We start from the raw sequence: 54681 nt of genomic DNA, 5'->3' as shown, positions 1-54681 counted from the left end.
CTCTTTGTAGAGTCGAGCCATGCTCGACTGCGGTGGAAAGACAGTCGAGCATGGCTCGACTCTACAAGGCGGGCACCGGACGCCCCCGTGCGACAATGGGCGCCCCCACGCTTTCCCGGGCCGCTCCGAGCGGCCCGCCGTCGTCCTGATGTCCAATCCCGCTTCCCGTATCGCCACCGCCTCCCCACGCATTGCGCTGGGGGGTATCGGCCTGGCCGCGATCGGCGCCATCGCTGCTTCCGGCAAGGCGATCATTGTCAAGCTCGGCCTGCGTCACGGCGTGGATGCCACCACGCTGCTTGCCCTGCGCATGCTGATGGCGCTGCCGCTGTTCGTACTGATGGCGCTGTGGGCCGCGCGTCGGGCCGAACCACTGTCCTGGGCCGACCGCGCCCGCGTGCTGTGGCTGGGTTTCACCGGCTACTACCTGTCCAGCCTGCTCGACTTCCAGGGCCTGCAGTACATCAGCGTGACGCTGGAACGGCTGATCCTGTACTTGAACCCGACCCTGGTGCTGCTGATCAACGTGCTGCTGGCGCGCCAGCGGCCGGGCCGATGGCAGATCGGTGCGCTGGTGCTGAGTTATCTGGGCGTGCTGCTGGCGTTCGGCCATGACCTGCAGCGCGAGGGTGGGCAGATCATCGTTGGCAGCCTGCTGGTGCTGGGCAGTGCGCTCAGCTATGCGCTGTACCTGTTCGGCAGCGGGCAGGTGGTCGCGCGTATCGGAGCGGTGCGGCTGACCGCTTACGCCAGCTGCGTGGCCAGCGTGCTGGTGCTGCTGCATTTCGCGGTGACCCATCCGCTGCCGTTGTTGTGGCAGGCGCCTGCGCCGGTGCAGTGGCTGTCGCTGGTCAATGCCACCGTGTGCACGGTGCTGCCAGTGCTGGCGATCATGCTGGCGGTGCAGCGCGTGGGTTCGTCGCTGGCCGCGCAGGTCGGTATGCTGGGCCCTGTTTCCACCATCGTGATGAGCCTATGGCTGCTCGACGAACCGATGGGGCCGGCGCAGATCGCCGGCACCGTGCTGGTGCTGATCGGCGTTCTGCTGGTAACCCGCCTGCGGCGCTGACGCCGGAGCAGGCGCGTGCGCGCATCCTGGCGGTGATCCGCGCGATCCCGGCGGGGCAGGTGATGGGCTATGGGCAGGTGGCGATGCGCGCGGGCCTGCCCGGGCGTGCACGCCTGACCGCGCGCATCCTGGGCCAGAACGACGACCCGGACCTGCCCTGGCATCGCGTGCTGCGCTCGGATGGGCGCATTGCCATGGAGGAAGGGTCGGCCGGCTGGCGCGAGCAGTCACAGCGGTTGCGCGCCGAGGGCGTGCGGGTGGAGAACGGCCGGGTGCGGATGCCGGCGGCTGATCCGGCGGCAGCACTGGATGCCGCTGTGTGGGGTCCGGGCTGAGCAACGCTGGCGACTGAACAGGCCGCGCCTGCCGGTCGCCAACAAGACACGGTGCTGCGGCTATGATGGAGGCCGTTCCATGCCGGTGCTCCCATGTTCCCGCGACTGCCTACCGTCACCAAGGCCCTGCTGATCGCCAATGCGATCCTGTTCCTGCTGCAGCAGCCGTTCCTGCTCGGCATGCAGACCTTCGAGCCGTTCATGCTGCAACCGTTGCAGCAGGGCTTCGACGCATTCTCGCCGGGCGGCAACTTCCAGCCTTGGCAGCTGCTGACCTACGGCTTCCTGCACGGCAGCTTCGGCCATCTGTTCTTCAACATGCTGGCGGTCTTCATGTTCGGCGCGCCGCTGGAGCAGACCTGGGGCGAGAAGCGCTTCCTGCTGTATTACCTGGTGTGCGTGGCCGGTGCCGGTGTCTGCCAGCTGCTGGTGGGTACGCTGCTGGAAAACCCGGCCACGGTGCTGGGTGCTTCCGGTGGCGTGTTCGGCCTGCTGCTGGCCTACGGCATGCTGTTCCCCAACCAGCGGGTGATGCTGCTGTTCCCGCCGATCCCGATGAAGGCACGGACCTTTGTGATCCTGTTCGGTGTGGGCGAGCTGGTGCTGGGCATGACCGGCTGGCAGCCCGGCGTGGCCCATTTCGCGCACCTGGGCGGCATGCTGTTCGGCTGGTTGCTGATCCGCTACTGGCGCGGGCAATCGCCGTTCAACAAGCGCCGCCCGCCCGGCCCACCGAAGCGCCCCAACCATCTGCGCAGCGTGAAGTGAGGCGCGATGCGCCTCGCTTCACGCGGGTAGGTGCCAACCTTGGTTGGCACGCCTTGAATGGGATCATTTGACGCTGTAGGTGCCGACCGTTGGTCGGCACGCCTTGTCCCACGCGGGTAGGTGCCAACCTTGGTTGGCGCGCTTTGAACGGGATCATTTGATGCTGTAGGTGCCGACCGTTGGTCGGCACGCTTTGCTGCCTCGTGCCAACCAAGGTTGGCACCTACCAACAGCAGATGATGCAGGCGACGGGGTACACGCGCCTCCACGATGGCGAGGCTCTACAGATCCTGCAACACCACCTGCGCGGCATTGTGCCCGGGCGCACCGGTCACACCGCCACCGGGATGGGTACCCGACCCACACAGATACAACCCCGGAAGGGCGCCGCGGTAGCCGGCCTGGCCGACCATCGGTCGAGCCGAGAACAACTGGTTGGCACTGAGCGCACCGTGGAAAATGTCGCCGCCGACCAGGCCGAAGGTGCGTTCCAGATCCAGCGGCGACAGCACCTGCCGACCGAGCACGCTGCCGGCAAAGCCGGGCGCATACCGTTCGACGGTGGCAATCATCAGGTCCGCCACAGTCTCACGGTGATCATCCCAGTGGCGCCCGTCGGGCAGTACCGGCGCCACGTGCTGGCAGAACAGGCTGGCCACATGCTGCCCGCGCGGCGCCAGTGAATCATCCAGCGTGCTCGGAATCAGCATCTCTACGATCGGTTCGCGCGACCAGCCTTCGCGGCGCGCATCCAGCCAGGCGCGGTCCATGTAGTCCAGGCTGGGGGCCATGATGATGCCGGCGCTGAGGTGATCGCCGGGGCCGGGCAGGGCACGGAAGTCCGGCAACCGCGACAGCGCCACGTTCATCCGGAAGGTGCCGGAACCGCAGCGCCAGTTCGTCATGCGTTCGCGTGTGGCAGCGGGTACTTGCGTCGGCTCCAGCAGCTGTTCGTACAGCAGCTTCGGATTGACGTTGGCCACCACCGCGCGTGCACGCAGGGTTTCGCCGTTGACCAGTTCCACCCCCACGACGCGGCCTTGTTCGGTCAGTACCTGTTGCACACCGGCATCCACGCGAAGTTCGGCCCCGGCCTCGCGCGCCGCGCTGGCGATGGCCTGGCTGATCGCGCCCATGCCGCCGATCGCGTGGCCCCACGCACCCTTTACGCCATTGCACTGGCCGAATACGTGGTGCAGCAGTACGTAGGCACTGCCCGCTGTATACGGGCTTGCGTAGTTGCCGACGATGCCATCAAAGCCGAACAGCGCCTTGATCGGCTCGCTCTCGAACCAACGGTCCAGGTACTCCGCCGCCGACAGCGTGAACAGGTCCAGCAGTTCCTGCCGCAGTGGCGCATCCAGCGCCGCCAGTTCGCGGCCGAGTTTCCCCATCTGCCATAGTGCGGGCAGCGCACGCCAACCGCCTGCTACACCCAGGTCGGGCGGCGCGCGCAGGGCCCATGCGCGCAGTACGTCGGCGAAGATTTCCAGGCGTGCCTCGTACGCGGGCAAGCGCTGCGCATCCCGCTCGGAGAACTTCGCCACTTCGGCCTGAGTGCGGCCAGGTGCCGACAACAGATAGCGGTCGTCGGGCAATGGCAGGAAGTTGTTGGCCGGGCGCGCGACGATGCGCAGCCCATGCGCATGCAGCTGCAGGTCGTCGATCACCTTCGGCTGCAGCAGCGAGACCGTGTACGAGGCGACTGAATTGCGGAAGTCGGGATGGAATTCCTCGGTGACTGCAGCGCCGCCAAGAACGCAGCGACGTTCCAGCACCAGCACCTTCTTTCCGGCACGTGCCAGATAGGCCGCGCAGACCAGGCCGTTGTGGCCACCGCCAACGATGATCGCATCCCAGGTCATCTGCACCTCGGAAAAAGGGGACGGAGGGGATTAAGTCGCAATTCGCATGGGGTCACCGGCAATGGGGAAAAAACGACTTAATCCCCTCCGTCCCCTTTTTTGATCGCTGCTTCGATGGTGGCGATGTCGATCTTCTTCATCGGCATCATCGCGTTGAATGCGCGCTTGGCCAGTGCCTTGTCCTGGCTGGTCACCGCTTCGATGAGCATGCGCGGGCTGATCTGCCAGGAGATGCCCCAGCGGTCCTTGCACCAGCCGCATTGGCTCTCCTGGCCACCGTTGCCGACGATCGCATTCCACAGGCGGTCGGTCTCGGCCTGGTCCTCGGTCTGGATCTGGAAGGAAAACGCTTCGCTGTGCTTGAACGCGGTGCCGCCGTTGAGGCCGACGCAGGGGATGCCGCAGACCGTGAATTCAACGGTCAGTACGTTGCCTTCCTTGCCGTCCGGATAGTCACCGGGGGCGTGATGCACGGCGGTCACCGCGCTGTCGGGCAGGATACTGGCGTAGAAGGTGGCGGCCTCGAGCGCGCCGTTGTCATACCAGACACAGATCGTGTTCTTGTGTGCCATGTCGGGGCTCCACGTTGGGCGAAGCCGCAGCGATAGCATGCGCGGTGTTAATCCGGGATCGTGCTGCACCTGCAAAAAAGGAGGGCGCCCGAAGGCGCCCTCAGCGTTACCCGTGTGGCAGCTGGATCAGCGCCAGACCTTGATCTGCTCGGCTTCACTGCGCTGCATCGGCTGGCCGGCCTTGCAGCTGAAGGTGGCGCCGAAGGCCGGCAGGTTGGCCAGCGTGCCGTTGCTGCGCCACAGGCCCGGTGCACGGATGTCGGCGGTCAGGCGACGTACGGCCTCGTTCGGCGCCAGCTGCTGCGCCCACAGCGCAGACCAGGCGCGGAAGAAGCCCTGCTGCTGGGCCTGCTTGGCCTTCGGCTCCTGCGCGACATACGCCGCCCAGGCCAGTTCCAGACCGGCGATGTCGGCCAGGTTCTCTTCCTGGGTGAGCGTGCCGTTGACCTTGGCACCCTTCACGCCCGGGAAGTCGTAGGCGCTGTACTGCGCGGCCACGCGGTTACCGAGCAGGGTCCAGGCGGTCTTGTCGGCCGGGGTCCACCAGCTGCGCAGCTCGCCCTTGGCGTCGACCAGCGCGCCCTTGGCATCGATCGCGCGGGTCAGCTCATGGCCGACCAGGCCACCGAAGCTGCCGAACTTGTCGGCGGCGTCGGCCTTGGCGTTGAACACCGGGCCCTGCAGGATCGCGGCGGTGACGATCAGGCGGTTCTGGGCCAGATCGTAGGCCAGCGAAGGCTGCTGCGGCAGCACGTCCCAGCGACGGTCGGCATTGCCCTTGCCGATGCGCTTCATTTCCTCGCGATGGCGCCAGGTCGAAGCAATCAGCATGTTGCCACCGAACGAACCGCGGCCCATCGGCTGCACGCTGTAGTCGAGGTCGCGCAGCGGGGTGCCGATCTCGATCTTCAGCGCAGCCAGCTTGGCCTGCGCTTCGGCCTTGGCTTCGGTGCTCATCCAGCTGCTGTTCTTGACCGCTTCGATCTGCACTTCGCGCACCTTGTCGACGATCCACGCCGCCTGGCGACGATCTTCGGCGGACAGGTAACGGGCAGCGTATTCGCGACCGACCATCGGGCCAGCGGCTACGTTGATCGCCTCCAGCACGTCTTCCCAGCGCTGCGGCGGCAGGGTTTCGCCACGCAGCACGCGGCCGCGGAATTCGAACTCGGCATCGCGGTAGGCCTTGGACAGGTACGGTGCCATCGAGTCGCCCACGCGCCAGCGCAGGTAGGCCTTCCACTGGTCCGGCTTGAGCTTGGTGACCATGCCGTCGAGCTGCTTGAACAGGCCCGGGTCGGCCAGCGAGACCAGGTCGTCATCCACGCCCTGTGCCTTCAGGAAGGCATCCAGCTGCAGGTTGCGGTAGCGGCTGTTGAGCTCCTTGGTGGAGATCGGCGCGTAGTTGTTGAACGGGTTGTTGATGCCGGCCAGCGACTGTGCATTGCGTGCCAGCTCGGTTTCCAGCGCGATCACCGCCTGCGACTCGGCATCCAGCTTGGCCGCCGGGGTGCCGGTCAGCGCCAGGATCTGCTTGACGTAGTTGCGGTAGCGGCCCATCAGCGCCACGGTGTCGGCGTCGGTGCGGGTATAGAACGCCGGATCCGGCAGGCCCATGCCGCCCTGCATGAAGTAGCCGATGTGACGGTCCAGCGCTTTCAGATCGACGTCGGGGCCGAAATTGAATGCCACCGGGATGCCGACCTGGTGCAGTGCGGCGATCGAGGCCGGCACATCCTTGGCCTTCTTGATGGCGTTGATGCGGGTCAGCAGCGGGGCGATCGGGTTGGAGCCGTCTGCTTCCACGGCCGCTTCGTCCAGGCCACTGGCCCAGAAGTCACCCAGCAGCTTCTGCACGTTGCCCTGCGGCGCCTTCATCGCTGCGTCGAGCAGTTCACGCTGCTGCTGGCGGCTGCGGTCGACCAGCTGGCCCAGCGCGGTGGTGGCGCCGGTCTGCGGCACCGGGTTGGCCTTCAGCCAGCCTGCATTGGTGGCGTCGTAGAAGTCGCTGCACTGGGCACTGACAGCCGGGGCACGCGCGGCCTTTTTCTTGGCGGCGAAGGCATCGTGGGTCGGGACCAGAGTCGCCAGGCTGATGCCCAGGGCGATGGCAAGCGGACGGAAATTGGGCATGTGGAACGAATCCGTGATGGATTGAGGGCGCGCGCACTATAGCAAGCCGCGCATGGGCGCGGCATGCACGCATCACGGCGCATCCGCCGGGTATGGCCCGGCGCTACCGGGTGTGTGGCATCGACACCGCATGCATGCATCACGGTGGCTCCGCCGTGCCGTGCGCCGACCAAGGTCGGCATCTGCCAATGGCGTGGGCCTGCACAGGCGCAGCAGATCCACGCCATGCGTGGATGACGGGCGCCGCAAAAAACAAAGGCCCGGGAGTTCCCGGGCCTCTGCAGGTCTACCTTGGCATCAGCCAGGGCTTACCAGATCACCACCTGCTGCTCGCCGGCGCGGTCCATCGGCGAACCGGCCTTGCACTGGAAGGCCGCGGCAAAGGTCGGCAGGTTCGACGGCGCACCCATGGCGCGGAACTGCGCCGGCGCGTGCGGGTCGGTGGCCAGGCGGACCTTGGCGTTTTCCGGGGTGTACTTGGTGCGCCACACGGTGGCCCAGTTGAAGAAGAAGCGCTGGTCGCGGGTGAATCCATCGACCTTTGCATCTTCCTTGCCGGCGGACGCCTTCTGCAGGGCGTCGTAGGCGGTAGCCAGGCCGCCCAGGTCGGCGATGTTCTCGCCCAGGGTCAGGTGACCGTTCACGGCCTGGCCGTCGACCTTGTACTGGTCGAACTGCTTGACCAGCTTGCCGGTCAAGCCTTCGAAGTTCTTCTTGTCAGCGGCGGTCCACCAGTCTTCCATGTTGCCGGTCGGCCCGAAGCGTGCACCCTGGTCGTCGTAACCGTGGGTCATTTCGTGGCCGATCACCGCACCGATGCCGCCATAGTTCAGTGCGTCGTCGGCCTTCGGATCGAAGAACGGCGGCTGCAGGATGGCGGCCGGGAACACGATCTCGTTCTGCAGCGGGTTGTAGTAAGCGTTGACCGTCTGCGGGGTCATGCCCCACTCGGTCTTGTCCACCGGCTTGCCGATCTTGGACAGGTTGAACTTGTAGTTGAACTCACTGGCTGCGCGCACATTGCCCAGGTAGCTGTCGCGCTGGGTCTGCAGGCCCGCCCAGTCACGCCACTTGTCCGGGTAACCGATCTTCGGAGTGAAGGTTTCCCACTTGGCGATGGCCTTGGCCTTGGTTTCATCGCTCATCCAGCTCAGGCCCTGGATGCGTTCCTTCAGCGAAGCGGCCAGGTTCTTCACCAGCTCTTCCATCTTCGCCTTGGCTTCCGGCGAGAAGGCAACCTTCACGTACAGCTGGCCGAAGGCTTCACCGGCGTCGTTCTCGATGGTGCCCAGCACGCGCTTCCAGCGCGGCTTCTGTTCCTTCTGGCCGTTGAGGGTCTTGCCGTAGAACTCGTAGTTCTCCTGCACGAAGGCATCGGCCAGGTACGGCGAGGCGCTGTCCACGGTGTGGAAGCGCAGGTAGGCGCGCCACACCGACGGATCGGTATCGCCCAGCGCCTTGCTCACTTCCTCATGGAAGGCCGGCATGGCCAGCGAGAACTTCTCCGGCGCGGCTACGCCCTGCGACTTGAAGAACTCGGTCCAGCTGAAGTTCGGGGTCAGCTTGTCAGCGTCGGCCAGGGTGACCGGGTTGTAGTACAGCTCGACGTTGCGCGACAGCTCCACGCGCGACTTGGAGGCCTTGGCCAGGCGGGTCTCGAACTTGACCACGTCCTCGGCCTGCTTGGCAGCGTCGGCAGCGGCGACGCCGGACAGCTCCAGCACCTTGGCGACGTGCGCCTGGTAGGCCTTCAGCTTGTCGGCGTTCTTGGCATCGGTGTAGTAGGTGCTGTCCGGCAGGCCCAGGCCGCCCTGGCTGGCGTAGGCCAGGTTGACGGCCGAGTTCTTGAAGTCGGCTTCGGCGCCGAAGCCGAACAGGACGTTGTCACCCTTGGCCGCGCTGCTGCGCAGGTAGTCGGCGATGGCCGCCTTGTCCTGCAGGCCGTCGATCGCGGTGAGGTCGGCCTTCAGCGGCTCGATGCCCTGGGCATTGATCTTGGCTTCGTCCATGCCGGTGGCCCACAGGTCGCCGACGATCTTCTCGATATGGTTCGGGTTCTTGACCTGCGCGACCTGTTCAGCCAACTGGTGCTGCACGGCTACCGAACGCTCGTCGAGGATGGTGAACGCGCCCCAGCTGGTGCGGTCGCCCGGAATTTCATTGGCGGCCAGCCACTTGCTGTTCACGTAGTCGCCGAAGGCGCCACAGGCGTCCTTGCTGGCATCCAGATCGCTGGGCTGGAAGGCGTTGTAGGCCGGCAGCTTGCTCTCGTCCAGCGTGTAGTTGGTGGCTTCGGCCGCGGCCGGCGTGGAGGCGGTGGCATCCTTGGCCGGGGTTTCGTTCTTGCCGCAGCCGACCAGCGCGGCCGAAACGGCCAGGGTCAGCAGCACGATCTTGGGAGTACGGGTCACTTTGATGGCCTCCAGGCCGAGTGAGTCAGGGAAGGGCCGCGGGGACGGCCGTGGGCCGAACAATACGCCGCCGGCCTGCCCTGCAAGGGTGTCGAAGGTCATGGCCGGGCGCAAGGGGGCCGCTTCGTGGGCCGGAAAAGACAGACCCGGCAAAAGCCGGGTCTGTCGGGGTACTGCGATAAGGCGTGGATCAGAACTTGTACTTCAGACGCACGAACGGGGTGCGGCCGTAGTAGTCGTACTGGGTGGCGAAGGCCGGTACGTTGCCGTAGCGGGAATCGGCGACACCGATGGAAACCAACGGCGGGGTCTTGTTGAAGATGTTGCTGACGCCCACCAGGATTTCCCAATCGGCCTGCGCGTAGCTGACCGAAGCGGTGTGGTAGATGCGCGAGTCGGCCACGATGTCACGATAGGAGTTCGGACGACCCTGGTAGGTGAACACCGGGCTCAGATCGATGTCTTCGGTCTTGTGGATGTAGGTGGTCAGCCAGTTGTACGACCAGTCACCACGGGTCAGGCTCAGCGCCAGGTTGCCCACCACCTTCGGACGGCCGATGTCACCCAGCAGCTCCGAGGATTCCAGGCCGCTCGCAGCTGCGCTGGAGAACACTTCCTGGGTGTCTTCGATCGTGTAGGTGACCTGGGTCTCGGCCGAGAACTTGCCGAACGAGAAATCGTGGTCGAAGTTTGCGGTCAGGTCGTAGCCACGGGTGCGCTGCTTGTTGATGTTGATGAACTTGTTCTGGATCTGGGTCACCGCATACGGCTGGGTAGCACTGGCCGGATTGCGGGTCAGCAGATCGCAGTAGCTGTTCGGGTACACCGTGCCGCCGTAGCAGCCACGCATGACGTTGGTGCTGCCCAACTGCGCGATTTCATTGCTCACTTCGTAGTCGAAGTAATCGATGGCCACGCTCAGGTTGGCGAAGGTCGGGGTGAACACGATACCGGCGGTCTTCGCACGCGAAGTTTCCGGAATCAGCGAATTACCACCGCCCTGGCGGTACACCGTGCCGCTGCTGCCGCCGCCGGCATAGTCGGCCGGGATACCTGCGGCCGCACAGTTGGCCTGGTAATTGGTATTGGAGCTTTCACCCCAGCGTACGCACGGATCGTTCGCCTGCTGGAAGAAACCAGTCTCGTTGCCAAGGTACAGCTCGTACAGGCCCGGCGCGCGGTAGGAGGTGCCGATCGAACCGCGCAGACGCAGCGACGGAATGACCTGCCAGTTCAGGCCGACCTTCCAGACATTGTCCGAATCGGCAACGTTGTCGTACTTGAACACGCGACCCGAGGCGTTCAGGCTCAGCGATTCCACCGCCGGCAGGCCCTTCAGCAGTGGCACGTCGAACTCGACGAAGGCTTCCTTGACCTTGTCGTTGCCCTTGGTCACATCAGCCGAGGACGAGCCCCAGATGTCGCCAGTGCGGGACAGTTCGCTCGGCTGGTCGTTGAGCGAGTAATAGCGGTATTCCAGGCCGCCCGCAAAACCGACCGCACCGGCCGGCATCTCGAACAGGTCGCCGCTGACGATGGCGTTGATGGTAGCCTGCTTGTAAGTGGTCTTGCCCCAGTCCCACGCACCGAGCTTGTCGACCAGCTCGTCGACCTTGCGGCCGCTCAGGTAGTCCGGGTCGAAGTAGTTCACCGCCGGCGGCGCGTCGGTGTAGTCCAGGTCGCCGCTCTTGGAGGCCTGGATGGCCAGATTGCCGTACTTGCCACTGGAGTGGCTGAAGTTCGCGTTGACTTCCCACGCCCAGGTGTCGGTGCCCTTGAACAGGCCGTCAAGCTTGGTGGCGGCGTAGAAGTAATCGACGGTGACATCCTGCTGGGACTTGAACAGCATCACCGGGTTGGCGACGATCTCGGTACCCGGGATGTAGGCATACGGGAAGAACTGGCGCCAGGAGAACGTCTCGGTTTCGCGACGGTTGAACAGGAACTGGGTCTTCCAGTTGACCGAATCGAAGCCGAAGTCGGTGGCCACGTAGGCGGTCTTCCGCTCCTGCTTGTTGATGATGTGGCCCTGGCCCCAGCGCGCGAAGTTCACCGGCTCATCGAAGAAGGCCTGGCCGCGCGCGTAGCTCTGGGTCTTGCGCGGGCGGTAGCCCGGCAGCGGGCCGACAGTGGTGCCATCACCCGACGGCACATAGCGGGTGCTGCCGATGTCGACCACGTTGTGCAGCATGTTGACGCAGTTGGCCAGCGGCGTACCGGCATTGAGCGAACGATCTTCGCGGTCGATGCGGTTGCCGTCGGCGTCCTTGACCAGGTCGTTGCTGCAGTTGAGGAAGTCGCGGTCGCCACGGGTCAGCTCGTTGTGCTGATACCACTCGACGGCAGCGATGATGCTGCCCTTCTCGAAGTTCCAGCCATTGGCCAGCGACGCCGAGAACACTTCACCGCCGCCTTCGGTCGGGACGCGGCCGGTAACGGTCAGCTCCGGGCGCTCGATGTTCTTCTTGGTGATCAGGTTGACCACACCGGCCACGGCGTCGGAACCATAGATCGAGGACGAACCGTCCTTCACGATCTCGGCACGCTGCAGGATGGCGGTGGGAATGACGTTCAGGTCGAAGGCGCCGACGGCGCCACGGGTACCGGCCGGGCCGGGGCGCTGGCCATCGAGCAGCACCAGGGTGCGGTTGGCGCCCAGGCCGCGAAGCGACACGGTCTGTACGCCGGTGCCGCCGTCCACGACGAAGCCGCCGAACTGGTGGGTGATCTGGGTTTCGGCCGAACCGATGGCCGACTTCTGCAGGAACTCGGCCACGTTGACCTGGCCCTGCTTCGCGTTGGTTTCGGCGTTGATGGTGAACACCGGCGAAGTGGTCTCGTAGTCCGCACGGCGGATCAGGGAGCCGGTGACTGTGACCTTGTCAAGATCGGTTGCGCGGGTGGAAGTGCTTGAGCTGCTTGACGCCTTTGCTTCCTGCTGGGTGGATTCCTGGGCCAGAGCCGGTGCGACCTGCAGGCAGGCCAGCACAGCAAGAGTCAACGGGACGCGGCTTGGCTTAGATTGGCGGTTGGCGTTGCGCATTTCGGTTTGATCCCCACTTGTTATGCTTCGGTTAATGGAGTGTATGAGTCGCGTAAAGTAAATGCAACATGAATATTAAAATCTCTTAACTTGCTGTTGTTATAGGGAAATTCAGTATTTGGGGCATGAAAAAGCCCCTGCCTGGCCGGCAGGGGCTTGGTGAAAGCGAGGGTGCCCGGGGAGGGATCAGAGGCCGCCGGGGCCGCAATCCTTGCTCAGGTAGTCGGCCATGAGCGTCAATGTCGTCCGGAAGTGCACGGGGTACCACGGCATGCTGTGCGGCATGTCGGGGATCAGCTCGAACCGGGCCGGCACCTTGCCCTGTACGCCGTTGTAGAAGTTCCTCGCATGGAAGGACGGCGTGCGTACGTCACGGTCACCGACGAAGGTCAGCAGAGGAATCGTGGCCTTCGCAGTGTTCTGCATCGGGTCCATGCCCTTCACCGTGCGCCCCTGCAGAATGCGTTGCAGGCGGTTCTGGCTCCAGGAGGTGCCCAGCCGGCCAAGATCAGTGACCGGGGCACCCGCGATGGCGCACTGGTAGGGCGATGGGCTTCGGACCGTTGCAGCGGCAGCCGCGAAACCACCGTAGGAATAGCCGAAGATCGCGATACGGTCCTTGGCGGCGATGCCCTGTGAGACGAGCCAGGCGGCGCCGTCATCCTTGTCGTCCTGCATCTTCTGGCCCCACTCGGCGTCACCTGCCAGCCAGAGCTTGCGGCCAAGGCCGGCGCTGCCGCGGTACTGAGGACGCAACACGGCGTAGCCGCGCGAAGTGAAGAACGGCACCCAGCCGGATGCATCCCAGCCAGTGTAGTCGCGCGCCCACGGCCCGCCGTGCGGATGAACGAGTGCCGGCAGCGGGCCGTCGCCCTGCTTCCAGCCCGGCGGGAGATCCAGAATCGCTGGAATCTGCAGCCCATCGCGTGCGGTGTAGGTCACCCAGCGTTGTTCGCCAATCTGTTTGCTGTCCACCCAGGGGCGCTCATTGCCGAGTGGCACGACATCCTTGCGATCGGCCAGGATGAAGTAGCTCTTCGGGTTGCGGTTGCTTTCCGTGGTGAACAGGACGCGCGAAAGGTCGTCGTTGTAGCCGGTGATGTAGATGCTCAGGCCGGGATAGGCTTTCTGCAGGCCCTCCTGCAGGGCCTTCATCTGCGGATCCACGTACACGGCCTGTCGCTGCGGACCGTCGATATAGAAGCCGAGGACCTGGTTGAAGTTGCTCTTGCGCGTGCCCAGGATCAGTGAACTGATCGAGAAGGATGGATGGGCGGCCAGAGGCTCCTTGTCGAACTCCTTCTTGGCAGGATCGTACAGTCGCGCCTGCACCAGATCGGAGAACTGGTCGGTCAGCACGTACAGCTTGCCGCTGTCATCGTCTATGCCGACGACTTCCACCGTATAGCGTTCGCTCAGTCGGGTGGTCAGGGGGGCGTGCACTTCGAACTGGCCGGCGCTGTTCTTGATCAGAATGCGTTGTTCGAAATCGTCGGAGCCGGCGGATTCGACCTGGGTCTGGGTAAGGACTTCACCTGTGCGGGGATGGAACAGGCCGGGTGACGTGCGGGAGCTGCCCTTGAACAGCAGTTCGGTCTGGCCCGTGCGCAGGTTGAAGCGGTAGTAGTTGGCCTGCAGCGTGGCCTCATTGAGCTGGCTGATGATGACCCTGTCTGCATCCAGCGGCAGCCCATGGACGAGCGAGGCGGTACCCGCAAGTTCGAGGCAGCGAAGGGTCTCGGGGCTGACCCCGAGCGTGCGGGTGTTGTTGGCGAACGCCTCGTCGAACTTGGTCTGGGTGGCGTCGGTGAGGTAGGCCTTGGTCAGGAAGGTCTTGGTGGCTCCCGTACTGTTGCCTTCACCGCAGCCGCCGAGTTTGCCTGTCCATTCCTGGCGCCCGATGACGAGGTTGCGTCCCGCCTTCAGTGCGCTTGCCGCGATGAACTTCATCCGGTCACCGGATGGCGTGATGGCGACCGGACCGGCGCCGAGGTTATCCAGGTTCCAGTTGGCCAGGGCGGTATCGCTGTTGTCGCTGCCGGGCGCGGCGACGATCGCGACCAGCTGCTTGCCGTCGGCGCTCATGGTGACCGACTGGATGGTGGGGATCTTGGCGAAATCCTCGGCTGGCAGAGGGCTTGCGAGGGCAGGGGCAATGCACAGCGCCGCCAGTGCGGCGGCGCCAAGGCGGGCGGGGGACAAGCGCAGTTCCATGGTCGGCAGGGTCCTTGTGGCGGGCACATCAATATGACCTGAAGATGAACGAAGACGTGAATCCAGTCAACTTGGCGTGAATGCCCGGGCGCGCGTCACGCCCTGGAGGGGCGACCAGCAAAAAAAGACCCCGCCGGGGGCGGGGTCTTTGGTGCGGCAAGGGCCTGGATCAGTGATCGCCGAACTCGTACTTGGCCTGCACATAGATGGCACGCCCGTAGGCGTTGTACAGGTAATTGTTGTACGGCTGGCCGCTGGTGCCGGCGAAGCTGAAGCGCTGGTTGTCCGGCATCTTGTTGAACACGTTGTTGACCATCAGCGACAGGGTCAGGTTGTCCAACGCACGGTAGTTCACGCTCAGGTTGTAAGTGGTGTAGGAGCCCCACTTGCCTGCCTTGTAGCCGGAGCTGTGGACGTAGTCGTAGCCATTGCCCACGTACGCCATGTAGTTCGGCGTCTTGCCAATGTAGTTGGCGTACAGGGTGGTGGTCCACTTGTCCTTGGCCCAGCCGACCGAACCATCGGCGCGCACCTTGGCGTACGAGTCGTACACCCACATCGCGTACGGGTCACGCAGCAGGTCCAGGAACTCATCGCCCGGCTGCGGCTGCAGTTCGCGCTTGAGCATGTCGGTGTAGTTGCCCGAGAACTGAAGCGAACCGAAGCGGCCCATGTCGTGCACGTACTTGAAGCTGGCGGTCAGCGCTTCCAGGTTCTGGCGGGCGACGTTCATCTTCGGGGTATAGATCTCGTCCAGCACGCCGGACGCATCGCGGGTGATCCAGTCGTTGACGTTCTGGCAGCTGGCCGAGGTGTTGTTGGCCTGGCCGCCACGGCAGTAGTACTCAGCCAGCAGTAGCTGGTCGGAGCTGAGCGTATCGACCTCGTTCTTGATCTTCCAGTTGTAGTAGTCCACCGACAGCGACAGGTTGTTGATCGGTGCCCACACAACACCTGCATTCCAGACGTCGGCGGTGATCGGTTCCAGGTCCGGATTGCCGGCGCGGGTGCCGAACACCGAGACGCTGTCATACGGGCAACCGGTGGTGTTGGCCGGGTCGTAGCCCAACTGGCCGCAGCGGTAGTAGTCGGTGGAGCCGTTGGCGTAGTAGCCGCTACGGCCCTGGAACGCGTCGGACAGCGTCGGAGCGCGGAACGCCGTACCGTACTTGCCGCGGAACAGCAGGCTTTCGATCGGACGGAACTCGACGCCGATGCTGTAGGTGGACTTGTCGACGGTGTTGCTGCCGATCTTGAAGGCGTCGTAGCGACCGGAACCGGTCACCGTCAGCATGTCATGCAGGGGCAGGCGCAGTTCGCCGGTCACCGCATAGTTGCTGCGGTGGCCGGCACCGGAGACCGCCGTGGTGCCCCAGACGCTGCCATCCATCAGGCCCGGATCGGGGCTGTAGTCCCAGCCTTCGCTTCCACCTTCAACGACCACGGCCAGGCCGGCGTCGCCGCCGGGCAGCTTGAACAGTGATCCATTGGTGACCTGTGCACGGGCCAGGTTCTGCCAGGTGCGGCTCTGGCTGTAGCTGTAGCCGGTGAAGGTCTGGAAGTCACCGGCCGGCAGCGGCGCGTAGAAGGCTTCCCAGTTCGGGCTGTAGATGTCGTAGCCGGTGCTGGTGGTTCCCAGCACCGGGCCGAGCACGCGCTGTTCGAAGTAATCGTTGATCGGGTCATTCCAGCGCACGAAGTTGCGCTCGGTCAGCTTGTACTCGCCGCGGGTGAAGCTGAGGCTGTAGTCCCAGTTGCCGGCCGTGCCGCGGCCGCCCAGCGTCACCTGATAGGCCTTGTTGCGGTCGGTGTTCATGATGTCGCGGTAGCCGGCGCCGCCGATGTCTTCCGGGGCGAACACGCGCTGCAGGTTCATGTACTGGCCGCTGGCCTGGTCGTAGAAGCGGCCCCAACCGGAAGAGGTGCCCCACCAGGTGTAGCCGGAACCCGTCGCGTACTTGACCTCTTCCAGGCTGTACAGCGCATCGCCGAACAGCTGGAAATTGTCATTCACGTCGAAGGTGGCAGAGCTGTAGATCTGCGCGCTTTCCTTGCCGTTCTTGATGGTCTTGTAGCCGGTGCCATAGGTCGAGCCGCATGCCTGGCCGGTGGGCCGGGTGCCGAGCACGGTGGTGCCATCGAACTGCCCGGCGACGTTGGCGCACAGGTTCGGGTCCATCATCGCGTAACGGTTGTTGTTGGCCGGCAGCAGCACCAGGAAATCGTTGGAGACGTACTGCGGGCTGTAGCCGTCGGGATTGTTGACCTTGGTCAGATCGCGTTGGTAGCCCCAGATCGGGCTGGTCTTTTCGTACTGCACATTGACCAGCGCGTGGAAGCGGTCATCGACACCATTGAAGCCGCGGGCGCCGCTGAAGCGGAAGCTGTTGCCGCCGCCTTCGCTGTAGGCACCGCCACGGACGTTGAGGACGCCACCATCCATGCGTTCCTTGAGGATGATGTTGACCACGCCAGCGATCGCATCGGAGCCATACAGTGAGGACTGGCCGCCCGGCAGGATCTCGATGCGCTCGACGATGTCGATCGGAATGCCGCTGATGTTGTTGAACGTATCGCCGCCATTGTACAGCGCCGGATACGAAAGCATCGGGCGGCCGTTGATGAGGTACTTGGTGTAACCCGGGCTGAGGCCGAACATGCCGGCGGCTTCGGCGCCCTGGGTGAACGAGGCCGAGGTCTGGCCACCCTGCAGGCCGCCAGTGGACAGCGAGGACTGCTGCAGGACATCGGCAACGCTGGTGAAGCCGCGGGTCTGGATGTCCTCTGCGGTCACGGTCAGGACCGGCGTGTGGTTCTCGATCTCGGTCTGCGGAATCAGCGAACCGGTGACCGTCAGGCGGTCAAGCTGGGTCGGTGCATTGCCGCTTTGCGCCAGGGCCGTGCCGGAGGCGAGCAGTGTGCCGAGCAGGGCGAGCGTCAGTGGGTGGCGCGAGAGTGTGGAACGATGGCGAGACATGGAAAATCCCCGTAGTGAGCGATGTCTTGGCTACCGGCTTCCGTGTCGGCTTAACGATCTGTTCAGTTGCATTCCATTCAGCCGGACCGTAACACGCACTTAACGCAGGGAACACACGATCGTCATTTCGTCAATCGGGCTTTTGCCTGAAAACTGGCGATATATCAATGACTAACGCCAATTGTTTTGGAGTGTTTCAAAAGATGGCGATATGAATGGCATTCTTTCGTAGTGCATTTGCTGCTTCTGCATCAATGCTTTACCGAAGGCTTCCTGGAACCAAAAAAAAGGCCCCGCCGAAGCGGGGCCTGGTCCAGACACGAAGTCCGGAAAACGACGGGATCAGAAGTTGTACTTGACCTGGGCCGAGATCTGGCGGCCGTAGACGCTGTAGAAGCCGTCATTGAACGGGGTCGATTCGTTGCCCGGGTAGTTGTAGCGCTGGCCTTCCGGCAGCTTGTTGAACACGTTGTTGACCATCAGCGACAGGACCAGATCTTCCTGTGCCTGGTAGTTCATGCTCAGGTTGTACGTGGTGTACGAACCCCACTTGCCGGCCTTGGCGCCGGAGGAGTGGACGTAGCCGTAGCTGCGGCCGGTGTAGGCCAGGTAGTTCGGGGTGCTGCCGACGTAGTTGGCGTACACGGTGGTGGTGAACTTGGCGATGTTCCAGGCCACCGACAGATCGCCGCGGACCTTGGCGAAGTTGTCGTAGTACCACATGTTGTACGGATCGCTCAGCAGATCCAGCTTGGCGGCACCCGGCATCGGCTGCACTTCACGCTTCAGCATGTTGGTGTAGTTGCCGGAGAACATCAGCGAGCCGAAGCGGCCGATATCCTGCTGGTACTTGGCCGCCACGGTCACCGCTTCCAGGTTCTGGCTGGCAACGTTGAGCTTCGGCGTGTACACGCGGGTCAGGTTGCCACCGGCATCGCGGGACACCCAGTTGGTCACGTCACCGCAGCTGGCCGAGGTGTTGTTCGGCAGGCCGTTGTGGCACTGGTACTCGGCCAGCAGCAGCTGGTCGCTGCTGAGGGTCTTGACCTCGTTCTTGATCTTCCAGTTGTAGTAGTCGGCCGACAGCGAGAAGTTGCTGACCGGGGCCCACACCACGCCTGCGCTCCAGACGTCGGCGGTGATCGGCTTCAGGTCCGGGTTGCCGGACTTTTCGCTGTACACCGAGGTGTTCTTGTAGAACGAGCAGGCCTCGTCACGCAGGCCGTAGCCCAGCTGGCTGCAGCGGTAGTAGTCGTTCTGGCCGGACGAGTACGAACCGCTCATGCCCTGGAAGGCATCGGACAGGGTCGGCGCGCGGAAGGCGGTACCGTACTTGCCACGCAGCAGCAGGCTCTCGATCGGACGGAATTCCAGACCGATGCTGTAGGTGGCCTTGTCGACGGTCTTATCGGCGATCTTGAAGGCGTCATAGCGGCCCGACGCGCTGACGGTCAGCTTGTCGTGCAGCGGCATGCGCAGCTCGCTGGTGACCGCATAGTTGCTGCGGTGGCCGGCACCGGCGACGGCGGTGGTGCCCCACACATTGCCATCAACGAACGCCTGGTCCGGCGAGTAGTCCCAACCTTCGCTGCCACCTTCCAGCACGACGGCCAGGCCAGCGTCACCGCCCGGCAGGCTGAACAGCGAGCCGTTGGTCACCTGCACGCGGCCCAGGTTCTGCCAGGTCTTGCTGCGATGGGTACCGTAGCCGGTGAAGCTGGCGAACTGGTCCGGGGTGATCGGCGAGTAGAAGGCCGCGTAGTCCGGGTTGTAGATGCCGAAGCCGCCAGCCGAGGTGCCCAGGCGCGGGCCCAGCACGGTCTGGCCGAAGAAATCTTCGATCTTGTCCTTCCAGCGCACGAAGCGGTTCTGGTCCAGGCGGTACTCACCACGGGTGAAGCTGGCGCTGTAGTCCCAGTCGCCGACCATGCCCTTGCCGCCCAGGGTGACCTGGTAGGCACGGCTTTCGTCGGAGTTCATGATGTTGTTGTAGTGGCCCGGGCCGATTTCTTCCGGCGCGAAGGCGCGCTGCAGGTTCACGACCTTGCCCAGGCCCTGGTCGTAGAAGCCGCCCATGACCGACTTGGTGCCCCACCACAGGGCGCTGGAGCCGGAGGTGAACTCGGTCTTTTCCTTGCTGTACAGCACATCGGCGAACAGCTGGAAGTTGTCGTTCACGTCGAAGGTCATCGACGAGTAGAACTGGCCGCTGTTCTTGCCGTTCTTCAGGGTCTTGTAGCCGGCGCTGTACACCGAACCGCAGGACTCGCCCGACGGGCGCTGGCCGACCACAGTGGTGCCGTCATACAGCCCAGCGACGTTCGCGCAACGGCTCGGGTCCATCATCAGCAGCTTGTTGTCAGCGTTGGTGATGACGGCGAAGTCGTTCGACGGAACCTGGGCGGTGTAGCCGACCGGGTTGTTCTGGCGGGTGATGTCGCGCTGGTAGCCCCAGATCGGGCTGCCGTTCTCGATCTGCACGTTGAACAGTGCATGGAAGCGGTCGTCGAAGGCGTTGATGCCCTTGGCGGCGCTGAAGCGGATGTTGCTGCCACCGCCTTCGGTGTAGGTGCCGCCACGGAGGGTCATGGTGCCGCCGTCCATGCGCTCCTTCAGGATGATGTTGACCACACCGGCGATTGCGTCCGAGCCGTACAGCGAGGACTGGCCGCCCGGCAGCACTTCGATGCGCTCGACGATGTCGATCGGAATGCCGCTGATGTTGTTGAAGGTTTCGCTGCCGTTGTACAGCGCCGGATACGAGAGCATCGGGCGGCCGTTGATCAGGTACTTGGTGTAGCCCGGGTTCAGGCCGAACATGCCGGCAGCTTCGGCGCCCTGGGTGAACGAACCCGAGGTCTGGCCACCCTGCAGGCCGCCGGTGGTCAGCGACGACTGCTGCAGCACTTCAGCAACACTGCTGAAGCCGCGGGTCTGGATGTCTTGGGCGGTGATGGACATCACCGGGGTCTGGGTTTCAACCTGGGTCTGCGGGATCAGCGAACCGGTGACGGTGATCTTGTCCAGGTTGGTCGCCTTGTCCTGGGCCATTGCCGGGGCGGCGGCCACCAGAGCGGAAATCAGGGCGACGGCGAGCGTGTTGCGACGTGCGGTGTTGCTTACGTAGTTCATGTAGTTCCATTGGAGAGCAAAAACAAAAACGGCACTGCGCATGCGCCATCGCGCGGGCTGGAAATGCCAGCTCCGCAGCCCAAAACAGTGCGGGTCGAACGTAACATGAACTTAACAATCTGTGCACGAATCTGTAGCAATCCTGAATTTCAGTCAGGTTACGTCCAGCTTGTATGATGCTCGGTTATTCCCCCTGACCCCGCCGGTGCTCGTTGTGAACAGTTCTCCCCGCCGTCCCCATGCAAGCCAGGTCCAGAAGGGACTTACGCCGCATGCCCGCATCCGCAACGTGATCGCGGTTGGTTCGGGCAAGGGCGGCGTCGGCAAGTCGACCACTGCGGTCAATCTGGCCGTGGCCCTGCAGCAGCTCGGCGCACGCGTGGGCGTGCTTGATGCGGACATCTACGGGCCGAGCGTGCCGGCCATGCTGGGCCTGTCCGGTCGCCCGGAAAGCCCCGACAACAAGAGCATCGAGCCGCTGCGTGCGTTCGGCGTGGACACCATGTCGATCGGCTACCTGATCGAAGAAGACACGCCGATGATCTGGCGTGGACCGATGGCCACCTCGGCGATGACCCAGCTGTTCAATGACACCCTGTGGGATGACCTGGACTACCTGCTGATCGACCTGCCACCGGGCACCGGTGACATCCAGCTGACCCTGACCCAGAAGATCCCGCTGGCCGGCGCGGTGATCGTCACCACCCCGCAGGACATCGCCACGCTGGATGCGAAGAAGGCGCTGAAGATGTTCGAGAAGGTCGAGGTGCCGGTGCTCGGCATCGTCGAGAACATGGCGGTGCATACCTGCAGCAGCTGCGGGCATGTCGAGCACCTGTTCGGCGAGGGCGGCGGCGAGCGCATGGCCGCGCAGTACGGCGTGCCGTTGCTGGGTTCGTTGCCGCTGCAGATCGGCATCCGCGAGCAGGGCGATTCCGGTACCCCGATCACCGTGGCCCAGCCGGATTCGGTCCCGGCCCAGGCCTACCGCCATGCCGCCCAGCGCCTGATCGAGGAGGTTGGCAAGCGTCCGCGTGCCTCGATCCCGATCCTGTCGTCGCTGCTGTAAGTGCCAGGGCAGGGGCCGCCGGCGACGCCCGGCCCCCTGCTAGAATCCTCGCGCCCCCTCGTACCCCAGGACAAAGCATGAGCATCAAGAGTGACCGTTGGATCCGCCGCATGTCCGAGCAGCACGGCATGATCGAGCCGTTCGAGGCCGGGCAGGTCAAGCAGGCCAACGGCGAGCGCATCGTCAGCTATGGCACCTCCAGCTACGGCTACGACGTGCGCTGCTCGCGCGAGTTCAAGGTGTTCACCAACATCAACTCGACCATCGTCGATCCCAAGCACTTCGATCCGGGCAGCTTCGTGGATATCGTCGGCGATGAATGCATCATCCCGCCCAACAGCTTCGCGTTGGCGCGCACCGTGGAGTACTTCCGCATCCCGCGCGACACCCTGGTGGTGTGCCTGGGCAAGAGCACCTACGCGCGCTGCGGCATCATCGTCAACGTGACCCCGCTGGAGCCGGAGTGGGAAGGCCACGTCACCCTGGAATTCAGCAACACCACGCCGCTGCCGGCACGCATCTACGCCAATGAAGGCGTGGCGCAGATGCTGTTCTTCCAGGCGGCCGCCGATGACATCTGCGAGACGTCGTACCGCGATCGTGGTGGCAAGTACCAGGGCCAGACCGGCGTGACCCTGCCGCGGACCTGAGCGGCGCGCCATCGCATGACGAAAACGCCGGGCATGCCCGGCGTTTTCATGGGTGCGGCCACACGCTGCGCTCGCCGGGCATGGCCCGGCGCCAGCTTATTTCCCGCGACCGAACAGCATCGCGATGCCCACGCCCACCAGTGCCACCGGCCACCAGGTCAACAGCAGCTTGGACAGGTTCAGGTGCGTCCAGCCGAGGTTGCTGGCGAGCATGAACAGGCCGATCAGGATCAGCAGGACGGCGGCAACGAGGTTGAATCGCATCGGGTCGGCAAACGCTCAGGACTGGGCTGGATATCCTAGCCGTTCCTTCCAGTAGGCGACATGCTGGTCCAGCGCACCCGGCTCGTAGCGGTGCGCGGGGCCACTGCCCCAGACCGGGCCTGGCCACGCGGGGTCGCCGTCATGGCGGCCGATTACATGGAAATGCAGCTGGCGCACGATGTTGCCCAGCGCCCCGATGTTGATCTTCTCCACCCCGTCGGCGCCCTTCAGGGCCTTGCAGGCGCGGTTGAGCTCGGTGCGCAGCTTGTCCTGCTGCTCGCCGTCCAGCTCGATCCACTCGGTCACCCCGGCCAGGCGCGGTACCAGCACCAGCCAGGGGAATCGTTCGTCGTTCATCAGCCGCACTTGCGACAACGGTCCTTCCGCCACCAGCACGCTATCGGTGGCCAGGCGTGAATCGAGTTCGAATTCGCTCATCCAAGATGCTCCGAGAAGAAGTCCAGGGTGCGTTGCAGCGCCAGGGTGGCGCTGTCTGGATCATACGCATGTCCGACCTCCCGGTTGAAGGCGTGGTCGGCCGGATAGACGAAGGTGGCCATCTGCGGCAGCTTCTCGCGATGGGCCTGCACGGCCTCCGGCGGGATGCTCTTGTCCTGGGCACCGAAGTGGAAGATCACCGGGGCCTTGGGTGTCTCATCCAGGAACTGGACGTTGCGCGCACCGTAGTAACTGACCGAGGGCAGGCCCAGGCGCAGGGCCGACAGCATCGCCACCGTGCCGCCCCAGCAGTAGCCCACCGTGCCGACCTTGCCGTAGGGGGCCAGCCGGGTCGCTGCGGCACGGACCACCTCCAGCGCCTTCTCCATGCCCAGTGCGGTCACCCGTTCCAGGCCCTGCTTCACGCCGTCGGCGTCATAGGGCAGGGCGTCCGGATCGGCTTCTGTGCCGTCAATCAGGTCGAAAAAGGACGGCGCCAGCACCGCATAGCCTTCGGCCGCGAAGCGCTCGGCCACGCCGCGGATGTGCGGGTTGGCGCCGAAGATTTCCTGCACCACCACCAGCCCGCCACGCGGGGTGCCCTCCGGCAGGGCGTGCCAGGCCCGTACCGGGCCGTGATGCGTATCCAGGGTGATCCACTCGGCCATCGTTTCCATCTCGTTGCGGGGAACAGAACCGCATTGTCGGCGCTGCGTGGGTTAGCGCGGTGTCAGCGGCTGTGCGTGATCGGGCGGCTGGCCATTCAGAGCGCGGCCGCCAACCCCGGTATACTGGCGCCCTTTCAGGCCCCGGCCCCCAGGAACCCCTGCCACGACGGCAGGGGCCCAGGCCCCCAGAGTCCCGCGATTCCATGTCCCAGCTGAACCCCAAAGTCGGCTTCGTCAGCCTTGGCTGCCCGAAGGCCCTTGTCGATTCCGAACGCATCCTTACCCAGCTCCGCTCGGAAGGCTACGACATCGTGCCGTCCTACGATTCGGCCGACGTGGTGGTGGTCAATACCTGCGGCTTCATCGATTCGGCGGTGACCGAGTCGCTGGACGCGATCGGCGAGGCGATGAACCAGAACGGCAAGGTCATCGTCACCGGCTGCCTGGGCAAGCGCCCGGAGCAGATCCGCGAGGCGTACCCCAACGTGCTGGCGGTGTCCGGCCCGCAGGACTACCAGAGCGTGATGGAAGCGGTGCACGAAGCGCTGCCGCCCAAGCACGATCCGTTCGTGGACCTGGTGCCCGACTACGGCATCAAGCTGACCCCGCGTCACTATGCCTACCTGAAGATTTCCGAGGGCTGCAACCACAAGTGCAGCTTCTGCATCATTCCGTCGATGCGCGGCAAGCTGGTCTCGCGCCCGGTGGATGAAGTGCTGCGTGAAGCCGAGCGCCTGGTGCGTGGTGGCGTGCGCGAGCTGCTGGTGGTTTCGCAGGACACCTCGGCCTACGGCGTGGACGTGAAGTACGCCGAGAAGATGTGGCGCGACAAGGCCTACCAGACCCGTCTGAAGGCGCTGTGCGAAGGCCTGTCCGAGCTGGATGCGTGGGTGCGCATGCACTACGTCTACCCGTACCCGCACGTGGACGAGGTGGTGCCGCTGATGGCCGAAAACCGCATCCTGCCGTACCTGGACATCCCGTTCCAGCATGCCAGCCCGCGCATCCTGCGCCTGATGAAGCGCCCCGGCGCGGTCGAGAAGACCCTGGAGCGCGTGCAGAACTGGCGCCGTATCGCGCCGGACATCACCGTGCGTTCCACCTTCATCGTCGGCTTCCCCGGCGAGACCGAGGCCGAGTTCGAAGAGCTGCTGTCGTTCCTCGACCAAGCGCAGCTGGACCGCGTCGGCGCGTTCGCCTATTCGCCGGTCGAGGGTGCCACCGCCAACGACCTGCCCGATGCGGTGCCGGAGGAAGTGAAGCAGGAGCGCCTGGCCCGCTTCATGGAAAAGCAGGCGCAGATTTCCGCTGCGCGCCTGGAGGCCAAGATCGGCACCGTGCAGCAGTGCCTGGTCGACGCCATCGAAGGCGATATCGCGGTGGCCCGTTCCAAGGCCGATGCCCCGGAGATCGATGGCCTGGTGCACATCCAGAATGCCGACCAGGTGCCGTTGCGCGTGGGTGAGTTCGTCGACGTGGACATCACCGAGAGCGACGAGCACGACCTGTACGGTGACGCGCTGCCGGCCGCCACCCGCCCGGCATTCGATCTCAAGATGCTGTGACCGCGGCGACGGCCGCCGCCGGTGACGGCAGCGGCGCCCGCCGCTTCGTGCCGCCGCCGCGTGCGGCGGTCGATCCACAGGTGTTCGGGCACCCGGTGTTTGCCGGATTGCGCGACGTTCGTGATCTGTTGGAAGGCCCGGAGTGGCCGTCCATTGCAGCGCTCGAGGCACGTCTCGCGCTACCGGGCAAGCAGCTGGTCGAGCAGGATGCCACGCTGCTGGCCGACGGCCTGCACTACGAAGCCCGCATCGCACAGGGCCGCATCGCCACCCGCGCCGACAACTGGCATGACCTGTTCAACGCACTGGTGTGGGCCCGATACCCGCGGCTCAAGCAGGCGCTCAATGCGCAGCAATGCCGGCATGTCGAGGCGATGCCGCCGGGCCAGCGCAACCGCGCGCAGGCGGCACTGACCCAGTTCGACGAAACCGGCGTGATCGTGCGTGTGCGCGATCACAGGCTGCTGGCTGCCTGGGATGTGCACGACTGGTGTGCGCTGTTCGAATCGAGACACTGGCTGAGCGGCGACATCGCCATCGCTGCGGTATTCGGGCACGCGCTGATGGAGCAGGCGCTGCTGCCGGGCCGCCGGCTGGTGGGCAAGTGCGTGGTGGTGCTCGGCAAAGCCGATGACACCTGCGTTGACGCGGTGACCGCGGCCATCGCCGAAGGCAGGGCAGTGACCGATCCCCTGCAGTTGCGTCCGCTGCCGTTGGCTGGAGTTCCGGGCTGGCACGAGAGACAGGACGCCGACTTCTATGCAGATGCCGCGTACTTCCGCCCGTTGCGTGCTGGCCGCCAGTATCCGCCGCCGTTGCACGGGGCTATGTAGAGTCGACTGTCAGTCGACTGCTCTTCGTTCCGAGGCCGTGAACGCCTGACAGATGGCTTCGGCGAGTCATCAACCGCGATTGAGGATCGCGGTGCGTTTGCCCTCCGGCTGCGGAGGTTTGTGCCGCGCTTCGCGCGGTAGTCGACTGACAGTCGACTCTACAACGGCTCGTATTCCACCCCGATTACCGCAAAGGTGAACTGGCCGCCGGGCAGCTCCACCGAGAATTCATCATCCAGCCGCTTCTTCAGCAGTGCACGTGCCAGCGGCGAATCGATGCTGATCCAACCCAGGCCTGCGTCGGTCTCATCCGGGCCGACAATGCGATAGCGGCTGGTGTCGCCACTGTCCACGTTCTCCAGTTCCACCCACGCACCGAAGAACACCGCCTGCGGATCGGTCGGCGTGGTGTCGACCACGCGCAGCGATTCCAGCCGCTTGGTCAGGTAGCGCACGCGGCGGTCGATTTCACCCAGCTGCTTCTTGCGATAGGTGTACTCGGCGTTCTCGGAGCGGTCGCCTTCCGCGGCAGCAGCGGCCAGCGCCTTCACCACCTCCGGGCGGCGCAACCGCCACAGCTCATCCAGTTCGGCCTTCAACCGGGCGTGGCCGGAGGCGGTGATCAGGGCGGTACTCTTTTCTGCAGGGGGACGCCAACGCGACATGTGGTGCGACTTCTTTTCAGGGGAACGATGGGGCCGGATCCTTTCCGCAGGAAAGGCCTCCGACCCCGGGAGGGCAGGTCAGCGCTTGCCGCCGAAGATGCCGCCCAGCAGGCCGCGCACGATCTGGTTGCCCAGCTTGGTGCCGACGGTGCGCGTGGTCTGCTTGGCCATGGTTTCGATCATGCCCTGGCGTCGCTTGGTGCCGAAGATCGCATCCTTGATCGCCTGGCCGAAACCGCCTTCCTGCGCTTCGTCCTGCTCGCGGCTGCGGGCGGCGGGAGCCTGCGCCTGCTCGACTGTTTTCTGCGCACGCTGGGCCAGCAGCTCGGCGGCCGATTCGCGGTTGATCGCGGTGTCGTAGCGGCTGCCGACCGGGCTGCCGGCACGCACCTGGGCGCGCTCGGCCTCGGTGATCGGCCCCATCCGGCAGCGCGGCGGTGCGATCATCGTCTGCTGCACCGGCATCGGCACGCCCTTGTCCTGCAGCGTGGAGACCAGTGCTTCGCCGGTGCCGAGCTGACTGAGTACCTTGGCCACGTCCAGCTTCGGATTCGGCACGAAGGTCTCGGCAGCGGTCTTCACCGCCTTCTGGTCGCGCGGGGTGAACGCACGCAGTGCGTGCTGTACGCGGTTGCCGAGCTGGCCGAGGATGTTGCCCGGTACGTCGTCGGGGAACTGCGAGCAGAAATACACGCCCACGCCCTTGGAGCGGATCAGGCGCACCACCTGCTCGATGCGCTGCACCAGTGAGGCCGGTGCGTCGTCGAACAGCAGGTGGGCCTCGTCGAAGATGAAGACCAGCTTCGGCTTGTCCAGGTCGCCCACCTCCGGCAGCTGCTCGAACAGCTCCGACAGCAGCCACAGCAGGAAGGTGGAATACAACTTGGGCTTGAGCACCAGCTGGTCGGCGGCGAGGATGCCGATCACGCCGCGGCCGTCGTGATTGACCCGCATGATGTCGGCCAGTTCCAAGGCCGGTTCGCCGAAGAAGTTCTCGCCGCCATCCTGTGCCAGGCGCAACACCGAGCGCTGGATCGCAGCGATGGACTGCGCGCTGACCAGACCGTACTCGGTGGAGATGTCCTTGCGTTCCTCGGCAACCAGGCCGAGCAGGGCGCGCAGATCGTCCATGTCCAGCAGCAGCAGGCCGCGATCGTCGGCCAGCTTGAATACGATATCGAGCACCCCGGCCTGGGTGTCGTTCAACTCGAGGATGCGTGCCAGCAGGGTCGGGCCCATTTCGCTGACCGTGGTGCGCACCGGGTGCCCGAGCTTGCCGTACAGGTCCCAGAAAATGGTCGGGCTGGCGGCCGGCGCGTAGTCGGCCACGCCGATCTCGGCGGCGCGCTTGAGCAGGTTCTCGGCACCGGTGCCGGGCACGGCCAGGCCGGACACATCGCCCTTCACATCGGCCAGGAACACCGGCACGCCCAGCCGTGAGAAGCCCTCGGCCAGGGTCATCAAGGTCACGGTCTTGCCGGTACCGGTGGCGCCGGCCACCAGACCGTGGCGGTTGCCGAGTTTCGGCAGCAGGGTGACGGCAATATCGTCGGTGATGCCTTTGCCGAGCAGAATCGGATCCATGGTCCAGCCCTTGTGGTGAATAGCCCAATGTTAACCGCCGGCGGTGACGGGCCGAAGGTCGGCTTGCCCGGACCTTGGCGGCGCCGCTACTCTGCCTGCCTGTTTCGCACACAGTGCCATCAATGCCCGTTCCTGTCCTGATTTCCCGCGGTTGGCCGCTGCTGGCCCTGGCCGGCCTGGTTTCCCTGGCGCCCGACGCCCATGCGCAGCGGGTTTCGGCCCGGGACAAGGTGAAGGTGGATGCGCTGCAGCAGCGCATGACCGCCGCCGAGAAGCGCTACAGCGATGCGCTGCTGCTGGTCGCCAATGCCGACCCCAAGGGCAGCAACGAGGCGGACGCCGCGCTGGAGGACATGGAAGATGTCCTCAACGACTGCGTGAAGCAGAAGGGCTGCCAGATGGGCACCCTGCTGGCCAGCTACAAGCGCCTGCTCAAGCATGATGCTGATGCCGCTGCCAGCGATGACGTGGCCGATGAGGGGGGTGACCGCCTGGAAGCCGACCCCGACCATATCGGCCCGCTTACCGCCGACGTGCCGGAGGCCGCGCGCGCTGCAGCGCTGCTCAACGACAAGCGACATGCCTTCGACACCATGGTCGAGTACAACCCCGCCGTGCAGGCCGGCATCCGCCGCTGGTTGACCGACATGCGCCCGGCGCTGCTGACCAGCTACGAGAACTACCAGAACCTGCGCGCGGTGATGTGGCCGGAGTGGGAAAAGCGTGGTCTGCCGGAGGCGCTGCTGTTCGGCATCATGGCCAAGGAGTCCAACGGCCGTGTGCATGCCTCCTCGCGTGCCGGCGCCGCCGGGCTGATGCAGTTCATGCCGGCCACCGGCCGCCGCTTCGGCCTGGGCCCGGACGGCACCGGCTTCGACACGCGCTTTGACGCACGCAGTGCCGCCGAGGCCAGCGCCAGTTATCTCAACGAGCGCCTGCGCGAACTGAACAACAACGTGGAAATGTCGGTGGCCGCCTACAACGGTGGCGAAGGCCGCGCCGCGCGCGTGTTCAAGCAGAGCGGTGGCCAGAGTTTCTGGACCGACAGCGTCTACAACCAGTTCCCCGGTGAAACCAAGGACTACGTGCCGATGGTGATCGCCGCGGCCTGGATCTTCCTGCACCCGCAGCAGTACGGTGTGGAGCTGCCGAAGATCAGTGCGCAGCCGGCCACGCTGCGCCTGGCCAAGTCCACCACCATCTACGAACTGACCATCTGCCTGGGCAGCCACGGCACCCGTGATGGCTACATGCGCGCGCTGCGCAATCTCAACCCGCGCTATGAGGCCGATGGCTGGATTCCGGCCGGCACGCTGATCAACGCCACCACCCGCATTGCCGGCCTGTACCAGCGCAACTGCGTCAGTGGCCCGCGTGCCGACCTGGCCCGCACCCTGATCACCGCCGATCTGAACGCGGCGATCAAGCGCCCGACCGCCGCCAGCTACACCGGCAGCGTGGCCGTGGGCGGCGTGGTGCCGGTGGCCGACGCCGCGGCCTCCACCAGCGTGCCGACCACACCGGTCGCTCCGGTAGCCACGCCGCGCCCGGCGGCACGGCCGAAGCCGGTGCGCAGCCACAAGGTGGGCCGGGGTGAGACCCTGGGCGCAATTGCCGCGAAGTTCCAGTGCGACGTGCCGACCCTGGCCCGCGCCAACGGCCTGAAGGCCCCGGCCTACAGCCTGCGCCACGGCCAGACGCTGAAGCTGCAGGGCTGCGACAAGTAATCCCCCACGACCTCTGGAACCCACATGGATCTCGAAGACACCCGCAACCTGTTCGCCAACCTCCGCGAAAACACCGACTGGGACATCAACGGCCCGTTGCTGTGGGGGTACTTCTTCGTGCACTCCACTGCTGAGCCGTTGCAGGCACTGGCAGAGCACCTGCAGGCGCAGGGCTACACCTTCGTGGAACTGTTCGAGCAGGAGCCGGAAGAGGGCGACGCGCCGTTCCACGTGCTGCACGTGGAGCGTGTGGAGATCCACGACGAAGCCTCGCTGGACCGCCGCAACCAGGAATTCGCTGCGCTGGCCGCGGAAAAGGGCGTGGAAGACTACGACGGCATGGACGTCGGCCCGGCCCCAGCCCTGCAGTAGCGCGCGTATCGGTAGTGCCGGCCGCTGGCCGGCATTCCGTTGTGGAAAAAGGGGACGGAGGGGATTAAGTCGTTTATGCATAAACGACTTAATCCCCTCCGTCCCCTTTTTGTCAGCGCAGCTTCGCCAGCGCCTGGCCCAGCTGCACCGGGCTTTCGGCGCCCAGCTGCGGGGCGAACTCGGCTACGCCCGGCGGCAGCAGCACGATCACGGTCGAGCCGTAGTTGAAGCGCGCCATCTCGGCGAAACGCTCCAGCTGGATGCCCTGGCCGCGGTAGTCCTTGCGGGTGATGCGGTCACCGTAGGCCGGAATTTCTTCGCCGCTCCACACGGTTTCCACGCCGGACACCAGCAGCGCACCGACCATCACGCTGACCATCGGGCCGAAGCTGGTGTCGAAATGGCAGACCAGGCGTTCGTTGCGCGCGAACAGGCGCGGCACGCCGTTGACGGCGGCCGGGCCGACGCTGAACAGGCGGCCCGGCACGTGCACGGTTTCGCGCAGGGTGCCGGTCCACGGCATGTGCACGCGATGGTAGTCGCGCGGCGACAGGTACACGGTGGCGTACAGGCCGTCGTTGTACGGCTTGGCGTCCTCGTCACTGCCCAGCAGTTCGGCGGCGGTGAACGACTGGCCCTTGGCCTGGAAGATGCGGCCGGCCTCGATCCTGCCGAGCTGGCTGATGCGGCCGTCGGCCGGCATCACCAGGCTGCGCGGATCGGCATCGGCCACGCGCGCGCCCGGCTTCAGTGCACGGGTGAAGAACTGGTTGAAGGTGGCATAGCTGCGCGGGTCCGGGTTGGCCGCTTCGTCCAGATTGACGTTGAACTTGCGGGTGACCGTGTCGATCAGCCAGCGCGACACGCGCGGATCGTCCGAGTACGCCAGCGAACGCGCCATCGAGGACAGCAGGCGGTGGGGCAGGGCGTACGTCAGGGCGGTGGTGAGGCTCATGGGGCGGTTTTCTCGGTCAGCTTCTGCAGGTCGCGGGCAATGGCCGGCGCGTTGAACGGGGGCCGCACCAGGCCGGCAAGGCGGCCCTGCGGGTCGAGCACGGCCAGGCTGGCCGAATGCTCGACGGTGTAATCCTCGGGGTTCTCGTCGAAATGCTTGCCCGGCACCTTCTGGAACACGAAGCCCAGCGAGGTGGCGAAGCGCTCCAGCGAGGGCACATCGGCGGTGGCGGCCAGGGTGTCCTTGTGGAAGCCGTGCACGTACTCGCCGAGGCGGGTGGCGCTGTCACGGTCCGGGTCGACCGAGATGAACAGCACGCGCGGGCGCAGGCTGTCGGGCAGGGCCTCCCACTGGTTCTGCGCGCCGGCCAGCTCGGCCAGGGTGGTCGGGCAGACGTCCGGGCAGAAGGTGAAGCCCAGGAACACCAGGGTCCAGTGACCCTTCAGTTCGCCCGGGATCAGGCGGGTGCCGTCGGACTGGGCGAGATTGAAGTCGGGCAGTTCGCGCGGCTGCGGGTACAGCGTGATCGCTTCGGTGGCCGGGGCATTGGCCGGCGGCTTCGGCGCGAACACCTGCTGGGCGGCCAGCAGGCCGAGACCCGCCGCCAGGGCGATCAGCAGGATGATGCCGGCGTTGCGATTGAACATGGGAGCCCCCGCGCGAAGTGGGCTCCATCATACCGGCTGCGGCCCGATCGTTTCTGCCGCAACGGATGCCGCCGCGGGCGCCAGCCCCTATAATCGAGGGCCACTTTGCCCGCAGTACCGCCATGACCGCTGAAACGGCCGCCGAACTCCACACGATCATCGATCTGATCCGCTACGGCACCAGCCGTTTCAACGAAGCCGGGCTGACCTTCGGGCACAGCTACGACAACGCGCTGGATGAGGCCACCCAGCTGGTGCTGCACAGCCTGCACCTGCCGCACGATCTGGGCCCGGCCTACGGCCAGGCGCGTCTGCTGCAGGAAGAGAAGGTGCGTGTGCTGGAACTGTTCCAGCGTCGCATCGACGAACGCATCCCGGCCGCCTACCTGACCGGTGAGGCCTGGTTCGCCGGTCTGAGCTTCAAGAGCGACAAGCGCGCCCTGGTGCCGCGCTCGCCGATCGCTGAACTGATCGAGTGCGGCTTCGAGCCGTGGTTGGCCGGCCGCGATGTCAGCCGTGCGCTGGACCTGTGCACCGGTTCGGGCTGCATCGCCATCGCCATGGGCCACTATTACCCGAACTGGGAAGTGGACGGTGTCGACCTGAGCGACGACGCGCTGTCGCTGGCCGAGGAAAACAAGGAACGCCTGCAGGCGCACAACGTGACCCTGCTCAAGTCGGACCTGTTCAACGGCCTGACCGGTCGCCACTACGACCTGATCGTCACCAACCCCCCGTACGTCACCAACGACGAGACCGATGCCCTGCCGCAGGAATACTCCTACGAGCCGGAGATGGGCCTGCGTGCCGGCGACGACGGCCTGGACCTGGTGCTGAAGATCCTGCGCGATGCGCCGCTGCACCTGAGCGAAGACGGTCTGCTGATCTGTGAAGTGGGCGAGTCCGAGCAGCACCTGATCAAGCTGCTGCCGGAAGTCGACTTCGCCTGGATCGAATTCAAGGTCGGCCAGATGGGCATCTTCGCGGTCGAATGCCGCGAGCTGATCGCCCACAGCGCGCGCATCACCGAGTTGGCGGCGCAGCGCCCGTGAGTTCCAATTCGTTCGGCAAGCTGTTCACCGTCACCACGTTCGGCGAGTCGCACGGGCCGGCCATCGGCTGCGTGATCGATGGCTGCCCTCCGGGGCTGGCGCTGGACGCGGCCGAATTCGCCCACGACCTGCAGCGTCGCGCTACCGGCAAGAGCCGGCACACCTCAGCGCGCCGCGAGGCGGACGAGGTCGAGATCCTGTCCGGCGTGTACGAGGGCCTGACCACCGGCACGCCGATCGCCCTGCTGATCCGCAACACCGACCAGCGCAGCAAGGACTACGCCAACATCGGCCAGCAGTTCCGGCCGGGCCATGCCGACTACAGCTACTGGCACAAGTACGGCATCCGCGACCCGCGCGGTGGCGGCCGTTCTTCCGCGCGCGAGACCACCATGCGCGTGGCCGCCGGCGTAGTCGCCAAGAAATGGCTGGCCGAGCGCTTCGGCGTGACCGTGCGCGGCTACCTGTCGCAGCTGGGCGAGATCACCCCGGCCGGTTTCGACTGGTCGGCGGTGGAAGACAATCCCTTCTTCTGGCCGCACGCCGCACAGGTGCCGGAACTGGAGGCGTACATGGATGCGTTGCGCAAGTCCGGTGATTCGGTCGGTGCGCGCGTGGACGTGGTGGCCGACAACGTGCCGCCAGGCTGGGGCGAGCCGATCTACGGCAAGCTCGATGGCGAACTGGCTGCCGCACTGATGAGCATCAACGCGGTGAAGGGCGTTGAGATCGGCGACGGTTTCGCCAGCGCCGCACAGAAGGGCACCGAACACCGCGACCTGCTGACCCCGCAGGGCTTCGCCAGCAACCATGCCGGCGGCATCCTCGGTGGCATTTCCACCGGCCAGCCGGTGGTCGCCTCGATCGTGCTCAAGCCGACTTCCAGCCTGCGCCTGCCCGGCCCGTCGCTGGACACGGCCGGCAACGTGGTGGAGGTCGTCACCACCGGTCGCCACGATCCCTGCGTCGGTATCCGCGCCACCCCGATCGCCGAGGCGATGGTGGCGATGGTGCTGATGGACCAGGCGCTGCGTCATCGCGCGCAGTGCGGCGATGTCGGCACGATCACCCCGCGTATTCCCGGGCAGATCGATGGCTGACACGCGGCCGACCGTGTGGGTGAGCCAGCCGCTGATCGACGCGGCCATCGCGCCGCTGCGCGATCGCGTGCAGCTGCGCAGCACCGACACCGTCACCGCGTGGTCGCCCGACCAGATCGCCGAACAGCTGGCCAGCGCCGACGGCGCCATCATCACCCTCAACGAGCGCATCGGCGCAGCACAGGTGGCCGATGCCGCGCAGCTGCAGGTGATCGCCAATGTCGGTGTCGGCTACAACAACCTGGACGTCGACGCGCTCAGCGCGGCCGGCATCCTCGCCAGCAATACCCCGGACGTCCTGACTGAAACCACCGCCGATCTCGGTTTCGCTCTGTTGATGGCCACCGCGCGCCGCATCACTGAATCCGAGCGCTGGCTGCGCGAAGGCCAGTGGCAGCAGTGGTCGTTCCAGACCATGCTCGGTGCCGACATCCACGGCAGCACGCTGGGTATCCTCGGCATGGGCCGCATCGGCCAGGGCATCGCCCGCCGCGGCGCGCATGGTTTCGGCATGAAGGTGCTGTACCACAACCGTTCGCAGCTTCCGGCCGCGATCGAAGCGGAGGTGGGGGCCCGTTATGTGGACCTGGACACGCTGCTGGCGCAGGCCGATCACCTGCTGCTGGTGCTGCCGTATACCCCGGCCTCGCATCACCTGATCGATGCCGCCGCACTGGCGAAGATGAAGCCGTCGGCGACGCTGGTGAACATCGCCCGCGGCGGCCTGGTCGATGAGATCGCGCTGGCCGATGCGCTGGCCAACGGCCGCCTTGCTGCAGCGGGTCTGGATGTGTACGAAGGCGAGCCAAAGGTACGCCCCGAACTGCTGGCGCTGCGCAACGTCGTGCTCACTCCGCACATCGGCAGCGCCTCGCTGGCCACGCGCACGGCGATGGTACAGCTGGCCGTGGATAATCTGGTTGCCGGGCTCGGCCTGGACGGCGGCCCGTCGCGCATGCCGAGCGCGATCAACGCTGACGCGGCGATGGCGGCGCGCGTGACTCTGGGCAAAAAAACCGGGAAACGATAGGGAACCTCCGCGCGCCCCGCTTGAGGAGGTTCCCCGAACCCAGCTGTCGTGCGTGTTTTTTCCCCATCCCCGTTTTTGTGAGAGTTTCCCCCATGAGCAATGCACAGCGCAGTTTCCACGTCGCCGTCGTCGGTGCCACCGGTGCGGTCGGCGAGACCATGTTGTCGATCCTGGCCGAGCGTGATTTCCCGGTCGGCACCCTGAGCGTTCTCGCTTCCGAGCGTTCGGCCGGCGGCGAGATCGAGTTCAACGGCCAGAAGGTCAAGGTCCAGGACCTGGCCACCTTCGATCCGAGCGGCGTCGAGATCGCCCTGTTCTCGGCCGGCGGCAGCGTGTCGAAGGAATACGCACCGAAGTTCGCCGCAGCGGGTGCAGTGGTGATCGACAACTCCTCGGCCTTCCGTTACGACGATGACGTGCCGCTGGTGGTGTCCGAGGTCAACCCGGAGCAGGTCGCCAACCGTCCGCGCGGCATCATCGCCAACCCGAACTGCTCGACCATGCAGATGCTGGTGGCACTGGCGCCGCTGCACCGCAAGTACGGCATCGAGCGCATCAACGTCTCCACCTACCAGTCGGTGTCCGGCGGTGGCCGTTCGGCAACCGAGGAGCTGGGCAAGCAGACCGGCCAGCTGCTGAGCTTCCAGGAAATCGATCCGCAGCGTTTCCCGGTGCAGATCGCCTTCAACCTGATCCCGCACATCGACGACTTCCAGGACAACGGCTTCACCAAGGAAGAGATGAAGCTGATCTGGGAGACCCGCAAGATCCTCGGCGACGACAGCATCCTGGTGAACCCGACTGCGGTGCGCGTGCCGGTGTTCTACGGCCACTCCGAGTCGGTCGCGATCGAGACCCGCGATAAGGTCACCGTGGCCGAAGCACGCGCGCTGCTGGAGCAGTCGCCGGGCATCGAAGTGGTCGATCGTCACGAAGCCGGTGGTTACCCGACCCCGGTCACGCATGCGTCGGGCACCGACGCGGTGTACGTCGGCCGCATCCGTGAGGACCTGTCGCACCCGCGCGGCCTGAACCTGTGGATCGTGTCGGACAACGTGCGCAAGGGCGCGGCGTTGAATGCCGTGCAGCTGGCCGAGCTGGTCGCCGCCGAGCAGCGCTGATCCCAGGGGGCGCCCCCCCGGTCGTGCCGGCCGCTGGCCGGTATTGCCGTGATGGGGGCGTGCGTGTATGCCGGCCAGCGGCCGGCACTACCGAAGGTCTCCCATCGGTGGGTGCGGACCCCGGTCCGCACGCTTTATAGTGTCGCCCATGAATAAACGGGCCAAGGGCGCAAAGCGCCCGCTCACCTATCTGTCCGCCGCACTGCTCGCCCTGGCCAGCAGTTCGGCGCTTGCCCTGGGGTTGGGCGACATCCGGGTCCTGTCCAAGCCGGGCCAGCCCCTGCTGGCCGAAATCCCGGTGGTCTCGGCGGACCCGTCCGAACTGGAAAACCTGCGCGTGGCGCTGGCCTCACCGGTCACCTTCGAACGTGTCGGCCTGCAGCGGCCAACCGGACTGGTCAGTGAACTGCAGTTCGAACTGACCCGCGACACGCAGGGCAGGGCGGTGGTGCGCGTCACCTCGCAGGCGCCGGTGGAGACGCCGTCGCTCAGCTTCCTGATCGAAGCCGACTGGGGCCAGGGCCGCCTGGTGCGTGAGTACTCGGCACTGGTCGATGCGCCGCCCAGTGCGTTGGCCGTGGCCGAGCCGGAAATCGTCGCGCCGGCCGGTACGCTCTCCAATACCATCGTGCGTGAACCTGCACCGGCTTCGGTGCCAGCAGCAGAGACGCCCACGACGCCGCCGCCAGCGGTGGCGCCAGCACCGGCACGCCCGCGTGCGGCCTCCGCGCCAGTTGCTGCACCGGCGGCCGATGGCAGCATCACCGTGCAGCGCGGGCAGACCCTGTCGGAGATCGCCAGTGCGGTGGCACGTGGCAACCAGGTCAGTCGCGACCGCGCGATGATCGCCCTGCTGCGTGCCAATCCCGAAGCCTTCATCCGCGGCAACGTCAACCTGCTCAAGCAGGGTGCGGTGCTGCGCATGCCCGGCAGTGATGCGCTTGCTGCGGTCGACGCTGCCGAAGCGACGACGCTCGTGCGCGAGCATGCCGCGCAATGGCGGCAGGCACGTACCGTGCCGCAACCGGTGGGCATGGCCGCACCGGTTGCCAAGGCGGCAGCCACGAACGCTTCTTCCCCGGCTGCGGCCAATGGGGCACGACTTGAGATCGCTCCGGCGCTGGCGTCCGACGCCGCGCACGCGGGCACAACCACCGGCACCGCTGCCGGCAGCGAGGGTGACATGCTGGGCAACGAACAACTGCGCCAGGCGCGTGAGGACATCGCCACCCGCGATGCCGAGATCGGCGAGCTGAAGCAGCGCGTGGCCGACCTGGAAAAGCTCAAGGAACAGCAGCAGTCGCTGATCGCGATGAAGGACAACGATCTGGCCGCCGCGCAGCAGCGCCTGGCGCAGGCACCGGATGCCCGCGATGCGGCAACGCCGTGGTACTGGCTGGGGCTGCCGGTGCTGCTGCTGGCGGCGGGCGCCGCCTGGCTGCTGCGTCGTCGCAAGCCGTCGCCGCTGCCGCCGCTGCCGCCGCTGCGTGAGGAAGACGATGCTGCCGGCCTGGCCGCAGCGTTGCCGGCGGGTGCGGCGCTGGATACGCTGGCCGAGCAGTCCTCGTGGTCATCGGCTGTTGCCGGCAACGGCCGCCAGGAACCGGCGATGCCCGACTGGGCGACCGAAACCGAAGTGCACGACGTAGTGGTCGCCGAACCCGTCGTCGAGCACGCGGTACGGGCCGACTGGCAGGCCGACACGCTGCGCGACGAGGACGCGGTGGCCTTGCCCGAAGCGGTGACCGATCTGCCGCGCTGGGACGATTCCGCAACCACCGCCGACGAGGCTGTCGTCGCCGTGCCGCTGCAGGACGAACGCGTTGTACCGCAGGCGCCGGCCGAAGTGGCGGTGCCGGACTACGCACTGCATGCCGAACAGCAGCCGCAGTTCCGCGGCGTGTTCGATCTGCCGGCCGACGCGCATGACAACGAGGCGCCGGCGGATGCCGCTCATCCCGAAGCCATCGACGGCATCGACCATGGCAGCATCGAGGCCTCTCATTCCGACGACATCGCGTCGAGCGCGGCCGCGCCTGCCGGCGACGCCGGCTGGTCGCCACGTGCCGGCCAGGAGCGCCTGGAACTGGCCATTGCCTACCTCGATCTGGGCGACGCGCAGACGGCGCACACGCTGTTGCTGGAAGTCGCCGAAGGCGGTGACCTGCACAGCCAGGCCCAGGCCCGCGAACTGCTGGCCCGCCTGCCGTGACCGAATCTGCCGACAAGGACCTTGCCATGAGCCGCGAACGCCGCATCGACTACGTTGAATTCGCGTCCAGCGACCCGGCTGCCAGCCGTGCCTTCTTCGAGAAGGTGTTCGGCTGGTCGTTCGTCGACTACGGCAGCGACTACACGGCGTTCGACGATGGCCGCCTGCAGGGCGGCTTCTTCCGTGGCCAGCCGCAGCGGGCCAGCGACAGCGGTGCACCGCTGCTGGTGCTGTATGCCGACGCACTGGCACCGGTCGAGGCCGCCGTGCGCGACGCCGGCGGCGAGATCGTGCGCGCGGTGTTTTCTTTCCCCGGTGGCAGCCGCTTCCAGTTCGTCGAGCCCGGTGGCAACGAACTGGCGGTCTGGTCCGAACGCGATCCGGCCTGAGCGCCGCCCCATCCGCAACATCGAGGTAGCACATGCGTTATGCGCTTGGCGTCGAGTACGACGGCAGCGATTTCAGGGGCTGGCAGAACCTGGGCGAGGGTGGTCCCAGCGTGCAGGCCAGCCTCGAGCAGGCCCTGTCATCGGTGGCTGATGCGCCGCTGCAGGTGGTCTGCGCCGGCCGCACCGATGCCGGCGTGCATGGTCAGTGCCAGGTCGTGCATTTCGATACCGACGTGGTGCGCGATCCGCGCGCCTGGATGCTCGGCACCACCACCCGCCTGCCGCGCTCGATCGCGGTGCGCTGGTGCGTGCCGGTAGCCGATGATTTCCACGCCCGCTTCTCCGCGCGTGCGCGCCGCTATCGCTATCGGCTGCTCAACCGCGAGGTACGGCCGGCGCTGGACCGGCAGACCCTGAGCTGGGAGCGCCGTGCGCTGGACGAGACCCTGATGCATGCCGCCGGCCAGGCATTGCTTGGTGAGAACGACTTCAGCGCGTTCCGTTCGGTGCAGTGCCAGGCGCTGCATGCGCGGCGTGAACTGCAGTCGCTGCAGGTCAGCCGTCATGGCGAAGTGATTGAAGTCGCAGTACGTGGCAATGCATTTCTTCATCACATGGTCCGCAATATCGTCGGATCGTTGATCCTGGTGGGCAGCGGCGAAAAACCGGTGGAATGGATCGCCGAACTGCTGGCCGGGCGCGACCGCACCGTAGCTGGTCCCACCGCACCGCCGCAGGGCCTGGTGTTCCTTGGGCCCCTGTACCCCGACAACTGGCATCTGCCCGCCGAGGTCACGCTATGAGCCGTTCCTACTACCGTACGCGCATCAAGTTCTGTGGAATGACCCGTGCCGGCGACGTCCGCCTGGCCGGTGAGCTGGGCGTGGACGCAGTGGGTTTCATCTTTGCCCGCGAGAGCAGCCGCCGGGTTGCACCGGCCGAGGCCCGCGCGATGCGCCAGGCGATCGCGCCGATGGTCGACGTGGTGGCGCTGTTCCGCAACAACAGCAAGGAGGAAGTGCGCGAGGTGCTGCGTACGGTACGTCCGACCCTGCTGCAGTTCCATGGTGAGGAAGACGAAAGCTTCTGCCGCAGCTTCAACATGCCGTACCTGAAGGCGATCGCCATGGGCGGCCGTGAAGAGGTCAACGCCCGCACCCTGCAGCTGCGCTACCCCAGCGCTGCCGGCTTCCTGTTCGACAGCCACGCCCCGGGTGGCGGTGGCGGCACTGGCGTGGCGTTCGACTGGGGCCGCGTTCCGACCGGGTTGCACCGGCCGTTCCTGCTGGCCGGTGGCCTGAACCCTGAGAACGTCTACGATGCCGTGCTGGCGACGCTGCCGTGGGGCGTGGACGTCTCCAGCGGTATCGAGCTGGAGCCGGGCATCAAGGACGGCTACAAGATGCGCACCTTCGTCGAAGAAGTGCGTCGCGCGGATTGCACCGTTCTGGAGTGATCCGCGTCACCTGAGGGGTCACCCGGAATGTCATCGTCGACGGTGCATTCCGCCGCGCCGTGAAGGCGGGCGAATCCTGAATGCGATGAGCTTCACGCTTTCGGTTGATTCAGGTTCCAGCGCCAAAAAGTCGACACCCCCCGAACATCTGATCGGACACAATGCGCCCAGCCTGTCTTGGCTGGGTGCGATGCCGTGTGCGTGTCGCTGGCCGCACCCTTGAGATACGCCCTACCTTTCGAACGAGGACGCAATGGATATGCCCCATCTCTCTTCCCGCCGTATCCGCCTGGCCCGCCTGACGCTCGTGCCCAGCCTGCTGCTTGCCTTGGGCGCGTGTGCGGCCGGTGACTCATCCGCCCCGACCGCATCGGCACCGGCCGCTGCCGCACCGGCAGATGCACCTGCCACAGCACCGGCCACGGTTCCGGCGGCAGCACCGGCAGCCGACGGCCTGGCTGCGCTGATCCAGGCCAGTGGCGTGAAATGCAGCAACGCCAGTACAGGCAGCGGCTGCACGGCGGGCGATGTGGACAGCGGTGATTTCTACGATGTCGAACTGTCGCCGGACTGTGGCGACCAGGGTTTCTTCGCTGGCGTAGCCGATGCCAAGGGCGTGGAGACGTTGAGTGCGGTGCCATCCACCGGCAGCAAGGCCAGCGTGACCGCGAAGCTGTCGAAGGGGCAGCTGGTCTGCGTGCAGGGCATCGGACGCACCGGACAGAATCCGCTGTTCTATTACGTCGTTGCGGTTCCCGCTGCGACGGTCGGCAAGTGCAAGGGCAACACGTTGTGTGACACCTATGGCGACAGGCCGATCACTGGCCTGGCGACCACGGGGGGCGAGGCCTGCCATGCGGCGGCGCCGGGACGTTACGTCGGGAACTGCGCACAGGGCTGGGTCAGTGCGGACGTGCTCGACGTGTTTTCCAACGGAATGTAATCACCGCCAGGGGAGCGGTCCAATCAACCACTGGCAAAGGAACAGCTCATGTCGGATCCAAAAATCACCCGGCTGGTCAGCAGCGTAGGTACCACGCGCACGCTGGAAATGGACGATGGCAGTGTCGTCGAACGATCAGGCGGCAGCGTCTCGTGGCGCAACAACAATCCTGGCAATCTCAAGTTTGAATTTGCCGGCAGCGCGGACAAGACGGTGACCAATCCGCGTACCCGCGAGCAGGCGCTGGAATCGGCGCAGGGGCGCTACAAGGGCGTGGTCGATCTCGACCAATGGGGCAACGCGGTTTTCGAAAGCTATGAAGCCGGCCGGGTAGCGAAGATCCAGCTGCTCGAACGCCGGTTCGGCGACAAGACCGTGGAGGAAATGCTGCCGAGCTACTCCACCAAGGATTACAGCGGCACCACCCACCACAAGGAGCAGGCGGCCACCATCTATGCCGAAGGCGATCGCCAGGGTGTCGACCTGCGCTCGAAGACCGTCGGCCAGATGAGCGTGCGAGAGCGTGAAGTGCTGGCCGACGGCATTCGCCGTTTCGAGGGCTGGCAGCCGGGTGAGGTTGCCACGCAGCAGCCACCCACGCGCACTCCGGTGGCCGCGCCCGTGCAGACCCAGACCCAACCGCAGGTACAGACGCCTTCGGCGGCGGCGCCCGCTGCGGGCCAGGCCGCGGCTGCAGTCGGCAGTGCCGCGCTCTACAACGAGGCCTATCAGCATTTCATGGCCTCAGGCCGCCAGTACGAATACGGGCGCCCGGACCATCCGCGCCCGGGTCGCGACAGCAGCCGGCTGGAGCGTGACCTCGATGGTGACGGACGCTTCGGCGTGGATTGCTCGGCGTTCGTATGGCGCGGCCTGAAGAACGCGGGTTACGACGTGCGTGGCGAGAACGCTGCGGGGTTCACTACGTCGACGCTGTTCAATGGTGCGAACACCACGGCTTACGCACGCGAGCATTTCGATGTGACCTCGGCTGCCGAAGCACGCAAACCGAACGGATCGCTGAAGCAGGGCGACATCCTGATGTTCTCCTCGTCGCAGGGCCAGCATGTCGGCATTTTCAAAGGCTACGACGCGCAGGGAAACATCCAGTTCATCGGTTCACAGGGAAGCACCGGGCCGGCCGAAGTCACCATCCGGCCGGGCGGGTACTGGGATGGCGGAAGCACCCGCATCGTTGGTGCGCTGACACCAAAGCCGGAATTCCAGGTGCGCGCGCCGCTGCACGGCAATGGCGAACCTGCGCTGTCCCGGCCAACCGCCACCGTGCAGCCGGCTGCATCACACACGGCGGCCAGCGAGGTGATGAAGCAGGGGCAGCGTGGCGCCGACGTGCAGGCGTTGCAGCAGACTCTCAACCAGCTCGGTGTGCGTGATGCGCAGGGCCATCGGTTGTCAGAGGATGGCCGTTTTGGTGATCACACCCGCGAAGCAGTGATCGCGCTGCAGAAACAGCAGGGGCTGGTGGCCGATGGAATTGTCGGTCGCCAGACCGCTGCCGCGCTGGCGGCGGGCCGTGCGCAGGGCCATGAACCTGCAGCGGCTGTACCGAAGGGGCCGTCGCTGAACGATGCATCGCATCCGGACCACGCACTGCACAACGCCGTCCGCAGCAAGCTTCCCAGCGTGTTTTCCGAAGAGGCTGCCGCCAATATCACCCTGCATGCAAAGCAGAACGGAATCGACGCGGCCGACAAGCTGCAGAGCATCACGGTGCAGGATGGCAAGGCGTTCGTGATGGGCACGACGCCGGGCTTCCGCACCGCGGTGGACCTGGCCCAGGCGCCGCCGTCGCTGGAGCAGACCAGTGCCAAGCTGCTGGCAGATCCTTCGCACCAGCAGCAGGTGCATGAGGAGCAGCAGCGGGTCGCGATGGGCGGTCGCTGAGGCCTGTGTTGCCGGCTCCGGGCGGTGAACGCCGCCCGGGGCCTCGTCTCATTGCAGTTGCGCTGCTGCCCAGTCGGCCAGGGCGTCCACCCGTGCATCGGCCGGGCCATCCGGCCGCGCCAGCACCCAGAAGCCGCCGGTGGCGGTAAACCCCCACGGTGCGACCAGCCGGCCTGCTGCCAGATCTTCGGCCACCAGTGGCTCCGGTGCGATCGCCGGGCCCAGCCCGGCCACGGCTGCTTCCAGCAGGTAGTACAGATGTTCGAAAGCGGTGCCCAGCTGCAGCTTCGCGGTGTCCAGATCGTGCGCCTGCGCCCACGCCGGCCACGCCTGCGGCCGTGAGCTGGTGTGCAGCAGCGTTTCCTGCAGCAGCGCCGAGGGCGGTACCTGCCGCAGGCGCTGCGCGGCCGGATGCGAGGGTGCCACCACCACGCCGACCCGTTCCGGCGCCAGCTCACGCACCTGCCAGCCCCGTGGCCACGGCCCCTGCGCCAGCAGCAGCACGGCATCCAGCGCCGCCTGTGCTTCGGTGAAACTGCCATCCAGCGCCGACCACTGCAGGCGCACGCCGGGCAGGGCGGCCTGCAGCACGGGCAGGCGCGGGATCATCCAGCGCGCCAGTACGCTGCCGCTACAGCCCAGCACCAGTGCTGGGGCCGCCGTCGGCCGGCGCAGCTCGCGCACGCAGTCTTCGATGCCGCTGAACGCCTCGCTGCACGCGGCCTGCAGTCGCGTGCCCGCAGCGGTGAGGCGCAGGCCGCGGCCGGCACGCTGGAACAGCGCCAGGCCGAGATGGTCTTCCAGCAGCTTCAGTTGCCGGCTGACCGCGCCGTGGGTGACATGCAGGTCCTGCGCGGCGCGCCCAACCCCGCCCAGACGGGCGGTGGCCTCGAACGCACGCAGCGCATTGAGGGGAGGCAGCAGGGAACGACTCATGTGAGATTTCCTGACGATATGCGCCAGATAATATCCATTTTCCGGTCACGACCCGTGCGCTAGAGTATCCATCTGTCTCGAACCAGCGGTCGCTTCCATGTCTGCCTCCCCCATTGCCGACTACCACGCCTTCCCGGATGCCCAGGGCCACTTCGGCCGCTACGGTGGCAGCTTCGTCGCCGAAACCCTGGTCGGCCCGCTGCAGGAACTGGCCCAGGCCTATGACCAGGCCCGCCAGGACCCCGAATTCCAGCTGGCCTATGACCGCGACCTGGCCCATTACGTGGGCCGGCCGAGCCCGATCTACCACGCCCAGCGCCTGAGCGACCATGTCGGCGGTGCGCAGATCCTGCTCAAGCGCGAGGACCTGAACCACACCGGGGCGCACAAGATCAACAACACCATCGGCCAGGCGCTGCTGGCCGCGCGGATGGGCAAGAAGCGCATCATCGCCGAGACCGGTGCCGGGCAGCATGGCGTGGCCAGTGCCACCGTTGCCGCGCGCTTGGGCCTGGAATGCGTGGTGTACATGGGCGCCACCGACATCGAGCGGCAGAAGATCAACGTCTACCGAATGAAGCTGCTCGGTGCGACGGTGGTGCCGGTCACCTCCGGCTCGGCCACCCTGAAGGACGCGCTCAACGAAGCGATGCGCGATTGGGTGACCAACGTGCAGGACACCTTCTACATCATCGGCACCGTGGCTGGTCCGGATCCGTACCCGCGCATGGTGCGCGATTTCAACGCCATCGTCGGCCGCGAAGCACGCGAGCAGATGCTGGCCGAGTACGGCCGCCTGCCGGATGCGATCACCGCCTGCGTCGGCGGCGGCAGCAATGCCATCGGCCTGTTCCATGCCTTCCTCAACGATCGCCAGGTCGAGATCGTCGGCGCCGAAGCTGCCGGTGATGGCATCAGCACCGGTCGCCATGCCGCCTCCATCGCGGCGGGTCGCCCCGGCGTGCTGCACGGCAACCGCACCTATGTGCTGTGCGACGACGACGGCCAGATCATCGAGACCCACTCGGTATCAGCCGGCCTGGACTATCCGGGTGTCGGGCCGGAGCACGCGTTCCTGGCCGATACCGGCCGCGCACGCTACCTCGGCATCACCGATGAGGAAGCGCTGCAGGCCTTCCACCTGCTGGCGCACACCGAAGGCATCCTGCCGGCACTGGAGTCCAGCCATGCGCTGGCACAGGCGATCAAGCTGGCGCGTGAGCGACCGCGTGACCAGATCGTCCTCTGCAATCTGTCCGGCCGTGGCGACAAGGACGTGCATACCATCGCCGCGCGCGAAGGGCTGGTGCTGTGAGCGCGCTGCTGCGGAACAGTGGCGTGCTGCTGCTGGCACTGGGCTTGGCTGCGTGCCAGCCGCCGGAGCCGCCGGTGCTGGCACCGGCCGCCAAGGCCACCACGCAGCCTGTGCAGCAGGCCGCCAACGATGATCTTGACCCGATGGCGCGTACGCCGATCGACGATCCGCCGTCTGTGGAAGATAAGGACAGCGATGACGCGCCCGCGGTGGCCTCGGTGGCGCTGGACCATGCCGGCGAGGTGCTGATCGGCCAGCATATGACCGATCTGAAGGCACTCGGGCCGTGGACCGCGCAAGGGGCGGTCGAAGCCATCGGCGGCAGTTGCGAGTACTACGACGGCAAGGGGCTGCCGCCGGGCGTGTCGATGATGACCGACGACGATCGCGTGGTCCGTTTCGATCTCGGCCTGGATCCGGAGAGCGGGGCGCCGACCCAGCAGCCCGGGCCGTTCGGCCTGCGTGTCGGCATGACCCGCGCCCAGGCCATGGCCCAGTTCCCGAAGCCGCCGGTATCCAGCCCGCATGCCTACGACGGTGACCAGGGCGAGTACCTCACCTGGCAGGACCCGGGCTCGGCCCTTGGCATCCGCGTGGAACTGTTTGAAGGGAGGGTCATCCAGATGTACTGGGGGACCAGCGATGCGATTGAACTGATTGAAGGATGTGCCTGAGATGCCTGTATCCCGACTCGATGCCTGTTTCCAGCGACTGCGCGAGCAGCAGCGCAAGGCGCTGATTCCCTTCATCACCGCCGGTGATCCCTCGCTGGAGGCCACCGTGCCGGTCATGCACGCGCTGGTCGATGCCGGTGCCGATGTGATCGAACTGGGCGTGCCGTTCTCCGACCCGATGGCCGACGGCCCGACCATCCAGCGCAGCTCCGAGCGCGCGCTGGCGCGTGGTGCTGGCAGCCGCTACGTGCTGCAGGCCGTTGCGCAGTTCCGCGAGCGTGACGCTCAGACGCCGGTGGTGCTGATGGGCTACCTGAATCCGGTGGAGATCCATGGCTACGCGGCCTTCGCAACGGCAGCCGTGGAGGCAGGTGTGGACGGCGTGCTGCTGGTCGACCTGCCACCGGAAGAAGCCGGCGAAGCGCAGCAGGCCTTCGATGCAGCGGGCCTGGCACTGGTCCTGCTGGCGTCGCCGACTACCAGCGAGGCGCGCGCCGACAAGCTGCTGGCGCTGGCCCGTGGCTACCTCTACTACGTCAGCTTTGCCGGTGTCACCGGCGCGTCCGAGCGCCTGGACAGCGATGCCGCCAGTGCCCGCCTGCAGGCGTTGCGCGCGCGTGCTTCGGTGCCGGTGGTGGCCGGCTTCGGCATCAAGGATGCCGACAGTGCTGCGGCGATGGCCCGCCAGGCCGACGGCGTGGTGGTCGGCAGCGCGCTGGTGGCGGCGCTGGCCGAAGCGGGCTCGGCTGAAGAGGCCGCACAGCGCGCTCGAACCTTCCTGGCTCCGCTGCGGCAGGCGCTGGACCAGTAACGGTAGCGCCGGGCCATGCCCGGCGGTGCGGGGCGCAAGGGTATCCGCCGGGCATGGCGCGGCGCTACCCGCACGGCGTTGCCGCGCTAAACGTACGTCCCAGCATGGTTTTTTCCGGCGGCCCCGTGTCCGGCAAGGGGGTGCACGGGCGGGGAAAGCGGAGCTAGACTGTCCGCCTTTGCGGCCCTTGGGCCGCCCTGAACGGAAGTGTCCTCCCGCATGAGTTGGCTCAGCAAGTTGATGCCGTCCGGCATCCGCACCGACAACACCCCCAGCAAGAAGCGCAGTGTCCCCGAGGGCCTGTGGGAAAAGTGCAGCAACTGCGGCAGCGCGTTGTACCGTCCGGAACTGGAAGAGAACCTGGAGGTCTGCCCGAAGTGCGGCCACCACATGGCGATCCGCGCACGTGCGCGCCTGGCCGCCCTGTTCGACGCCGACAGCACCACCGAGATCGGTGCGCGCCTGGGCCCGACCGACCTGCTCAAGTTCAAGGACCAGAAGAAGTACAGCGAGCGCATCAAGATCGCGCAGAAGAACACCGGCGAATATGACGCGCTGATCGCCATGCGCGGTCTGCTCAAGGGCCGTGCACTGGTGGCCTCGTCCTTCGACTTCGCCTTCATGGGTGGCTCGATGGGCTCGGTGGTGGGTGAGCGTTTCGCGCTGGCCGCCGAAACCGCGGTCGAGATCGGCGCCCCGTACGTGTGCTTCTCGCAGAGTGGCGGTGCGCGCATGCAGGAAGGCCTGTTCTCGCTGATGCAGATGGCCAAGACCTCGGCCGCGCTGGGCAAGCTGCGTGAAGCGGGCCTGCCGTACATCTCGGTGCTGACCCACCCGACCACCGGTGGTGTGTCGGCCTCGTTCGCGATGCTGGGCGACATCAACATCGCCGAACCGCAGGCGCTGATCGGCTTCGCCGGCCCGCGCGTGATCGAGCAGACCGTGCGCGAGAAGCTGCCGGAAGGCTTCCAGCGCTCGGAGTTCCTGTTGGAGCACGGTGCCATCGACCAGATCTGCGACCGCCGCGAAATGCGCGACCGCCTGTCCGATCTGCTGGCAATGCTGGGCCGTCAGCCGGCGCCGGAGGTGGCGTGATGGGAGGCCGCAAGTACTTCGGTACTGATGGCATCCGTGGGCGGGTCGGCCAGGGCGTGATCTCGGCCGACTTCGTGCTGCGCCTGGGCAATGCCCTGGGCCGTGTCCTGGTCACCCAGCGCGGCCAGGATGGGCGCCGGCCGATCGTGGTGATCGGCAAGGACACCCGCATTTCCGGTTACATGTTCGAAGCGGCACTGGAAGCCGGCCTGGTCGCCGCCGGCGCCGACGTACAGCTGCTGGGGCCGATGCCGACCCCGGCGGTGGCGTTCCTGACCCGCACGCTGGGCGTGGACGCCGGCATCGTCATCAGCGCCTCGCACAACCCGCATTACGACAACGGCATCAAGTTCTTCTCGGCCCAGGGCGAGAAGCTCGACGATGCCACCGAACTTGCCCTGGAAGCGGCGCTGGACGTTCCGTTCACCACCGCCGAATCGGAGAAGCTGGGCAAGGCATCGCGTGCGCGTGAAGCGGTCGGCCGCTACATCGAGTTCTGCAAGGCCAGCGTGCCGCGCGCGTTCGACCTGCGTGGCGTGCGCCTGGTGCTGGATTGCGCACACGGCGCCACCTACCAGATCGCACCGCTGCTGTTCCGCGAACTGGGGGCCGAGGTGATCGGCATCGGTGCCGAGCCCAACGGCGTCAACATCAACGCCGGTGTGGGTTCCACCCATATCGACAACCTGGCGGCCAAAGTCCGCGAGACCCGTGCCGATCTCGGCATCGCGTTCGATGGTGATGGCGACCGTGTGCTGATGGCCGACGACCAGGGCAACCCGGTCGACGGTGACGACCTGCTGTACATCCTGGCCCGCGCCTGGAAGGACGAAGGCCGCCTGCGCGGCCCGGTGGTCGGCACGCTGATGAGCAACTACGGCGTGGAGAAAGCTTTCGCCGATCTGCAGATCCCGTTCGTGCGCAGCAACGTTGGTGACCGCTACGTGCACCAGGCATTGGTCGAAGGCGGCGGTGTACTCGGTGGGGAAGCGTCGGGCCATCTGCTGTGCCTGGACCGGGCCACCACCGGTGATGGCATCGTCAGCGCTCTGCAGGTGCTGGTCGCGCTGCGCAACAGTGGGCAGACCCTGCGCCAGGCACTGAAGGGCCTGGTGCGGGTGCCGCAGAAGACCGTCAACGTGCGTCTGGGCAATGTCTCGGCCAAGGCCACGGTGCAGTCTGAAAGCGTGCAGTCCGCGCTGGCTGTGGCGCAGCAGGCCGTAGCCGGCCGTGGCCGCGCGTTCCTGCGGCCGTCCGGTACAGAGCCGGTGGTTCGGGTCACCGTGGAAGCCGATGACGCCACGCTGATGCAGCAGACGCTGGACCGCTTGTCCGCTGCGGTGCGTGAAGCCGCCAGCTGAGGCGACTGCACATCCGTACAAAGAAAACGCCCCGGAATTCCGGGGCGTTTTCTTTTGCGGCGGCCAGGGTGGATGGCGTGTTCAGGGCCCCGGCACCATCTTCTTCTGGCGTGCCTTGAACCCATTGAACAGCGGCGCGATCAGCGGGTTGTAACTCAGGCGGATGCGCTTGCGCAGCCAGTTGGCCGGGCGGTTGCGGATCGCGAAACGATAGATGCGTTCCGGGTCGCCACCGATCACGTTGCGGCCGAACGGGTGGGTGGTGTGCAGGTAGCGGAAGCCCTGCTCGCGCGCCACTTCGATGTGATCCTGGTCGAAATCACCGTACGGCCAGCACAAGGTATCGGACACGTCGCCAAGCTTGTCCTGCAGGACTTCGCGCGAGATCGCCAGATCCCGGCTCAGGCCCGCGCGGCGCTGCGCACGGTCCAGATCGTCACGGCGCAGCCAGCGGGTGTGGGTATGGGTGTGGCAATGCACTTCGAAGGTGCCGGCGGCGATGGCCGCACGTGCTTCGCTCCAGCGCATCATCACGTCGTCACTGCGGTCCTGCTCGTAGATCGCCGCTTCGCAGCCGCGATGGTCCGGCGTCGAAGGCAGCGTCGCTCCGGCAATGCCGGCATGCGGACGTTCCGGGCCTTCGCCCATCCAGCCGGTGACCACGAACACCACGGCATGCATGCCGTACTTCTGCAGGATCGGATGGGCATACACCCAGTTGTCCAGGTAGCCATCGTCGAAGGTGATGACGATCGACTTGCGCGGCACCGGCTTGCCGGCCAGGAAGCCGGCGTACTGGTCCAGCGTCAGTGAGGTCCAGCCATTGCCTGCCAGCCACGCGATCTGGCTTTCGAAGTTTTCCGGCGACACGGTGATCATGCCCGGCGAAGGGCTGACATGGTGGTGCATCAGCACCGGAACGGTTCGCGCATCAGCCATGTCCCAGCTCCTTCAGCCACTGGTGGTAGTAGTGTTCGGTGGCTTCACCGTGGCCGTCCGGCGTGAAGCGGTGCGCGCCGTGCATCCAGTCCCAGCCAGCGCGGCCCATCTGCCGCCGCCGTTCCGGGTCGTCCACCAGCAGGCGCAAAGCACCTGTCAGGGCGGCATTGTCTCCCAAACGGGTGAGGATCGCATTGCTGCCATCGACCACCATCTCCGGCACGCCACCCACCCGCGTGGCTACGATCGGTACGCCCACATAAGCCGCTTCCAGGAACACGGTGCCGGCCGCTTCCTTGTGCGAGGCCAGCGCGAAGATGTCGAAGCCGGCCATCAGCCGGCAGGCTCCATCGCGGTAGCCGAGCAGGTGCACCTGGCGCTGCAGGCCGTGCTCGGCGCACATCGCCTGCAGTCGTTCCGTCACGGCCTGGCCATCACCGACGATCACCAGGTGCAGGTCCGGGTTGGCCTTGCACAGCGGGATCATCGCCTGCAGCAGGTCGGCATGGCCCTTGGGCTCGCGCAGTACCGCCACGCAGCCGACCACGATGTCCTGTTCGCCGAAACCGAGCTCGGCACGCACCTGCGCGCGCGCGTCCTGCAGGCACTGCCAGGGATCGGCCTTGCGGATCTCGCTCCAGCGCGGCGGAACCGCGATAGGCGGCACGATGCCGATGCGCTCGGCCGGAATGCCACGGTCGGCCAGCAGTTGCTTGACGAAACTGCTGACGGTCAACACCCGGTGCGGAAGCCCGGTATAGGTCAGCAGCGAATTGACCGGGCTCATCAGGTGGCGCGAGCGCACCACCAGCGGCGTGCCGCCCAGGCGTGCACCGGCGGCGGCGATCAGCGCATCGCGGCGGCTGGTGGTGTTGACCACGTCGTAGCGTTCGCGACGCACCAGTCGCGATACCGACCACACGCCGCGCAGCAGGCGCGCCAGGCCTCCCATGCGCAGCGTATGCACGGTGAAACCGTCGTCGCGTGCCAGTGTGGCCAGGCGCGCATCGGGCTGGCACAGCAACGACACTTCATGGCCACGCGCGCGCATCACCTGCATGTGCCGGAAGATGTAGATCTCCTGCCCGCCCATTCCCTTGGCGGCTTCGGTATGCAGGATGCGCAGCGGACGGTTCATGCAGGATCGGTCCTTGAAGTTCAGCGGTTGCGGAAGCGGGTCAGCGCTTCCCATGCGGAGCGGATGGCGGCGGCGTCCGGCGCCTGCTGCGGCAGCGGACGGTAGTGCCGGTCGAGCGCGGTGGCATTGCCGAACTTGTCGAACACGTAGATGGCATCGCCATGGCGTACCGCGCGCTGCGACCAGCTCTCCACCACCAGCGCACGTTCGCTGGTGGTGGGCGCGGCCAGCAGGTCCTGGCCAGTACTGAAGTCGCTCAGTGCGTTCTCGCAGCCCAGTGCGTGGCGCATCAACGTCGGCACCCAGTCCTCATGCGAACTGGTGCGCATCTCACGGCCGCTGGCCTGGCCTGGCCAGTGCAGCACGAACGGCACCTGCAGCTGGTAGTCGGAGAAGTTGCCGTTGTGGCCCCAGTAGTTCAGCTTGAGGTCGTTGAACTCTTCGGCATGGTCACCGGTGACCAGCACGATGGTGTTCTCGGCCAGGCCTTGTGCGCGAAGGTCGTCCAGCAGCGAGCCGATCAGGCTGTCGGCGTAGTGCACGGCGGTGCGGTAGCGGTTGAGCTCCGGCGTCGGGTCGTGGTCCGGGCCGAAGGACAGGAAGTCGATCTCCTTGGCCATCGGCGTGGCCACCGGCGGGTAGCTGGCGGGCAGGTGGTAGCCGGCGTGGGTGGAGTCGAGGAACACGAAGCCGAACCACGGGTGCTGCGCGGCCTGGCTGGTGCGGATGTCGTTCTGCAGCGCGGTGACGATGGCTGCGTCACGCTTGTCGGGTGTCAGGGCGGAGGGGCCCTGGTGCAGCTGGTCGCGTACGTCGGCGAAGGCGGTGCGGTCGAACTCCGGGCTGTACAGCGGCGCGCTGCCGTACAGGTGCAGGTCGTAGCCCTGCTGGCCCAGTACCTGGAACAGCTGCGAGCCGCGCTGTTCGTCCAGCATGCTCTGCCAGTAGCCGCCGGGCAGGCCGTAGAGCAGGCCGAACAGGCCGTAGCGGGTGGCGTTGCCGGTGCTGAAATGCTGGTCGTACACGCGCGAAGCCTGTGCCAGTGCCGTCGTATTGGGCATCAGCTGCGGCGTCATGGCGTCCTGGCGCAGCGACTCCAGCACCACCATCAGCACATTCGGCCGATGTGGGTTCTGGCAGCGCAGGGGCTGCAGCGGATACAGCAGCTGCGCATGGCGCGGGTCAGGCAGGCCAGCCTGCTGTTCGCTGACAACGCCCAGTTTGCGCATGAAGCTCTTGGCGGTGATCGGCTGCGCCCAGGGCAGGTAGTTCCACTGCGCGATGACGTCACGGTCGCCGCGGGCATCGTAGTAGGCGGTGGCGACCTGGCCCCCCCCCATCAGCAGAGCGACCACCGCCCAGGCCTGCAGGACCCGGCGGCGGCGGGGCAGGGCGGGCAACAGCTTCCAGCATGCCCAGGCCAGCAGGCCTTCGGCGGCGAAGATGGCGGCGACCAGCAGTCCGGCCTGCAGCCAGGTTTTCCAGGACAACGCGACCTGGTCCTGCAGCGCGCCGCCGAACACCATGTTCACCACCATGGCATTGAGGTGGAACCGGTACAGAGTGAAAACCTTCGCATCAACCAGCAGCAGGCACAGCCACAGGCCCTGCAGCAGCACGGCGCTGATGCTCAGCGTGCGCGCGCTGCGCTGCCACAGGCCCAGCAGCAGCGGCAGCAGGCCTGCGAGGGCACCGAAGGCGAGCAGATGCCCCGGCAGAGCGACGGACAGGTAAACCAGGCCGATTGCGCCACCGGGGTTGTCGGCCAGCGGTACGTTGCCGAGCGTGATCGCCATCGCCAGCAGCGCGTTGCCGGCCACGAACAGCGACCACCAGGCCAATCGGCGCCAGTGACGTGCCGGGCCGGAGGGCAGGGAGGTGTTGGCAGAAGGAGCAGCAGGGCGCATGAAGGACGGAGGCGGCAGGTGGAGCAGGGGCGGGAGTCCCGGTTGTGACGGAATCGTTAATCCGCGCGCGGGTTGCGCATTGTATCGGTTTGTTTCTTCGTATCGAGTGGCGTCCCCCGGGCGATCTGTCACAATGTTCAGGTGGGCCATGAATGCGCTGGCCCTTCCAGACCCAACGACAAGCCAGGAACCGCTGTGAGCCAGATCCCCACCCTCGACATCACCCGTTTCGACAGCGACCGCGAGGCCTTCGTGGCCGAGCTGGGCGCGGCCTACCGCCAATGGGGATTCGCGGGCATCCGCAACCACGGCATCCCGCAGGCCGACATCGACGCGGCCTACGATGCCTTCAAGGCCTTCTTCGCCCTGCCGGAGGAGGTCAAGCGCAAGTACCACGTGGCCGGCAGTGGCGGCGCCCGCGGCTACACCCCGTTCGGCGTGGAGACCGCCAAGGGCTCCAAGCATTTCGACCTGAAGGAGTTCTGGCACATCGGTCGCGAGATCGCCGACGACTCCAAGTACCGCGACGTGATGGCGCCGAACCTGTGGCCGACCGAGGTCGAGGGCTTCCGCGAGCGCGGTTACGGCCTGTACCAGGCGCTGGACAACCTGGGTTCGCGCGTACTATCGGCGCTGGCCCTGCACATCGGCCTGCCGGAAGACTTCTTCGCCGACAAGACCAACTTCGGCAACTCGATCCTGCGCCCGATCCACTACCCGCCGATCACCACCGACGACATCCCGAACGTGCGCGCCGGCGCGCATGGCGACATCAACTTCATCACCCTGCTGGTCGGCGCCAGCGCCGCGGGCCTGGAAGTGCAGTCGCACGAGGGCGAGTGGGTGCCGTTCACCTCGGACGCGGACACCATCGTGGTCAACATCGGCGACATGCTGCAGCGCCTGACCAACCACGTGTACCCGTCGACCATCCACCGCGTGGTCAACCCCCCGGGCGAGCTGGCCCGCCAGCCGCGCTACTCGGTGCCGTTCTTCCTGCACCCGAACCCGGACTATCTGATCGACGTGCTGCCGTCCTGCGTCACCCCGGAGAACCCGAGCCGGTACCCGGAGGCGATCACCGCCCACGGCTTCCTCGAGGAACGCCTGCGAGAGATCAAGCTGAAGTAATGAGAAGTGAGGCCGCCGAAAGGCGGCCTTTTTCTTTAGCAGGGCTGCGCCCCGCACCCGCAGAGGCCAAAGCCAAAGCCAAAACGGCTCTGGGATGTTCCGTGGGGAGGCGGGGGGGGGGGGGGGGGGGGGGGGGGGGGGGGGGGGGGGGGGGGGCGGGGGGGGGGGGGCGGGGGGGGGGCGGCGGGGGGGGCCGCCCCGCCCGCCCGC

The 54681-nt window shown here is 66.2% G+C and carries 44 protein-coding genes; 25 read left to right on the top strand and 19 right to left on the bottom strand.

What is annotated here, in order from left to right:
- The first annotated feature begins 148 nt into the window (after positions 1-148).
- The 3 genes from V3B64_RS10420 to V3B64_RS10410 all read left to right on the top strand — a co-directional run bounded on the left by V3B64_RS10420 (position 149) and on the right by V3B64_RS10410 (position 2172).
- Positions 149-1069, top strand: a complete 921-nt coding sequence (locus V3B64_RS10420) for a DMT family transporter (RefSeq protein WP_049423794.1) — start codon at positions 149-151, stop codon at positions 1067-1069.
- Entirely contained in the window at positions 1066-1404 is a 339-nt protein-coding gene (locus tag V3B64_RS10415; RefSeq protein ID WP_258015697.1) for an MGMT family protein, read from the top strand. Before V3B64_RS10420 ends, V3B64_RS10415 begins: the two co-directional genes overlap by 4 nt.
- Positions 1405-1497: 93 nt before the next feature.
- Positions 1498-2172: a rhomboid family intramembrane serine protease gene (locus V3B64_RS10410; protein WP_032128229.1), complete on the top strand. Its 675-nt coding sequence runs from the start codon at positions 1498-1500 to the stop codon at positions 2170-2172.
- A gap of 281 nt (positions 2173-2453) precedes the next feature.
- Here the strand turns inward: V3B64_RS10410 and V3B64_RS10405 are convergent, their stop codons facing one another.
- From V3B64_RS10405 to V3B64_RS10370, 8 genes are all read right to left on the bottom strand, one after another.
- The gene (locus tag V3B64_RS10405) at positions 2454-4037 is read right to left on the bottom strand and encodes an NAD(P)/FAD-dependent oxidoreductase (protein WP_329914101.1); all 1584 of its coding nucleotides are present in this window, start codon (positions 4035-4037) and stop codon (positions 2454-2456) included.
- Positions 4038-4114: 77 nt separating this feature from the next.
- Positions 4115-4609 carry a VOC family protein gene (locus V3B64_RS10400; RefSeq protein ID WP_032128230.1) on the bottom strand — a complete coding sequence of 165 codons (495 nt, stop codon included), beginning with the start codon at positions 4607-4609 and terminating at the stop codon, positions 4115-4117.
- Positions 4610-4735: 126 nt separating this feature from the next.
- Positions 4736-6742, bottom strand: a complete 2007-nt coding sequence (locus tag V3B64_RS10395) for a M13 family metallopeptidase (RefSeq protein WP_049460715.1) — start codon at positions 6740-6742, stop codon at positions 4736-4738.
- 308 nt (positions 6743-7050) lie between these two features.
- A complete protein-coding gene (locus tag V3B64_RS10390; protein ID WP_329914100.1) occupies positions 7051-9153 on the bottom strand; it encodes a M13-type metalloendopeptidase in 2103 nt (700 codons plus the stop codon).
- 190 nt (positions 9154-9343) lie between these two features.
- Complete coding sequence (locus tag V3B64_RS10385; RefSeq protein ID WP_121504576.1) at positions 9344-12196, bottom strand: TonB-dependent receptor; 2853 nt, start codon at positions 12194-12196, stop codon at positions 9344-9346.
- A gap of 186 nt (positions 12197-12382) precedes the next feature.
- Complete coding sequence (locus V3B64_RS10380; RefSeq protein ID WP_049398711.1) at positions 12383-14410, bottom strand: prolyl oligopeptidase family serine peptidase; 2028 nt, start codon at positions 14408-14410, stop codon at positions 12383-12385.
- Positions 14411-14579: 169 nt separating this feature from the next.
- Entirely contained in the window at positions 14580-17387 is a 2808-nt protein-coding gene (locus tag V3B64_RS10375) for a TonB-dependent receptor (RefSeq protein ID WP_329914099.1), read from the bottom strand.
- A gap of 342 nt (positions 17388-17729) precedes the next feature.
- On the bottom strand, positions 17730-20519 hold the full coding sequence (locus V3B64_RS10370; protein WP_329914098.1) for a TonB-dependent receptor: 2790 nt from the start codon (positions 20517-20519) through the stop codon (positions 17730-17732).
- A 214-nt stretch (positions 20520-20733) separates the two neighbouring features.
- Between V3B64_RS10370 and apbC the strand changes: the two genes are divergently transcribed.
- Both apbC and dcd read left to right on the top strand, forming a co-directional pair.
- Positions 20734-21588 carry an iron-sulfur cluster carrier protein ApbC gene (gene apbC, locus V3B64_RS10365; protein ID WP_026347084.1) on the top strand — a complete coding sequence of 285 codons (855 nt, stop codon included), beginning with the start codon at positions 20734-20736 and terminating at the stop codon, positions 21586-21588.
- A 77-nt stretch (positions 21589-21665) separates the two neighbouring features.
- A complete protein-coding gene (dcd, locus tag V3B64_RS10360; protein WP_010483020.1) occupies positions 21666-22238 on the top strand; it encodes a dCTP deaminase in 573 nt (190 codons plus the stop codon).
- A gap of 96 nt (positions 22239-22334) precedes the next feature.
- Here the strand turns inward: dcd and V3B64_RS10355 are convergent, their stop codons facing one another.
- The 3 genes from V3B64_RS10355 to V3B64_RS10345 are packed head-to-tail and all read right to left on the bottom strand — an operon-like array spanning position 22335 to position 23608.
- Positions 22335-22502: a DUF5668 domain-containing protein gene (locus V3B64_RS10355; protein ID WP_005418011.1), complete on the bottom strand. Its 168-nt coding sequence runs from the start codon at positions 22500-22502 to the stop codon at positions 22335-22337.
- 15 nt (positions 22503-22517) lie between these two features.
- The gene (locus V3B64_RS10350) at positions 22518-22940 is read right to left on the bottom strand and encodes an HIT family protein (RefSeq protein ID WP_049398714.1); all 423 of its coding nucleotides are present in this window, start codon (positions 22938-22940) and stop codon (positions 22518-22520) included.
- Positions 22937-23608: a dienelactone hydrolase family protein gene (locus V3B64_RS10345; RefSeq protein WP_154264097.1), complete on the bottom strand. Its 672-nt coding sequence runs from the start codon at positions 23606-23608 to the stop codon at positions 22937-22939. Before V3B64_RS10345 ends, V3B64_RS10350 begins: the two co-directional genes overlap by 4 nt.
- A gap of 203 nt (positions 23609-23811) precedes the next feature.
- On the opposite strand from V3B64_RS10345, the gene rimO reads away from it, so the two are divergent.
- Both rimO and V3B64_RS10335 read left to right on the top strand, forming a co-directional pair.
- Entirely contained in the window at positions 23812-25173 is a 1362-nt protein-coding gene (rimO, locus tag V3B64_RS10340; RefSeq protein WP_329914097.1) for a 30S ribosomal protein S12 methylthiotransferase RimO, read from the top strand.
- A complete protein-coding gene (locus V3B64_RS10335; RefSeq protein ID WP_329914096.1) occupies positions 25170-26006 on the top strand; it encodes a DUF3025 domain-containing protein in 837 nt (278 codons plus the stop codon). Before rimO ends, V3B64_RS10335 begins: the two co-directional genes overlap by 4 nt.
- A 158-nt stretch (positions 26007-26164) precedes the next feature.
- On the opposite strand, the gene greB is transcribed toward V3B64_RS10335, so the two are convergent.
- Positions 26165-26671 carry a transcription elongation factor GreB gene (greB, locus tag V3B64_RS10330; protein ID WP_121504573.1) on the bottom strand — a complete coding sequence of 169 codons (507 nt, stop codon included), beginning with the start codon at positions 26669-26671 and terminating at the stop codon, positions 26165-26167.
- A gap of 78 nt (positions 26672-26749) precedes the next feature.
- Entirely contained in the window at positions 26750-28255 is a 1506-nt protein-coding gene (locus V3B64_RS10325; protein WP_279912817.1) for a helicase HerA-like domain-containing protein, read from the bottom strand.
- A gap of 122 nt (positions 28256-28377) precedes the next feature.
- Here V3B64_RS10325 and V3B64_RS10320 point away from each other — a divergent pair, with 122 nt between their 5' ends.
- Together V3B64_RS10320 and V3B64_RS10315 are read left to right on the top strand one after the other, a co-directional pair.
- A complete protein-coding gene (locus tag V3B64_RS10320) occupies positions 28378-29982 on the top strand; it encodes a transglycosylase SLT domain-containing protein (protein ID WP_071228772.1) in 1605 nt (534 codons plus the stop codon).
- A gap of 24 nt (positions 29983-30006) precedes the next feature.
- Entirely contained in the window at positions 30007-30354 is a 348-nt protein-coding gene (locus V3B64_RS10315) for a ribonuclease E inhibitor RraB (RefSeq protein WP_032128242.1), read from the top strand.
- Positions 30355-30466: 112 nt separating this feature from the next.
- On the opposite strand, the gene asd is transcribed toward V3B64_RS10315, so the two are convergent.
- Both asd and V3B64_RS10305 read right to left on the bottom strand, forming a co-directional pair.
- Positions 30467-31309, bottom strand: a complete 843-nt coding sequence (asd, locus tag V3B64_RS10310) for an archaetidylserine decarboxylase (RefSeq protein ID WP_006381472.1) — start codon at positions 31307-31309, stop codon at positions 30467-30469.
- Positions 31306-31956, bottom strand: coding sequence for an SCO family protein (locus tag V3B64_RS10305; RefSeq protein WP_006381470.1), 651 nt, complete (start codon positions 31954-31956; stop codon positions 31306-31308). Before V3B64_RS10305 ends, asd begins: the two co-directional genes overlap by 4 nt.
- Before the next feature lie 122 nt (positions 31957-32078).
- Between V3B64_RS10305 and prmB the strand changes: the two genes are divergently transcribed.
- The 10 genes from prmB (at position 32079) to V3B64_RS10255 (ending at position 43164) form a co-directional block, all read left to right on the top strand.
- Positions 32079-33008, top strand: a complete 930-nt coding sequence (gene prmB / locus V3B64_RS10300; protein ID WP_032128243.1) for a 50S ribosomal protein L3 N(5)-glutamine methyltransferase — start codon at positions 32079-32081, stop codon at positions 33006-33008.
- Positions 33005-34108, top strand: coding sequence for a chorismate synthase (gene aroC / locus V3B64_RS10295; RefSeq protein ID WP_032128244.1), 1104 nt, complete (start codon positions 33005-33007; stop codon positions 34106-34108). Before prmB ends, aroC begins: the two co-directional genes overlap by 4 nt.
- The gene (locus tag V3B64_RS10290) at positions 34101-35138 is read left to right on the top strand and encodes a D-glycerate dehydrogenase (protein WP_049460694.1); all 1038 of its coding nucleotides are present in this window, start codon (positions 34101-34103) and stop codon (positions 35136-35138) included. Before aroC ends, V3B64_RS10290 begins: the two co-directional genes overlap by 8 nt.
- 92 nt (positions 35139-35230) lie before the next feature.
- A complete protein-coding gene (locus tag V3B64_RS10285) occupies positions 35231-36259 on the top strand; it encodes an aspartate-semialdehyde dehydrogenase (protein ID WP_012511725.1) in 1029 nt (342 codons plus the stop codon).
- 148 nt (positions 36260-36407) lie between these two features.
- The gene (locus V3B64_RS10280) at positions 36408-38471 is read left to right on the top strand and encodes a FimV/HubP family polar landmark protein (protein ID WP_329914095.1); all 2064 of its coding nucleotides are present in this window, start codon (positions 36408-36410) and stop codon (positions 38469-38471) included.
- Positions 38472-38497: 26 nt separating this feature from the next.
- On the top strand, positions 38498-38860 hold the full coding sequence (locus tag V3B64_RS10275; protein WP_032128247.1) for a VOC family protein: 363 nt from the start codon (positions 38498-38500) through the stop codon (positions 38858-38860).
- Between the two features lie 32 nt (positions 38861-38892).
- On the top strand, positions 38893-39663 hold the full coding sequence (gene truA / locus V3B64_RS10270) for a tRNA pseudouridine(38-40) synthase TruA (RefSeq protein ID WP_049398724.1): 771 nt from the start codon (positions 38893-38895) through the stop codon (positions 39661-39663).
- Positions 39660-40316 (top strand): phosphoribosylanthranilate isomerase, encoded by a 657-nt coding sequence (locus V3B64_RS10265; protein ID WP_019660598.1) that lies wholly within the window; start codon positions 39660-39662, stop codon positions 40314-40316. The genes truA and V3B64_RS10265 overlap by 4 nt, the downstream gene beginning before the upstream one ends.
- A 253-nt stretch (positions 40317-40569) precedes the next feature.
- Complete coding sequence (locus V3B64_RS10260; RefSeq protein ID WP_329914094.1) at positions 40570-41259, top strand: hypothetical protein; 690 nt, start codon at positions 40570-40572, stop codon at positions 41257-41259.
- Positions 41260-41307: 48 nt separating this feature from the next.
- Entirely contained in the window at positions 41308-43164 is a 1857-nt protein-coding gene (locus tag V3B64_RS10255; protein WP_329914093.1) for a peptidoglycan-binding protein, read from the top strand.
- 48 nt (positions 43165-43212) lie between these two features.
- Here the strand turns inward: V3B64_RS10255 and V3B64_RS10250 are convergent, their stop codons facing one another.
- Positions 43213-44100: a LysR family transcriptional regulator gene (locus V3B64_RS10250; protein WP_032128249.1), complete on the bottom strand. Its 888-nt coding sequence runs from the start codon at positions 44098-44100 to the stop codon at positions 43213-43215.
- A 97-nt stretch (positions 44101-44197) separates the two neighbouring features.
- Between V3B64_RS10250 and trpB the strand changes: the two genes are divergently transcribed.
- The 5 genes from trpB (at position 44198) to glmM (ending at position 49356) form a co-directional block, all read left to right on the top strand.
- Positions 44198-45415: a tryptophan synthase subunit beta gene (gene trpB, locus V3B64_RS10245; RefSeq protein WP_032128250.1), complete on the top strand. Its 1218-nt coding sequence runs from the start codon at positions 44198-44200 to the stop codon at positions 45413-45415.
- Positions 45412-46089: a hypothetical protein gene (locus V3B64_RS10240; RefSeq protein WP_317217431.1), complete on the top strand. Its 678-nt coding sequence runs from the start codon at positions 45412-45414 to the stop codon at positions 46087-46089. Before trpB ends, V3B64_RS10240 begins: the two co-directional genes overlap by 4 nt.
- A 1-nt stretch (position 46090) precedes the next feature.
- Positions 46091-46900 (top strand): tryptophan synthase subunit alpha, encoded by an 810-nt coding sequence (trpA, locus tag V3B64_RS10235; RefSeq protein WP_285303114.1) that lies wholly within the window; start codon positions 46091-46093, stop codon positions 46898-46900.
- 219 nt (positions 46901-47119) lie between these two features.
- Positions 47120-47995 carry an acetyl-CoA carboxylase, carboxyltransferase subunit beta gene (gene accD / locus V3B64_RS10230; protein WP_005410473.1) on the top strand — a complete coding sequence of 292 codons (876 nt, stop codon included), beginning with the start codon at positions 47120-47122 and terminating at the stop codon, positions 47993-47995.
- A complete protein-coding gene (gene glmM, locus V3B64_RS10225) occupies positions 47995-49356 on the top strand; it encodes a phosphoglucosamine mutase (RefSeq protein WP_329914092.1) in 1362 nt (453 codons plus the stop codon). Before accD ends, glmM begins: the two co-directional genes overlap by 1 nt.
- An 81-nt stretch (positions 49357-49437) precedes the next feature.
- On the opposite strand, the gene V3B64_RS10220 is transcribed toward glmM, so the two are convergent.
- Genes V3B64_RS10220 through V3B64_RS10210 form a run of 3 tightly spaced genes read right to left on the bottom strand, consistent with a single transcriptional unit; the run spans position 49438 to position 53340 of the window.
- Positions 49438-50295, bottom strand: coding sequence for a polysaccharide deacetylase family protein (locus V3B64_RS10220; RefSeq protein ID WP_032128254.1), 858 nt, complete (start codon positions 50293-50295; stop codon positions 49438-49440).
- Positions 50288-51433: a glycosyltransferase family 4 protein gene (locus tag V3B64_RS10215; protein ID WP_032128255.1), complete on the bottom strand. Its 1146-nt coding sequence runs from the start codon at positions 51431-51433 to the stop codon at positions 50288-50290. Before V3B64_RS10215 ends, V3B64_RS10220 begins: the two co-directional genes overlap by 8 nt.
- 20 nt (positions 51434-51453) lie before the next feature.
- The gene (locus tag V3B64_RS10210) at positions 51454-53340 is read right to left on the bottom strand and encodes a DUF3413 domain-containing protein (RefSeq protein WP_329914091.1); all 1887 of its coding nucleotides are present in this window, start codon (positions 53338-53340) and stop codon (positions 51454-51456) included.
- A gap of 195 nt (positions 53341-53535) precedes the next feature.
- Between V3B64_RS10210 and V3B64_RS10205 the strand changes: the two genes are divergently transcribed.
- Complete coding sequence (locus V3B64_RS10205; RefSeq protein ID WP_329914090.1) at positions 53536-54471, top strand: 2-oxoglutarate and iron-dependent oxygenase domain-containing protein; 936 nt, start codon at positions 53536-53538, stop codon at positions 54469-54471.
- The last annotated feature ends 210 nt before the right edge of the window (positions 54472-54681 follow it).

It is taken from the genome of Stenotrophomonas sp. SMYL86 (assembly GCF_036320025.1).
Classification (GTDB): domain Bacteria; phylum Pseudomonadota; class Gammaproteobacteria; order Xanthomonadales; family Xanthomonadaceae; genus Stenotrophomonas; species Stenotrophomonas maltophilia_A.
This window is presented reverse-complemented; position numbering and strand designations above follow the sequence as displayed.

Excerpts from the sequence above, each read along its gene's own strand:
- V3B64_RS10255 (WP_329914093.1), top strand. The coding sequence starts at position 41,308 with ATGTCGGATCCAAAAATCACCCGGCTGGTCAGCAGCGTAGGTACCACG.
- V3B64_RS10280 (WP_329914095.1), top strand. The coding sequence starts at position 36,408 with ATGAATAAACGGGCCAAGGGCGCAAAGCGCCCGCTCACCTATCTGTCC.
- V3B64_RS10395 (WP_049460715.1), bottom strand. The coding sequence starts at position 6,742 with ATGCCCAATTTCCGTCCGCTTGCCATCGCCCTGGGCATCAGCCTGGCG.
- V3B64_RS10285 (WP_012511725.1), top strand. The coding sequence starts at position 35,231 with ATGAGCAATGCACAGCGCAGTTTCCACGTCGCCGTCGTCGGTGCCACC.
- V3B64_RS10375 (WP_329914099.1), bottom strand. The coding sequence starts at position 17,387 with ATGTCTCGCCATCGTTCCACACTCTCGCGCCACCCACTGACGCTCGCC.
- rimO (WP_329914097.1), top strand. The coding sequence starts at position 23,812 with ATGTCCCAGCTGAACCCCAAAGTCGGCTTCGTCAGCCTTGGCTGCCCG.
- V3B64_RS10420 (WP_049423794.1), top strand. The coding sequence starts at position 149 with ATGTCCAATCCCGCTTCCCGTATCGCCACCGCCTCCCCACGCATTGCG.
- V3B64_RS10320 (WP_071228772.1), top strand. The coding sequence starts at position 28,378 with ATGCCCGTTCCTGTCCTGATTTCCCGCGGTTGGCCGCTGCTGGCCCTG.
- V3B64_RS10265 (WP_019660598.1), top strand. The coding sequence starts at position 39,660 with ATGAGCCGTTCCTACTACCGTACGCGCATCAAGTTCTGTGGAATGACC.
- V3B64_RS10315 (WP_032128242.1), top strand. The coding sequence starts at position 30,007 with ATGGATCTCGAAGACACCCGCAACCTGTTCGCCAACCTCCGCGAAAAC.
- V3B64_RS10405 (WP_329914101.1), bottom strand. The coding sequence starts at position 4,037 with ATGACCTGGGATGCGATCATCGTTGGCGGTGGCCACAACGGCCTGGTC.
- V3B64_RS10355 (WP_005418011.1), bottom strand. The coding sequence starts at position 22,502 with ATGCGATTCAACCTCGTTGCCGCCGTCCTGCTGATCCTGATCGGCCTG.
- asd (WP_006381472.1), bottom strand. The coding sequence starts at position 31,309 with ATGAGCCTCACCACCGCCCTGACGTACGCCCTGCCCCACCGCCTGCTG.
- V3B64_RS10345 (WP_154264097.1), bottom strand. The coding sequence starts at position 23,608 with ATGGCCGAGTGGATCACCCTGGATACGCATCACGGCCCGGTACGGGCC.
- V3B64_RS10400 (WP_032128230.1), bottom strand. The coding sequence starts at position 4,609 with ATGGCACACAAGAACACGATCTGTGTCTGGTATGACAACGGCGCGCTC.
- V3B64_RS10260 (WP_329914094.1), top strand. The coding sequence starts at position 40,570 with ATGGATATGCCCCATCTCTCTTCCCGCCGTATCCGCCTGGCCCGCCTG.
- dcd (WP_010483020.1), top strand. The coding sequence starts at position 21,666 with ATGAGCATCAAGAGTGACCGTTGGATCCGCCGCATGTCCGAGCAGCAC.
- V3B64_RS10380 (WP_049398711.1), bottom strand. The coding sequence starts at position 14,410 with ATGGAACTGCGCTTGTCCCCCGCCCGCCTTGGCGCCGCCGCACTGGCG.
- V3B64_RS10275 (WP_032128247.1), top strand. The coding sequence starts at position 38,498 with ATGAGCCGCGAACGCCGCATCGACTACGTTGAATTCGCGTCCAGCGAC.
- glmM (WP_329914092.1), top strand. The coding sequence starts at position 47,995 with ATGGGAGGCCGCAAGTACTTCGGTACTGATGGCATCCGTGGGCGGGTC.
- V3B64_RS10250 (WP_032128249.1), bottom strand. The coding sequence starts at position 44,100 with ATGAGTCGTTCCCTGCTGCCTCCCCTCAATGCGCTGCGTGCGTTCGAG.
- trpA (WP_285303114.1), top strand. The coding sequence starts at position 46,091 with ATGCCTGTATCCCGACTCGATGCCTGTTTCCAGCGACTGCGCGAGCAG.
- V3B64_RS10325 (WP_279912817.1), bottom strand. The coding sequence starts at position 28,255 with ATGGATCCGATTCTGCTCGGCAAAGGCATCACCGACGATATTGCCGTC.
- V3B64_RS10290 (WP_049460694.1), top strand. The coding sequence starts at position 34,101 with ATGGCTGACACGCGGCCGACCGTGTGGGTGAGCCAGCCGCTGATCGAC.
- V3B64_RS10215 (WP_032128255.1), bottom strand. The coding sequence starts at position 51,433 with ATGAACCGTCCGCTGCGCATCCTGCATACCGAAGCCGCCAAGGGAATG.
- V3B64_RS10410 (WP_032128229.1), top strand. The coding sequence starts at position 1,498 with ATGTTCCCGCGACTGCCTACCGTCACCAAGGCCCTGCTGATCGCCAAT.
- trpB (WP_032128250.1), top strand. The coding sequence starts at position 44,198 with ATGTCTGCCTCCCCCATTGCCGACTACCACGCCTTCCCGGATGCCCAG.
- V3B64_RS10305 (WP_006381470.1), bottom strand. The coding sequence starts at position 31,956 with ATGTTCAATCGCAACGCCGGCATCATCCTGCTGATCGCCCTGGCGGCG.
- V3B64_RS10350 (WP_049398714.1), bottom strand. The coding sequence starts at position 22,940 with ATGAGCGAATTCGAACTCGATTCACGCCTGGCCACCGATAGCGTGCTG.
- truA (WP_049398724.1), top strand. The coding sequence starts at position 38,893 with ATGCGTTATGCGCTTGGCGTCGAGTACGACGGCAGCGATTTCAGGGGC.
- V3B64_RS10220 (WP_032128254.1), bottom strand. The coding sequence starts at position 50,295 with ATGGCTGATGCGCGAACCGTTCCGGTGCTGATGCACCACCATGTCAGC.
- V3B64_RS10210 (WP_329914091.1), bottom strand. The coding sequence starts at position 53,340 with ATGCGCCCTGCTGCTCCTTCTGCCAACACCTCCCTGCCCTCCGGCCCG.
- V3B64_RS10370 (WP_329914098.1), bottom strand. The coding sequence starts at position 20,519 with ATGAACTACGTAAGCAACACCGCACGTCGCAACACGCTCGCCGTCGCC.
- greB (WP_121504573.1), bottom strand. The coding sequence starts at position 26,671 with ATGTCGCGTTGGCGTCCCCCTGCAGAAAAGAGTACCGCCCTGATCACC.
- V3B64_RS10385 (WP_121504576.1), bottom strand. The coding sequence starts at position 12,196 with ATGCGCAACGCCAACCGCCAATCTAAGCCAAGCCGCGTCCCGTTGACT.
- accD (WP_005410473.1), top strand. The coding sequence starts at position 47,120 with ATGAGTTGGCTCAGCAAGTTGATGCCGTCCGGCATCCGCACCGACAAC.
- prmB (WP_032128243.1), top strand. The coding sequence starts at position 32,079 with ATGACCGCTGAAACGGCCGCCGAACTCCACACGATCATCGATCTGATC.